The 55,880-nt window shown below is 68.0% G+C and carries 51 protein-coding genes, 1 tRNA gene and 11 pseudogenes (1 of these 63 running past the window's edge); 26 read left to right on the forward strand and 37 right to left on the reverse strand.

Annotation, left to right across the window (positions count from 1 at the left end):
* Window positions 1–345 precede the first annotated feature (345 nt).
* Window positions 346–1,068 carry a hypothetical protein gene (locus tag AB0D04_RS13300; RefSeq protein ID WP_362702485.1) on the forward strand — a complete coding sequence of 241 codons (723 nt, stop codon included), beginning with the start codon at window positions 346–348 and terminating at the stop codon, window positions 1,066–1,068.
* A 189-nt stretch (window positions 1,069–1,257) separates the two neighbouring features.
* Window positions 1,258–1,794, forward strand: coding sequence for a cytochrome P450 (locus AB0D04_RS13305; protein WP_362702487.1), 537 nt, complete (start codon window positions 1,258–1,260; stop codon window positions 1,792–1,794).
* A 160-nt stretch (window positions 1,795–1,954) separates the two neighbouring features.
* On the opposite strand, the gene AB0D04_RS13310 is transcribed toward AB0D04_RS13305, so the two are convergent.
* The 8 genes and pseudogenes from AB0D04_RS13310 to AB0D04_RS13345 form a co-directional block, all read right to left on the reverse strand.
* Complete coding sequence (locus tag AB0D04_RS13310; protein WP_362702488.1) at window positions 1,955–2,320, reverse strand: hypothetical protein; 366 nt, start codon at window positions 2,318–2,320, stop codon at window positions 1,955–1,957.
* Between the two features lie 29 nt (window positions 2,321–2,349).
* Window positions 2,350–3,525 (reverse strand): polyprenyl synthetase family protein, encoded by a 1,176-nt coding sequence (locus tag AB0D04_RS13315; protein ID WP_362702490.1) that lies wholly within the window; start codon window positions 3,523–3,525, stop codon window positions 2,350–2,352.
* Between the two features lie 416 nt (window positions 3,526–3,941).
* Window positions 3,942–4,736 (reverse strand): annotated as a pseudogene (locus tag AB0D04_RS13320) (terpene synthase family protein); the annotation flags it as partial.
* A gap of 15 nt (window positions 4,737–4,751) precedes the next feature.
* A complete protein-coding gene (locus tag AB0D04_RS13325) occupies window positions 4,752–4,925 on the reverse strand; it encodes a hypothetical protein (protein WP_362702492.1) in 174 nt (57 codons plus the stop codon).
* 148 nt (window positions 4,926–5,073) lie between these two features.
* Complete coding sequence (locus AB0D04_RS13330; protein WP_362702627.1) at window positions 5,074–5,775, reverse strand: IS256 family transposase; 702 nt, start codon at window positions 5,773–5,775, stop codon at window positions 5,074–5,076.
* Window positions 5,772–6,812 (reverse strand): hypothetical protein, encoded by a 1,041-nt coding sequence (locus tag AB0D04_RS13335; protein WP_362702634.1) that lies wholly within the window; start codon window positions 6,810–6,812, stop codon window positions 5,772–5,774. Before AB0D04_RS13335 ends, AB0D04_RS13330 begins: the two co-directional genes overlap by 4 nt.
* A 568-nt stretch (window positions 6,813–7,380) precedes the next feature.
* On the reverse strand, window positions 7,381–7,719 hold the full coding sequence (locus AB0D04_RS13340; protein WP_362702493.1) for a helix-turn-helix transcriptional regulator: 339 nt from the start codon (window positions 7,717–7,719) through the stop codon (window positions 7,381–7,383).
* A gap of 392 nt (window positions 7,720–8,111) precedes the next feature.
* Window positions 8,112–8,246 (reverse strand): hypothetical protein, encoded by a 135-nt coding sequence (locus AB0D04_RS13345; protein WP_362702495.1) that lies wholly within the window; start codon window positions 8,244–8,246, stop codon window positions 8,112–8,114.
* 219 nt (window positions 8,247–8,465) lie between these two features.
* On the opposite strand from AB0D04_RS13345, the gene AB0D04_RS13350 reads away from it, so the two are divergent.
* Window positions 8,466–8,678: a helix-turn-helix transcriptional regulator gene (locus AB0D04_RS13350; RefSeq protein ID WP_045933922.1), complete on the forward strand. Its 213-nt coding sequence runs from the start codon at window positions 8,466–8,468 to the stop codon at window positions 8,676–8,678.
* Window positions 8,668–9,054: a hypothetical protein gene (locus AB0D04_RS13355; RefSeq protein WP_362702497.1), complete on the forward strand. Its 387-nt coding sequence runs from the start codon at window positions 8,668–8,670 to the stop codon at window positions 9,052–9,054. Before AB0D04_RS13350 ends, AB0D04_RS13355 begins: the two co-directional genes overlap by 11 nt.
* Before the next feature lie 61 nt (window positions 9,055–9,115).
* Here the strand turns inward: AB0D04_RS13355 and AB0D04_RS13360 are convergent, their stop codons facing one another.
* Both AB0D04_RS13360 and AB0D04_RS13365 read right to left on the reverse strand, forming a co-directional pair.
* Window positions 9,116–10,117, reverse strand: a complete 1,002-nt coding sequence (locus AB0D04_RS13360) for a hypothetical protein (RefSeq protein ID WP_362702499.1) — start codon at window positions 10,115–10,117, stop codon at window positions 9,116–9,118.
* Between the two features lie 139 nt (window positions 10,118–10,256).
* Entirely contained in the window at window positions 10,257–10,895 is a 639-nt protein-coding gene (locus tag AB0D04_RS13365) for a helix-turn-helix domain-containing protein (RefSeq protein ID WP_362702501.1), read from the reverse strand.
* A gap of 72 nt (window positions 10,896–10,967) precedes the next feature.
* Between AB0D04_RS13365 and AB0D04_RS13370 the strand changes: the two genes are divergently transcribed.
* A complete protein-coding gene (locus tag AB0D04_RS13370) occupies window positions 10,968–12,572 on the forward strand; it encodes an FAD-binding oxidoreductase (RefSeq protein ID WP_362702503.1) in 1,605 nt (534 codons plus the stop codon).
* Window positions 12,573–12,783: 211 nt separating this feature from the next.
* Here the strand turns inward: AB0D04_RS13370 and AB0D04_RS13375 are convergent.
* Both AB0D04_RS13375 and AB0D04_RS13380 read right to left on the reverse strand, forming a co-directional pair.
* Window positions 12,784–13,181, reverse strand: a pseudogene (locus AB0D04_RS13375) (DUF5958 family protein).
* The gene (locus AB0D04_RS13380) at window positions 13,178–13,348 is read right to left on the reverse strand and encodes a hypothetical protein (RefSeq protein ID WP_362702505.1); all 171 of its coding nucleotides are present in this window, start codon (window positions 13,346–13,348) and stop codon (window positions 13,178–13,180) included. The pseudogene AB0D04_RS13375 and the gene AB0D04_RS13380 overlap by 4 nt, the downstream one beginning before the upstream one ends.
* Before the next feature lie 540 nt (window positions 13,349–13,888).
* On the opposite strand from AB0D04_RS13380, the gene AB0D04_RS13385 reads away from it, so the two are divergent.
* Window positions 13,889–15,043 (forward strand): extracellular solute-binding protein, encoded by a 1,155-nt coding sequence (locus tag AB0D04_RS13385; protein ID WP_362702506.1) that lies wholly within the window; start codon window positions 13,889–13,891, stop codon window positions 15,041–15,043.
* A 793-nt stretch (window positions 15,044–15,836) separates the two neighbouring features.
* On the opposite strand, the gene AB0D04_RS13390 is transcribed toward AB0D04_RS13385, so the two are convergent.
* Window positions 15,837–17,285: an MFS transporter gene (locus tag AB0D04_RS13390; RefSeq protein ID WP_362702508.1), complete on the reverse strand. Its 1,449-nt coding sequence runs from the start codon at window positions 17,283–17,285 to the stop codon at window positions 15,837–15,839.
* Between the two features lie 117 nt (window positions 17,286–17,402).
* Window positions 17,403–17,615 carry a hypothetical protein gene (locus AB0D04_RS13395; RefSeq protein ID WP_362702636.1) on the reverse strand — a complete coding sequence of 71 codons (213 nt, stop codon included), beginning with the start codon at window positions 17,613–17,615 and terminating at the stop codon, window positions 17,403–17,405.
* A 133-nt stretch (window positions 17,616–17,748) separates the two neighbouring features.
* Between AB0D04_RS13395 and AB0D04_RS13400 the strand changes: the two are divergent.
* Both AB0D04_RS13400 and AB0D04_RS13405 read left to right on the forward strand, forming a co-directional pair.
* A pseudogene (locus AB0D04_RS13400) lies at window positions 17,749–18,117 on the forward strand (VOC family protein); the annotation flags it as partial.
* 298 nt (window positions 18,118–18,415) lie between these two features.
* Complete coding sequence (locus AB0D04_RS13405) at window positions 18,416–18,868, forward strand: DUF6228 family protein (protein ID WP_362702510.1); 453 nt, start codon at window positions 18,416–18,418, stop codon at window positions 18,866–18,868.
* Window positions 18,869–18,890: 22 nt separating this feature from the next.
* Here the strand turns inward: AB0D04_RS13405 and AB0D04_RS13410 are convergent.
* Window positions 18,891–19,118: pseudogene (locus tag AB0D04_RS13410) on the reverse strand (transposase); the annotation flags it as partial.
* A gap of 230 nt (window positions 19,119–19,348) precedes the next feature.
* Here AB0D04_RS13410 and AB0D04_RS13415 point away from each other — a divergent pair.
* The gene (locus AB0D04_RS13415; protein ID WP_362702512.1) at window positions 19,349–19,789 is read left to right on the forward strand and encodes a hypothetical protein; all 441 of its coding nucleotides are present in this window, start codon (window positions 19,349–19,351) and stop codon (window positions 19,787–19,789) included.
* 624 nt (window positions 19,790–20,413) lie between these two features.
* Here AB0D04_RS13415 and AB0D04_RS13420 read toward each other — a convergent pair.
* Window positions 20,414–20,551, reverse strand: coding sequence for a hypothetical protein (locus tag AB0D04_RS13420; protein ID WP_362702514.1), 138 nt, complete (start codon window positions 20,549–20,551; stop codon window positions 20,414–20,416).
* 52 nt (window positions 20,552–20,603) lie between these two features.
* Here AB0D04_RS13420 and AB0D04_RS13425 point away from each other — a divergent pair, with 52 nt between their 5' ends.
* The 4 genes from AB0D04_RS13425 to AB0D04_RS13440 all read left to right on the forward strand — a co-directional run bounded on the left by AB0D04_RS13425 (window position 20,604) and on the right by AB0D04_RS13440 (window position 24,351).
* Window positions 20,604–21,209: a hypothetical protein gene (locus AB0D04_RS13425; RefSeq protein ID WP_362702515.1), complete on the forward strand. Its 606-nt coding sequence runs from the start codon at window positions 20,604–20,606 to the stop codon at window positions 21,207–21,209.
* A 142-nt stretch (window positions 21,210–21,351) separates the two neighbouring features.
* Complete coding sequence (locus AB0D04_RS13430) at window positions 21,352–22,119, forward strand: TIGR04255 family protein (RefSeq protein ID WP_362702516.1); 768 nt, start codon at window positions 21,352–21,354, stop codon at window positions 22,117–22,119.
* A gap of 393 nt (window positions 22,120–22,512) precedes the next feature.
* Window positions 22,513–22,980, forward strand: coding sequence for a hypothetical protein (locus tag AB0D04_RS13435; RefSeq protein ID WP_362702517.1), 468 nt, complete (start codon window positions 22,513–22,515; stop codon window positions 22,978–22,980).
* 765 nt (window positions 22,981–23,745) lie between these two features.
* Window positions 23,746–24,351, forward strand: coding sequence for a hypothetical protein (locus AB0D04_RS13440; RefSeq protein ID WP_362702518.1), 606 nt, complete (start codon window positions 23,746–23,748; stop codon window positions 24,349–24,351).
* A 56-nt stretch (window positions 24,352–24,407) separates the two neighbouring features.
* Here the strand turns inward: AB0D04_RS13440 and AB0D04_RS13445 are convergent.
* Together AB0D04_RS13445 and AB0D04_RS13450 are read right to left on the reverse strand one after the other, a co-directional pair.
* Window positions 24,408–24,764: pseudogene (locus AB0D04_RS13445) on the reverse strand (transposase); the annotation flags it as partial.
* A 132-nt stretch (window positions 24,765–24,896) separates the two neighbouring features.
* Window positions 24,897–26,153, reverse strand: coding sequence for an NAD(P)/FAD-dependent oxidoreductase (locus AB0D04_RS13450; protein WP_362702519.1), 1,257 nt, complete (start codon window positions 26,151–26,153; stop codon window positions 24,897–24,899).
* A gap of 494 nt (window positions 26,154–26,647) precedes the next feature.
* Between AB0D04_RS13450 and AB0D04_RS13455 the strand changes: the two are divergent.
* Window positions 26,648–26,773: pseudogene (locus AB0D04_RS13455) on the forward strand (IS30 family transposase); the annotation flags it as partial.
* A gap of 69 nt (window positions 26,774–26,842) precedes the next feature.
* Window positions 26,843–27,640, forward strand: coding sequence for a GNAT family N-acetyltransferase (locus AB0D04_RS13460; protein WP_362702520.1), 798 nt, complete (start codon window positions 26,843–26,845; stop codon window positions 27,638–27,640).
* A 143-nt stretch (window positions 27,641–27,783) separates the two neighbouring features.
* Here AB0D04_RS13460 and AB0D04_RS13465 read toward each other — a convergent pair whose 3' ends face one another.
* Window positions 27,784–29,403 (reverse strand): TROVE domain-containing protein, encoded by a 1,620-nt coding sequence (locus tag AB0D04_RS13465; RefSeq protein ID WP_362702522.1) that lies wholly within the window; start codon window positions 29,401–29,403, stop codon window positions 27,784–27,786.
* 106 nt (window positions 29,404–29,509) lie between these two features.
* A tRNA-OTHER gene (locus AB0D04_RS13470) sits at window positions 29,510–29,572 on the reverse strand.
* A 280-nt stretch (window positions 29,573–29,852) separates the two neighbouring features.
* Here AB0D04_RS13470 and AB0D04_RS13475 point away from each other — a divergent pair.
* From AB0D04_RS13475 to AB0D04_RS13485, 3 genes are all read left to right on the forward strand, one after another.
* The gene (locus AB0D04_RS13475; protein WP_362702524.1) at window positions 29,853–31,361 is read left to right on the forward strand and encodes an NACHT domain-containing protein; all 1,509 of its coding nucleotides are present in this window, start codon (window positions 29,853–29,855) and stop codon (window positions 31,359–31,361) included.
* Window positions 31,262–32,185: a hypothetical protein gene (locus AB0D04_RS13480; protein WP_362702526.1), complete on the forward strand. Its 924-nt coding sequence runs from the start codon at window positions 31,262–31,264 to the stop codon at window positions 32,183–32,185. Before AB0D04_RS13475 ends, AB0D04_RS13480 begins: the two co-directional genes overlap by 100 nt.
* Window positions 32,186–32,457: 272 nt before the next feature.
* Window positions 32,458–33,237: a class I SAM-dependent methyltransferase gene (locus AB0D04_RS13485; RefSeq protein WP_362702527.1), complete on the forward strand. Its 780-nt coding sequence runs from the start codon at window positions 32,458–32,460 to the stop codon at window positions 33,235–33,237.
* Between the two features lie 677 nt (window positions 33,238–33,914).
* Here AB0D04_RS13485 and AB0D04_RS13490 read toward each other — a convergent pair.
* The 5 genes and pseudogenes from AB0D04_RS13490 to AB0D04_RS13510 all read right to left on the reverse strand — a co-directional run bounded on the left by AB0D04_RS13490 (window position 33,915) and on the right by AB0D04_RS13510 (window position 39,360).
* Complete coding sequence (locus tag AB0D04_RS13490; RefSeq protein WP_362702529.1) at window positions 33,915–36,599, reverse strand: AAA family ATPase; 2,685 nt, start codon at window positions 36,597–36,599, stop codon at window positions 33,915–33,917.
* Between the two features lie 242 nt (window positions 36,600–36,841).
* Window positions 36,842–37,189 carry a YciI family protein gene (locus tag AB0D04_RS13495; protein WP_362702530.1) on the reverse strand — a complete coding sequence of 116 codons (348 nt, stop codon included), beginning with the start codon at window positions 37,187–37,189 and terminating at the stop codon, window positions 36,842–36,844.
* Between the two features lie 87 nt (window positions 37,190–37,276).
* Window positions 37,277–38,170 carry a virginiamycin B lyase gene (locus AB0D04_RS13500; RefSeq protein ID WP_362702532.1) on the reverse strand — a complete coding sequence of 298 codons (894 nt, stop codon included), beginning with the start codon at window positions 38,168–38,170 and terminating at the stop codon, window positions 37,277–37,279.
* Window positions 38,171–38,352: 182 nt separating this feature from the next.
* A pseudogene (locus tag AB0D04_RS13505) lies at window positions 38,353–38,481 on the reverse strand (antibiotic acetyltransferase); the annotation flags it as partial.
* Between the two features lie 309 nt (window positions 38,482–38,790).
* On the reverse strand, window positions 38,791–39,360 hold the full coding sequence (locus AB0D04_RS13510; protein WP_362702534.1) for a dihydrofolate reductase family protein: 570 nt from the start codon (window positions 39,358–39,360) through the stop codon (window positions 38,791–38,793).
* Between the two features lie 461 nt (window positions 39,361–39,821).
* Between AB0D04_RS13510 and AB0D04_RS13515 the strand changes: the two genes are divergently transcribed.
* Complete coding sequence (locus tag AB0D04_RS13515; RefSeq protein ID WP_362702536.1) at window positions 39,822–40,517, forward strand: transposase family protein; 696 nt, start codon at window positions 39,822–39,824, stop codon at window positions 40,515–40,517.
* Window positions 40,518–40,593: 76 nt separating this feature from the next.
* Here AB0D04_RS13515 and AB0D04_RS13520 read toward each other — a convergent pair whose 3' ends face one another.
* The gene (locus tag AB0D04_RS13520; protein WP_362702537.1) at window positions 40,594–41,028 is read right to left on the reverse strand and encodes a VOC family protein; all 435 of its coding nucleotides are present in this window, start codon (window positions 41,026–41,028) and stop codon (window positions 40,594–40,596) included.
* A 65-nt stretch (window positions 41,029–41,093) separates the two neighbouring features.
* Here AB0D04_RS13520 and AB0D04_RS13525 point away from each other — a divergent pair, with 65 nt between their 5' ends.
* Genes AB0D04_RS13525 through AB0D04_RS13535 form a run of 3 tightly spaced genes read left to right on the forward strand, consistent with a single transcriptional unit; the run spans window position 41,094 to window position 42,192 of the window.
* Window positions 41,094–41,405, forward strand: a complete 312-nt coding sequence (locus AB0D04_RS13525) for a hypothetical protein (protein ID WP_362702538.1) — start codon at window positions 41,094–41,096, stop codon at window positions 41,403–41,405.
* Window positions 41,406–41,412: 7 nt separating this feature from the next.
* Window positions 41,413–41,883, forward strand: coding sequence for a protease inhibitor I42 family protein (locus AB0D04_RS13530; protein ID WP_362702539.1), 471 nt, complete (start codon window positions 41,413–41,415; stop codon window positions 41,881–41,883).
* A gap of 27 nt (window positions 41,884–41,910) precedes the next feature.
* Complete coding sequence (locus AB0D04_RS13535; RefSeq protein WP_362702540.1) at window positions 41,911–42,192, forward strand: hypothetical protein; 282 nt, start codon at window positions 41,911–41,913, stop codon at window positions 42,190–42,192.
* 195 nt (window positions 42,193–42,387) lie between these two features.
* Here the strand turns inward: AB0D04_RS13535 and AB0D04_RS13540 are convergent.
* The 5 genes and pseudogenes from AB0D04_RS13540 to AB0D04_RS13560 form a co-directional block, all read right to left on the reverse strand.
* A pseudogene (locus tag AB0D04_RS13540) lies at window positions 42,388–42,972 on the reverse strand (IS5 family transposase); the annotation flags it as partial.
* 147 nt (window positions 42,973–43,119) lie between these two features.
* Window positions 43,120–43,416 (reverse strand): hypothetical protein, encoded by a 297-nt coding sequence (locus tag AB0D04_RS13545; protein ID WP_362702542.1) that lies wholly within the window; start codon window positions 43,414–43,416, stop codon window positions 43,120–43,122.
* 209 nt (window positions 43,417–43,625) lie between these two features.
* Window positions 43,626–44,003, reverse strand: a pseudogene (locus AB0D04_RS13550) (transposase); the annotation flags it as partial.
* A 96-nt stretch (window positions 44,004–44,099) separates the two neighbouring features.
* Window positions 44,100–44,213 (reverse strand): annotated as a pseudogene (locus tag AB0D04_RS13555) (DNA-binding response regulator); the annotation flags it as partial.
* A gap of 128 nt (window positions 44,214–44,341) precedes the next feature.
* Window positions 44,342–45,904, reverse strand: a complete 1,563-nt coding sequence (locus tag AB0D04_RS13560; RefSeq protein ID WP_362702543.1) for a helix-turn-helix domain-containing protein — start codon at window positions 45,902–45,904, stop codon at window positions 44,342–44,344.
* A gap of 153 nt (window positions 45,905–46,057) precedes the next feature.
* Between AB0D04_RS13560 and AB0D04_RS13565 the strand changes: the two genes are divergently transcribed.
* The 3 genes from AB0D04_RS13565 (at window position 46,058) to AB0D04_RS13575 (ending at window position 49,517) form a co-directional block, all read left to right on the forward strand.
* Window positions 46,058–47,503: a sodium:solute symporter gene (locus AB0D04_RS13565; protein ID WP_362702544.1), complete on the forward strand. Its 1,446-nt coding sequence runs from the start codon at window positions 46,058–46,060 to the stop codon at window positions 47,501–47,503.
* A 56-nt stretch (window positions 47,504–47,559) separates the two neighbouring features.
* Window positions 47,560–49,230 (forward strand): thiamine pyrophosphate-binding protein, encoded by a 1,671-nt coding sequence (locus AB0D04_RS13570; protein WP_362702546.1) that lies wholly within the window; start codon window positions 47,560–47,562, stop codon window positions 49,228–49,230.
* Window positions 49,231–49,352: 122 nt separating this feature from the next.
* Window positions 49,353–49,517 (forward strand): hypothetical protein, encoded by a 165-nt coding sequence (locus AB0D04_RS13575; protein WP_362702547.1) that lies wholly within the window; start codon window positions 49,353–49,355, stop codon window positions 49,515–49,517.
* 131 nt (window positions 49,518–49,648) lie between these two features.
* Here the strand turns inward: AB0D04_RS13575 and murJ are convergent, their stop codons facing one another.
* The 4 genes from murJ to AB0D04_RS13595 form a co-directional block, all read right to left on the reverse strand.
* Entirely contained in the window at window positions 49,649–51,508 is a 1,860-nt protein-coding gene (murJ, locus tag AB0D04_RS13580) for a murein biosynthesis integral membrane protein MurJ (protein ID WP_362702629.1), read from the reverse strand.
* A 13-nt stretch (window positions 51,509–51,521) separates the two neighbouring features.
* Window positions 51,522–51,821: a hypothetical protein gene (locus AB0D04_RS13585; RefSeq protein ID WP_362702637.1), complete on the reverse strand. Its 300-nt coding sequence runs from the start codon at window positions 51,819–51,821 to the stop codon at window positions 51,522–51,524.
* A gap of 532 nt (window positions 51,822–52,353) precedes the next feature.
* Complete coding sequence (locus tag AB0D04_RS13590; protein WP_362702548.1) at window positions 52,354–52,959, reverse strand: hypothetical protein; 606 nt, start codon at window positions 52,957–52,959, stop codon at window positions 52,354–52,356.
* A 29-nt stretch (window positions 52,960–52,988) separates the two neighbouring features.
* Window positions 52,989–54,338, reverse strand: a complete 1,350-nt coding sequence (locus AB0D04_RS13595) for a hypothetical protein (protein ID WP_362702550.1) — start codon at window positions 54,336–54,338, stop codon at window positions 52,989–52,991.
* Window positions 54,339–54,562: 224 nt separating this feature from the next.
* On the opposite strand from AB0D04_RS13595, the gene AB0D04_RS13600 reads away from it, so the two are divergent.
* A complete protein-coding gene (locus AB0D04_RS13600) occupies window positions 54,563–54,715 on the forward strand; it encodes a hypothetical protein (protein ID WP_362702639.1) in 153 nt (50 codons plus the stop codon).
* A gap of 122 nt (window positions 54,716–54,837) precedes the next feature.
* Here AB0D04_RS13600 and AB0D04_RS13605 read toward each other — a convergent pair.
* Window positions 54,838–55,185 (reverse strand): annotated as a pseudogene (locus AB0D04_RS13605) (transposase); the annotation flags it as partial.
* Window positions 55,179–55,880, reverse strand: the 3' portion of a protein-coding gene (locus AB0D04_RS13610; RefSeq protein WP_362702551.1) for a TioE family transcriptional regulator. Its footprint extends 108 nt past the window's final position; the window shows 702 of its 810 coding nt (coding positions 109–810); the start codon falls outside the window, past its right edge — the gene reads right to left on this strand; it ends in the stop codon at window positions 55,179–55,181. The gene AB0D04_RS13610 and the pseudogene AB0D04_RS13605, both read right to left, overlap by 7 nt.

A 55,880-nucleotide genomic window follows, 5' to 3' on the forward strand; every position in this document is an offset into this window, starting at 1 on the left:
ATCCGGTCGGGGTCGACCGAGGGGTGGCCGGCCCACCAGGCGTAGTGCTGGGCGGCGGTGTGCGCCCGGCCGGCGGCGCCCTCGGCCCCGGCCAAGGGCCGGGCGCCCCTCCCCACCTGCCCTGGAGGAACAGCCCGGCCGGACCAGCTCGCGCGGGCCGCCTGATCTACTCGCCGGAGTGCCGGCCGTCCTGCCTGCCAGACCCTGCCTACGTGGGGCTCCCTCAGCATCCGCTGAGGGAACTACGAAGATGACGGCGCCCCTGTCCGAATTCCTGGGGCCTTCCTCGCCTTTGACTGAGACAATCACGGTGAGAGATCAAATCCGGGGGCAGGAGACAACGGGATGACTGCATCGAGGGCCGCTCTCACACGGGACCGCCTGCAACTGAAGATCACCGTCCAGCAGGTGCGACTCGGGGGCCAGGAATATCGAGTGATCAGCCCGGCCACACCACTGAAGAACGGGGCAATCTACCAAACCCGCGGTTCGTACTACATGTATGTGGACCGGCCAGACGGTCGACGCATTGGCACTTTGTGGCTGCTTGCAGCGCGATCCCCACGGTCCTTGGTCTACCTGCCGATGCGCACCGCTGGAACGGCGCTCGGGATCGACTTCGAGAGCGGGGAGAAGCCGCTCGACCTCGTGCTGGCCCACCGAGCAGTACAGTTTCGGCCCTCCCTGTGGAAGAAGCTGCGGGCGCGCATTACTGCAGGGAACGCTCCCCGCGAAGTACGCACCGCGAGTGTGCCGGTGAGGGACCTGCCAGCCGAGACCTGTGAGATCAACTACGCGGCCCCAAGCGCCCCAGAGAACAGGAACCTGCTCCATCAGCACGTCTTCGCCGAGACACTGTTCCTGACGGGCAGCTCGATGGCGTTCCGGGAAGCGGCTCCGCACATATTCACCGTCACGAAGGAAGGTCCGCCCGCTGCCGCGACAGAGCTGTACATTACTGGCGGATGCAATTATCACGTCTGCCGCAGCATCTACCACCGGGCGGATCTGCATGCACATAATGGGGAACAAATCCATGTGGAGTTCTGCCCGCCATGGTCGAGATGACCAGACGCAGACCACCCGGGCAGGACATCCACCCGAGGGGCCCACATTCGGATTGCCCGGGGTACATGTCGGGAGAGCCACGGCCACGGGTAACGACTTCACGGATAGACGCCTGGTATCTCCCCGCTTCTGCCTCCGCGTCTCTGAACCCAAGCAGCAGACGCCCGGCCTCGTCCTTGGTCACTGCGCTTGCGGCCACGATCCGAGTCACGACGCCAATATTGGGGGATCCGCCAGCCTTCGGATCGAAAACAGGCACTGACGAACACCCTCTACCGCCTCCTGACCACCGGCACCTGGAACAAACCCCACCAGGCGCGACGGCTGTCGGACGCCGTCGAGGAGACCCTGCGCCACAACCCGCCACTGACCGGCTGGCTGCGCAACACCACCCGCGAGGTCCAGCTGTCCGGCATCGCTGTCCCCGCCGGCACCCGCCTCCTGCTTCTGCTCGCCTCCGCCGGACGCGACGAAGACCACCACCTCACCAACCCCGACACCTACGACCCCCAGCGCCCCGATACCCCACCCCTCCTCGCCTTCGGCGCCGGCATCCATTACTGCCCCGGCGCTCCCTACGCCCGCCGCCTCGCGCACCAGGCACTCACCGCCCTCGCCCAGACCTGCCCCCGCCTCACCCTCACCGACCCAGGCCGTGCCCACCCCGACGCCTGGCCTCTCAACACCGCCCTCCGAGTGCCCCGCCACCTCACCGCCACCTGGTAACCCCGCCCCGGAGTCCGGTGGCCTTCTCGCCCCACGGGATTTCGCCCTCACATGAACGGAACAGCGCCCAATCCCGCTGATGGTCTGCAGGAACCTGACATGTACTTTCGGCATCCGCGACGCAGGATCTCGGCACCGAACGTCACTAACTGCCGGACCGTCAGTAATTGTGGGCGCGCAGTGCTTTCCCCCGGATGTCGATAGTCTCCGTCAAGATGGCATGCACGATGTCCTCGTGATCCAGCGTTTGGGCCGGACCGACGGCGCTCCGGGCGAGGACATCCCTCGTGAGGCTCCGGTTGACGGCCTGGAGCGCCCCGAGCGCCTTCTTGAGCGCGGTCAGGCGCTCGACGGCATCGGCCTCCGGGATACCGTCGTCCTCACTCGAAACGGCGGTCGCGGCGCGGCGCGGCGTCTCGAGATTCCATGTCCGGCTGCCACAGGGTCTCGATGGCGTCTTCGGCCGGTGGCCGTTGCGGTAGTTTTCCCGCCCGCCCTCGGCCCGCTTGCCGGGCTCGTGTCCCACTCGGACATGGCCAGGACAGGACCGAGCGGTCAGGCCACCCGATGCTGATTGACCACCCACCAGGCCATGTCGTGCACCAGCTCCTTCTCCCGTGATGCTGGCAGCCGGACGTCCAACTGCTGCCAGCCCGCCGCGAACACCGTGTCTGCCTCGGACGTACTGGCCTGCACCGCTCCACACTCGTGCAGCATCGTGATGGCGCGCTCCACTTGCTGCGCGGTGGCCCGTCCGTGGGCAACCCATCGCCACATCTGCCCGGCGTCCTGAGGCGCCAGAGCCACGGCGTGGACGAACGGAACGGTCACCTTGCCGTTGTGCAGGTCCTCGCCGACGCTCTTGGTCGCCTGACCTCCCCGGCACACCCCGTCCAGATCCGCAATGTCATCGGCGATCTGGTAAGCGGTGCCCACCGCCGCCCCGAATGCGTACAGCGCCGCACACGTCTCCGCGTTCGCTCCGCTGACCAGACCAGCCATCTCCAGACTCGCTCCCACCACCACCCCGGACTTGAGCCGGTGGGTCAGCAGCACCACCTGCGCCAGAGACCGGTTGCACCCACTGCGCAATGCCTGCTCCACCTCCAGGCTGTGGCCCTGCAAGTCGAGTGCCTGCCCCGCATGTGCAGCGCGCAGCACCCCGCTATACGCCTCGTACAGGGCGGCACGCAGGGGCGGGTCGTCGGCTGCCGTGCGGCGGATGGCGGTATCGAAAGCGAAGTAGGCGGCGGTCCCCGCGTTCAGTGCCGTCGGCAGACCGAAGACCTGGTGCGCGGCGGGCCTGCCGCGGCGCAGTACGGCCGCATCCTGCACATCGTCCACGATCAGTGACCCGGTATGGATGCCTTCCACGGCAGCGGCCAGCGGGGCGAAGCGGGCGCCGTCGCCGCCCAATGCGTCGATGGCCACCAGCATGAGCCCGTGCCGCCACCGCTGTCCGCCGGCCTCGATGAGATGCCGCACCGGAGCAGTCAGGGTGTCGTGCACGCGCCTGCTCAGCGCCCTCATCTGAGTTTCCGTCAATTGCCCTCGGAACGCGGCCTGGGCGAGAAGGGCCTGCACGGCCTGGGGGGCCGGTGACGGCGGGTACAGCTCGTCCAGTTGTCCGTCGATCTGTTCGCCCAGGGCGTCGAGCCTGTCCTCGAGCCGCCTGCCGGGCTGAGGCCCGGCGGGCGGCTCCTCAGGGGTGCCAGGAACTTGACTGAGCACGGTGAAAACCTCCGCTGACGGTTCGAGCACTCCTGGATCCGTATGGCCGCCGATACCGGCTACTCGCAGCGCGCTCGGGTGTTCCGGTAAGGAGCAGGGTGGTTCCGACCAGTGACGGGCGGCGTCGAGCGCCTGATCAACAAACTCATGACTGGGCTCGCCACCCGATCCAACAGGAGCCCCGGCAACTACCTCGCCCCTGAGCACGTCGATAATCTGAGTCAAGACCTCACCCGGACCACCTGTTGATCAAGACGCGATACACGCCCAGATGACTCCGACGCAGACCGCTCCCCAAGATCTGTGCCAGACCCCAGTTGTCACCTTCGAGGCCAACAATCCTCATTCTTGCTGGTCAGAGGAGCTTTTCGCTACCTGACCACCCGTCGGACAACCCGCTTCATGAAAGCCCGAGGCTAGACGTGGTTCCACCACCAGGAGATGGCCGGGTACGGCAGGGGACTCTTGTCGGTGGTGGAGGGTTCCGCGGCCCAGGGGATCTGTGCGGCGGGGATGAGCTGCTGGTAGCGGGGAGTCCCCAGCGCCCATTCGATGTGTCCGCGCGGAATGTGGGCGAGCTGGTCGAGCAGGTGGCGGAGCGGGGCGCTGGCGGTGGGCCGTACCTTCTCGTACAGCCGCATGAAGAGCTGCATGATGCGGTCGCGGACGACGACGGTTTCGTTCACCGCGTCCGCGAGGGGGATCCGGCGGTGCTTCTGGATCACGGTGACGAAGTTGAACTGGCCCTTTTCGAGTTCCTTCGGGTAGGAGTACAGGTCGTTGTCGAGGATCAGGACCAGGGAGAGACTCTCCAGGGCCGCCTGGACGGCGGGGGCATGGAGTTCTTCGTCGGGGACCACGTCCTGCTGGCACAGCTCGATCAGCTGCCAGGTCGGCGGCAGACCGCAGTCCTCCAGCCGCACGCTCAGGTACCGGTCCTCGCTGGGGTCCTCTCCACTGAGGCAGACAGCGAGCATGCGCAGCGTGCCGCTGAAGAAGACGCGCAGCCCGTGAGTGAACCGCGCGTAGTGCGTGGGGTGGCAGCAAGCCCGCAGCTGGGCCGCCAGGTCGTATGCCGCGGCCACGAACGCGTCTTCGTCCGTGGGCGGCTGGGCGTCGGGAGCAGTGAAGGCCCGCATGATCCGGCCTGCCGCCTCGGCGGCCTGTCCCACGTCCTGGCTGCTCTCCAGGACGGCGTCGTCCAAGAGGAAATACCAGGCGCTGAATCAGCAGGCGACCTGGAAGGCTGCTTCGTCGGTGGCGCCGTCACAGGTAAGGCCCATCCCCCGGTGCACCCGGATCTTCTGTGCTGCCGCCCGCATGCCCGGCAGCTGACCCATGGCGGTGGAGTCCAGCCATTGCAGCATGCGGGGTTCAGCGGTCGCGGCGAACGGGCTCATCGCACCAGGTAGAGGGCAGTAGAACGGCGGAAGCGGGAAGAAAGCATCGGAATTCGACACAGGAGTCTCCAAGAAGCAAGAGTGACGGGGAGTGTCTTGTTTTTCGTGTCAGCCCTGGTGGTGACGATTCATGGGTTTAGCTGGGTTGTTACTGGTTGTCGATGACGCGGTCGCCGTAGAAGCCGGCGAGGGCGTTGATGGCGGTTTTCCAGTTGTGGGTGCGACCGGTGGGGTTGGCCCGGTTGGGGCGGCGGTCTCGGATGACGAGGTAGAGGACTTTCAGGGCGGCTTCCTCGTTGGGGAAGTGCCCCCGGCGGCGGGTGGCCGTGGCCTGGCGGAAGCGGGAGTTGAGGGACTCGATCACGGTCGTCGTGCAGACGATCTTCCGGATCTCGGGCGGGAACCGTAGGAAGGTGATGAAGTGCTCCCAGCTGCGCCGCCAGACGCCGATCAGAGCGGGATAGCGGGTGCCCCAGGCCTCCTCGAACTCGGCGAACCACCGTTCGGCGGCGTCGGGGGTGGCCGCGGTGTAGACCTCGCGGAGCTCCTGTGCGATCTGTGACCAGTGTTTGGTGGAGGCGTACTTGAGGCTGTTGCGGACCATGTGGACCACGCACAGCTGCACATCCGCGACCGGCCAGATGTTGGTGATGGAGTCGGGCAGTCCTTTGAGTCCGTCGCAACAGGCGATCAGGATGTCTTCAATACCGCGGTTCTTCAGCTCCGCGAGCCAGGCCATCCACTGCTTGGCGCCCTCGCCGCCGGAGCCTACCCACCTGCCCAACTCGTCACGCGCGACCTCGAGGTTGATCCCGACAGTGATGTAGACGGGCCGGTTGGCGACTGTCAGGGTTGAATCGGATCGGCCTGGTTGCTGGGATGCGCCGCCATGACGTACTTCATGGCCGTCGACGTCGCCAGCCCGAACATGCGTATCAGATGGACAGGGTCGGCAGTGTGTCGGGCTTCGTCGTAGATGCGGTCCTGACGTAGCCTGCTGGCGCTGATTCCGACCCGCTCGAAGACGGTCTTCGTGACCTCGGTACTGATCTTCGGCCCGGCTTCGTCGGTTGCGGAGAACCTGCTGACCAGCAAGTGGGGGTTGGTAGTTCTGGGCCAACGACGGTGCCGCTCGCGAAGCCATGCTGTCGCCAACTCGGTGGTGAGCTCGTCGAGATAGACGATGTGATCAAGGCGCCCTGGGCGGCGGACACGCAGATGCCCGCGGGCTCGGTCCAGGTCGTTGAGCAGCAGCGACGGCAGGTCGTGGTGGGCCAGGGCGTGGACGGCGACGAGCGCGAGGATGAACTGGCTCCTGACGTCGTTGACCTTGTCCAAGATCCCCTTCAGCCTTTCCGAGGGGAGAGGCACTGGGAGTCGAACCGCCTGGGGAATCGAGACGCTGCGGGCGGGGTCACGGAAGATCTTTCGTTCGCGTCGCAGGGCCCGGAACAGCGAGCGAAGCGGGGGATGGACGGAGTGCCGACGGAAGTGGGGCAGGTTCAAGATTGGGGTTTCGATGTCCTTTCTGGTGATCTGTCTCAAGTCGGTTGCCCCGGAGGCGGCCCAAGTCCTCAGGATCGGGAACGCGTTCTGGACGTAGACGTAGATCGTCCCGGAGGCGAGAACGGGGTTGGAGCGACTGCCTCGGCCGAGGAGAACGTCGATCCAGGTGTGAACCGCGACGGCGAACGAGCCAGGCAGCGAGTCGGCAAGTGTCCGGGCACGGACCAGCTCAGCGTTGGTCACCGGCCGGCGCTGCAAGAGGCCACGCTGGCGCAGGAAGCAGACCACACGCCGTCCGTTGTGGTGGCCGCTGAGGGTGGCGATGACGTTGACGTCCTCTTCGCGGACGGGCGCTTCGACGCCAAGTTGAGCGGTCAGCACGCGCAGCGTGCGCAGGCTCCCACTCCCGGCATAGCGGGGGTCGACTCCTTGTTCGCGCAGGTAGTCGGAGAAGTCGCTGAGCAGCGTCTTGGCCTCTGGAGTGAGCGCGTACTCGTCTTCGGGATGCAGCTGGCTCCAGGCTCGCAGAGGTGTGGGGAACAGTTCCAGTTGCGCGGGGTCGATGAGGTGAGGCGATGTGGGGCGTCGGGGCGCGAGACCGCCCGGAACTGCTTCTGCTTGGCCCTGAGGCGGCCCTGAGAGTGTCCGCTGAGGTATCTGTCGCTTCTGCGCAGGGCGAATTCGCGGCCGAACCAGAGCTGATCTCCGCCGACCAGGGCAATACCGCTGACATCGATCTCGGTTTCCTTCAACAGCAGGGTGCAGAAACGGCACTTACCGTTCTTCAGCGGCAGGCGACGTTGGCATCGCTCGCACTCGGACACCTCGGGATGCAATTGCCGCCAGCCGCGGCATCCGAAGCAAAGGGTGAGTCGGTCATTCGCCCAGGCCAGACAGTGAGTGCAGCTGCCGTCTGCGACCTCGGGGTGACGGGGCATGCCTGTGCCCCTCAGTTGGGAGGCAGCGAGCGACGTCGGCCTCCACTGCCCGGCTTGGGGGTCGGACGAACTTGCTCCACGCTCCGGTTCTCACCGACCGCCCGGCGCCCGGACTCCGATGGCATCGCTGCGGCGACCGGCTCGGCCTCCATCAAGTCCGCGACGGTGCAGTCCAAGGCGGTGCAGATCTTGTCTAGATCGTCGAGCCGGACCGTGACGGGCTTACTCGACCACAGCGCTGCCGTCTTGCTCAGCGACGGGTTGAAGCCGACTTCCTGGAAGGCGGCGAGCAACTGGGTGGGCCGCCAGATGTCACGGCGGGCGGCTGCCCAGCGCAGGTTCCACTTCATCGGTTCACGACTTCCAACTCAGCCGGCGAACTGCTCGCCGCGAAGACTCCAGGCTCTGCCGCTCCGGGTCGCCCTTCGCCGTGGCTAATGGTGGAGTCGGGTATTGGAACCCGCGGAATACCTCAGCCTGCGGTGCCCGAAAATCCGGTCACAGGTAGTCGAAAAAGCGGGTCCACCACGTCGGGGGATGCTCGGGCGTGGCTTCGACGTCTGCAATTGGCCCCACGATGACGGCTGGGACTTTTCCGCGTACGGGCATTCGAGGACGGCCTGCCGTGGCCCCACCAGACCAGTGACAGCAGGCCAGCGGGTGGGGGTCAGCTCAAGACATCATTGAACGCGCAACTGCCAGAGAGCGAGAACCGCCGTCACCATGGGCCCAATTGACGACGTCACAGCCACTCGGGCGGGTAGTAGGAGGCGAGGTCGCTGACGCCGTCGTATCTCGTCCAGAGCAGGTGTTCTGAGACGGCGTCGTAGCTGGCTTTGTAGGCGAGACCTGGGATCAGGCAGCACTTGTCGATCACAGCGCCGCGAAATGTCGGTGAGAAGTGACATCACCTGGAGCTGGAGCCGCGCTCGCGGGCGGGGTTGTGGCCTTCCAAGGGGCGGCCGGGGATGCACTCGCCCTTCCTGCCGGGCTGGCCACCAGCACGGTGAACGCGGTGCCCGAGGCGCCGTGTGAGCCCTGCCCTCCTGTAAAGCAAGCTTGACAGTCCCCGAGGGATGACAAGTAAGCTTTACACATGCGAAACAGCGTCAGGGAGCTGCGGTCGTCACGAGGGCTCTCCCAGGGCCAGCTAGGCACAGCCCTCGGGGTCTCACGGCAAACGATCAACGCCATCGAGACCGAGCGGTACACACCTTCCCTGCCGCTCGCCTTGTCCATGGCCAAGTTCTTCGAGGTCAGCGTTGAGGAGATGTTTCATGCCAATGAGAGTCCAGCAGATGACCAGTGACACAGCCAGGCGGTCCGTCCCCGGCTTCTTCCTCGCCGTCGGAGGCGCCTGCCTCGTGGCCGCGACTTTCGGCGGCCACCTCGCTCTCGGCCTGGTGACGTTCGGGATCCTGGCGGTCTGCAGTCTTGCCTTAGTGCTGCTGGGACGCCGGAGCGAGACCTATCAGGGCCTCACGGAGAAGGCTCCCGACGAGCGCTTCGCCCGGATCGGAGGGTGGGCCTGGGCCGGCACGGGCATCGTGCTCACCGTGGGGAATCTCAGCGCCTTCATCGGTGAACTGGCATCCGGCAGAAGCGGCGATCCGTACTTCTGGTTCGTGGCCACCGCCGCCATCACCTACATCGCGTTCGTCGCCTTTTTGTCTCGGCGTACCTGAGAAGCCATCGCCGCGAACGGCTCGCCGCCGTAGGTCCGACCAGGCAGCGCCATCAACCTGGTCACCGGGGGTCGGTGCCGGCCACACCGACGTGGTGGCGGTCTTGGTCATCGAGGGGCACGTACGTTTTCTCCTTGCTGGCGGCGGGTGGCTCGTTGGCTGATCTCGACTGCGTAGGCGGCCCAGTCTCCGGCGCGGCTCGCTGCCATTTGATGGCGACGGTGATGTCGATGCCGAGGGTGCGGGCGAGGACCGCGGCGGGCAGTTCGGTGGCGAGCTGGAACAGCGCGGTCGAGCGGGTCTCCGCAAGCCGGATGCCGAGTTTGCGGAGCCGTTCGCCCATGGCCCAGGAACTGATCGGGCGGCCGGGCTGGCCTTCGGGGAAGAGCCAGGGCGAGTCTGTGCGGCCGAGGACGGCATGGCTGCGGCGGACCTCGACCTGCTGGAGGGCCAGTTCAGCGACGGGTGCGGTCAGGTCCACTGGGACGGCGCCGAGTCGGATGCGGACCGCTCTGTCCGTCTCCTCGATGTGGTCGACCGTGAGCCGGGAGATCGCTGCGGGCCACTGGGCATAGAGGAGCAACAGCAGGCCGGCGAGGCGGTCTTCGGGCTTGAGGGTGTCGTCGTGCAGCAGGCGGCGGGCGGTGGCCCAGCGGGCTTCCTCGTCCATCGGCTGGGAGGGGCCGTTCCATCGCTGGGCCGGGAAGGTGAGATCGCGGGCGATCTTCTGGGCGAGGGCCCATCGCACGAAGTGGCCTGCCTTCTGGCGAAGACGGACGTCGCCGCTGGTCATCCAGCGTTCGATGTCGGTCTGCCGGCAGGTTGCAAGGGTCAGGTTCTGGTCCTCCAGCCAGTTCAGGAGATAGACGGCCGCCCGCAGATGTTGCCGGGCGACCGTGAGCTGGCTGTGCGTGATGTCCTTGCCGCGGCTGCGTCGGCGAAGCCGACGCAGGAGGTGCCACGTCGCGTATCGGTGCAGGATTTTCCGTCCCTCAGCCGTCGCATGGGAGGTGACGAGCGCGCCTGCAGCCCTCGGCCCATCGCCGCACCAGGTGGTCGGCATGGCCGTCCAGGATGCAGTAGCGGCGGGTCGGGCCGTTGTCGACGAGGTCGCCCGCGCCGACCGCGTGGTCGGCCGGCCGGGCCCCGGTGCGATGACGGCGACCGGCCTTGGATGTGTCCAAGGTGGGCGCCGTTCCGGCTCATGCGCTGTCGTCTCCGGTGGCGAGGATGGTGCGGCCGGCCGCAAAGAGCCGTGCGCAGCGCTGCGCCATGGCTTCGGGTGACTGGTCGGGGTGGTTGACCCACCAGCGGACCAGGGCGGTACACAGGCCGCGCCAGGCGTATTTGAGGGCGTCGGCGTCGAGCGGATCGCTGGATCCGGCGGCGTGCAGGAGGTCGGCGGTGCCGGTTGCGGCGAGGTCGTCGATGGCGCCGCGGTAGTGCGCCGCGCGTCGGGCGGCATCGCTGCCGGGCGGCAGTGTGACGTCATAGAGGACGAACCACGCCTCGCGCTGCCCGTCCAGGGCGGCGAACAGGGCGTGCAGCACGCGCAGGGAGGTGGGCGGCGCGCCGGAGGCGTGTTCGGCCATCGCGGCGCTGATGGCGTCCAGCAGCCGGTCGCCGACCGGGTTCAGGCAGGCGAGGTAGAGGTCCTGCTTGCTGCCGAAGTAGTGGTGCAGCAACGGCTTGGTGACGCCCACGCGGGCGGCGATGGTGGCCACGGTGGCCGCTTCGTAGCCGTGGCGGCCGAACTCCTCGGTTGCCGCGGCCAGGATCTGTCGTTCGCGCGCGGCCCTGGGCACGCCCTTGGTGCCGGCCCTGGAGGGGTGCGTTGTCATGGACCCGATATTACCTTAGGGTAATTTTCCGTTGGGTAAATTGCTTGCCTGGACTTCGCTGGGAGCACACTGATGCCTGCCACCCCGTCCCACCCCGGTACCTCCCGCCCTCGCTCCTGGTGGGGCTGGGGCTACGCCGACGCCCACCCCGACGAAGCCGAATGCACCGCCATGGGCGCCCTGTTGCCGGGCACCCTGGCCCGCCCGCTGCCGATACCCCAGGTCGCCGACCTGACCGTCGCCCGCCCCGGCGTGACACCCCCGGCTGCACTGGCGCACCTGGTCACCGCCGATCCCGAAGCGCGCGCCGCCCACGCCATGGGCAAGGCCTACCGCGACGTCATCCGGGCCCTTCACGGCCGCCCCGGCCGGATCCCCGACCTGGTCGCCCGACCGACCGACGACCAGGAGGTGGCCGACCTGCTGGACTGGGCCGGCGGGCACGGCGTGGCCGTCATCCCCTTCGGCGGCGGCTCCTCGGTGGTCGGCGGCGTGGAGTACCGCGGCGACGCCCACCGCGCCGTGCTGTCGCTCGACCTGACCTCGATGGACCAGGTCCTGGAGATCGACACTGCCGGCCGCTCGGCCCGCATCCAGGCCGGCGCGCTCGGTCCCGTGCTGGAAGAGCAGTTGCGGCCCCACGGCCTCACCCTGCGCCACTTCCCGCAAAGCTTCGAGTTCTCCACCCTCGGCGGTTGGTTGGCCACCCGGGCCGGCGGCCACTACGCCACCGGCCACACCCACATCGACGACTTCGTGCAGTCCCTGCACGTGGTCACGCCCGCCGGAGCCGGCACGTCCTGGCGCCTGCCCGCATCCGGCGCCGGACCGTCACCCGACCGCCTGTTCCTCGGCTCCGAAGGCGCCCTCGGCATCATCACCGAGGCGTGGATGCGCCTGCAGGAACGCCCGCGATACAAGGCCTCGGCGTCCGTGGCCTTCGCCGACTTCCACCAGGCGCTGGACGCCGTGCGTGCCATCGCCCAGTCCGACCTCGCCCCGGCCAACTGCCGCCTGCTCGATTCCGGCGAGGCACTGCTGTCCGGCGCATCGCACGATGGCTGCGCCGTCCTGGTCCTGGGCTTCGAATCCGCCACCACCCGCGTCGACGACCGCCTCACGAGCGCCCTGGACCTGGCCCGCGCCCACGGCGGCCGCGCCGGGGCGCCGACGGCGGACCGCGACGCCCCGGCCGACGCGGCCGTGCGCGCCTGGCGCTCGGCGTTCCTGCGCATGCCCTACCTGCGCGACGGCCTGGCTCGCATGGGCGCCGTCGTCGAGACCTTCGAGACCGCCGCCACCTGGGACACGATTCCCGCCCTGATCGACGCCGTTCGCACCCAGGTCGGCGCCGCCGCCTTGAAGGCCACCGGTCACCCGGCCACCATCAACTGCCGCCTGACCCACGTCTACCCCGACGGCGCCGCCCCCTACTTCACCGTGGCCGTCGCCGGCCGACCCGGCGACGAGGTCGAGGTCTGGGACGACATCAAAGCCGCCGCAAGCGACATCCTGCACCGCCACCGCGCAACCATCACCCACCACCACGCCGTCGGCCGCGACCACCGCCCCGGCTACGACCTCCAGCGCCCGGAGCCCTTCGCGCTGGCACTACGCGCCGCCAAGAACGCCCTGGACCCCCATCGCATCCTCAACCCAGGCGTTCTGATCGACTGAGCCGGAATGCCCTTAAGAACGCGGCAGCGGAACACCACACTTCCGGCAGTACCGTCGGCCCACCTCGCCAGACGCCACGACCCACATCATCCAGCCGCACGGACCTCATGGCCGGCGTTCAACAACATGCGCCCCAACGCGTCGACCGGCCGGCTGCGGAGACTCCGCGGCCGGTCAGAGTTCGCCACCGTGGCGGTCGAGTCCCACGCGATCAGTCAGCGACGGACAGCCTGTGCCACCAGTGACCGCATCCGCCGCCGCAGAAGCGCTCGCGGCGCCGCTTGTCCGCGATCGCGAGTACCGCGATAGCAGGCGAAACGCCTTCCGGCGCTCGTCGAGGGGGGCGAGGCCGGCGATCTTCCCCGGCTGATGGTCGATCCGGCCGCGTGTAATCAGCACTGCAGGCGTATGCGTGGGGCGGAGCTCGGCATGACGGATGCTCTCCGGTCCGTCCTCGGCGACTGCGCGAGCGTGGACGCAGTGATGGCGCAGGAACAGCAGCGTCTCGGACTGTTCCTCCGGGCCGAGGCTGTCACACCACTCCATGCCCTGTGACATCGGGCGCAGCCCCTGGGCGAGTTCGTTGAGTATGACGTCACGTTCGGTCATGAACGCCTCCCGTTGGACAGGCGGCGCTCCGCCGCGGTGATCAGGATGCCGAGCAGCACCGCCAGATCTGCCGCGCCCTCGGCGTCGTCGGCCCAGCGGGTGGCCTGCAGTGAGTGCAGGGCCCGACATGGCTTCAACTGGGCCGGGCCGCCGCCGAGTTGATACACACGACGTCAACAATGCCTTGCACCTGCCGTCACGTCAGGCCGTAGGCTGGCCGGCGGACAAGCGGGACATGTCACGGGGGCCCATCCCGCCCGGTCCTTCCGTCCCGCGTGCCCCCACAGGGACAAAACGAGTGAGTACAGCCGTATCGATCCGTCTGCGGCGGCGCCTGGCCTCGCGCCCCCGGTCTCCGCGGGAAGCAGGCTGCCCACAGTGAGCCCTCGCGGCCGGTCACCCGCCTCGGCTCTTGGGCGATCTCCTCGTGTCGTGCCGCCGTACTTCCTCTCTCGCGCGGATTTGTGCGCAGAGTGTGCAGCGCGGCTGGCCGGGCGGGGTGCCGGGATGACCCCTCCGAGCTGCGATTGTGAGGAAAACGGAGTCAGCAGTTTAGCCAATGTTCACCTGATGGACATCATCTGTGGGCCTACTGAGGCCGGACTTGTTCAGACAAGCCGCCGGACAAGTGCCACCCCCCACGTGCATCCCCTGTGTGGCCCCGCATGAATCCCCTCAACCCCTCTGCGCGTACCCCTGGAGAGACCGTGACCGTGTTCCTGCCGAGGACCGCCGTCCTCACCGGCGTCCTCACCGGCGCCGCCGCCCTCGCCCTCAGCGCCTGTGGCGCGGGCTCCGACGCGTCGGCCGGCCCCGACGGCAAAAGCGCGGCCACCGCGACCACGGCCAAGGCCGTCGGCGGCATCGACGCCCTGGCCAAGGCGGCCAAGAAGGAGGGCACGCTGCATGCGATGGCGCTGCCCCGCGACTGGGCCAACTACGGCGCCCTGATCGACGGCTTCGAGAAGAAGTACGGCATCAAGGTCGAGGTCGAGAATCCGAACGGCGCCAGCCAGGACGAGATCAACGCGGTCACCTCGCGCAAGGGCCAGGACCGCGCGCCCGACGTCCTGGACCTCGGCAGCTCCTTCGCGCAGAGCGCCTCCCAGCAGGGGCTGCTCGCGCCGTACATGGTCGCCGGTTTCGCCGGCATCCCCGAGGCCCAGAAGGACTCGATCGCCCGCTGGGCAAACGACTACGGCGGCTATATCTCCTTCGGCTGCGATGCCAAGCGTGTGCAGACCTGCCCGACCAGCTTCAAGGATCTGCTCAAGCCGCAGTACAAGGGGCAGGTCGCGCTCAACGGCAGCCCCACCAAGTCGGGTTCGGCCTTCGGCGCCGTGTACGCGGCCGCCCTCGCCAGCGGCGGCTCCTTCGACGACATCCAGCCCGGCATAGACTTCTTCGCCAAGCTGAAGAAGAACGGCAACTACACGCCCGTCGACTCCACCCCGGCCACCATCGCGAAGGGCCAGACGCCGATCAGCATCGACTGGGACTACCTCAATGCCGGATACACCGACCAGTTCAAGTCCAAGGGCCTCGACTGGAAGGTCGCGGTCCCCTCGGACGGCAAGTTCTCCCAGTACTACTCGCAGGCCATCAACATGTATGCGCCGCACCCCGCGGCCGCACGCCTGTGGCAGGAGTACCTCTTCAGCGCCGAAGGCCAGAACCTCAGACTCAAGGGATACGCCCGCCCGGCTCTGATGACCGCCATGAAGAAGGCCGGCACGCTCAACAAGACCGCAGCCGCGAAGCTGCCGAAGGTCTCCGGCACACCGAGCTTCCCGACCGAGTCCCAGCAAAACAGCGCCAAGGCCTTCATCGGCCCGAACTGGGGCGATGCCCTCTCCGGATGACCGCGACGCGCAGCAGAGCCGACGTGGTGCCTCCGCTCCCCCTCAGCGGCGGCACCACGCGGTCGGCCGACCCGCCGTCCCCGCGCCGCTCGCCCCCCTGAAACGGAAAGCCCGCGGGTCACTCGAACCGCGCCGAAGGGCCGAATGGGCGGTTCCTCGGCGTGCCGCCGTCGTCCACGATCACGACCCTGCTTTCCCTCAGCGTTCTTGCTCCGACGTTTGCACTGCCGGGCAGTGAACGGCTTGTGATGGTGGTCGGTGCCAGTTCGGTGGCTCGTCGTGTCATCGCCTGGTCCACGGCGGTGTGCAGGGCGCTGGCGCTGGAGTCGGCACGGAACGGTGCGCGCCCCGGACCGCCACCGCGCTGGACCGGCCGATCAGGCAAGGGCTGTCCATCCTTCGCCGCCCCGGCGCACTGACCGACCACCCGGAATGGGAGACGGCGCCGCGCGAGATCGATGAGGACTGGAACCCGGCGTGGCCGGCGCAGCCGCAGCGGCACTTCGCAGCGGTGCGGGAGATGCTCGTAGAGGAGAGCGTGCTTGCGTACATCGAGCCAGGCGTCACCGTAGGACGTCGATGCCCTGGACGACTGTCTGCCGCCGCACATCACGGAGAGGCCTGGAAGGTCGCAGGTGTCTTGACGGTCGCGGGTGTCTTGGGGATGGCCATGCGGCGGCTACGGCATCGGTCACGCTCAACACCTGCACCTCCTGAACGATGCCGTCCCGGACGACATGGACACGGCCCCGGTGCCGCCGGGCAGCTGGTGACGATGCTGTCGAAGTGGTGATCAGTCCAGCGGCGCATCACTTTCTGCAGTGGGCTCGACCTCATCCTCGCGACGGACTTCGGCGGACCGGGTGAGGTGGTTGGCGCGCAACGCGGTGGGCACCCCAAGGGCGGAGACGGCAGCGAAGCCGAACAGGAGCCAGCGCGCGGAGTTGACCATCGACGGCCCACCCACGTTGACCAAGAGGCCGGCGAGCGCGGCACCGAACGCGGTGGACATCGTCAGTACGGTCGCGATCGCCGCGGCGGCCTTCTCCCCCTCCTGTTCGTCTGCCGTGCTGGCCATCGCAGCTACGGACAGGTGAGGCATGGCCAGACCGATCCCTGTGCCCCCGAGGAGGAGGACCGGCAGCCACGTGATGGCGCCAAGCAGCGATGCGTCGCGCTGTTGCAACAGGGCGAGCACAGCAAGCCCGGCGGCCAGGAGCCCGGGGCCGGCTACTTGGAGCCACCGCAATGTCCTCTCCCGGCGTGCCGAGGAGCTCACGACCTGACTTGCCGACCAGCCAAGGGACAATGCCGCGCCGAAGAACCCGGCAGCGACCGGCGGCAGCCCGCCCAGGCGTTGGCTGAACAGTGGCAGGAAGGTCTCTACGGCAACACCAGAGGCGAGGAACGCCATGGTCAGGTAAATCCACCGTAATGCGGAGCCGGCTTGGTAGGTCGGATGGGGAAGGACTCGCACCCTCCCCCTGCACTTTTCCGTCCTGAAAAACGCCACGATCAGGGCCAGTGCCACCGCGATGAACGCCGCCATCACCGCCTGGTTCGAGAGGAGTCCGGCGATGCTCACAGCACCCGCGGCCCCGACAACGAGCAGCAACGAGCCGATCGGTACCGGAGCCGCCTCCGCCTCGGCCCGGCTGCCTCTCGAAAGGACTCGGGGCACAAACGCCGCCATCGCCCCCGAGGCGAGGGCCAGCACAACGAAAGCCGGCCGCCAGGAACCGAACTGCGCGAAGAATCCACCCAGAGCCGGCCCGACGAAGTTACCCAGGCCGAACATGGCGGAGATCAACGCGCTGCCGCGCGCCCACAGATGACGCGGCAGCACGGAGCGAATCAGAGCGAACCCCAGACCCGTCAGCAAACCTGCCCCAAACCCCTGCGCACCACGGCCGACCAGCAGCACCGGCATGACCGGGCTCATCGCGCAGAGCGCCGAACCTGTGGCGAAGACGCCGAAGCCGATCAGGTAGGAGACGATGTTGCCACGCCGGGACAGCACCCGGTTCACGAGCACGGTCGCCACGACTTGCGCTACCAGGAACACGGTCATGTTCCACGCGTAGAGGCGTTCACCGCCGATGTCCGCGACCACCGTCGGCAACAGGCTCGCGGCCAGGTAAATGTTGACGGCGCCAACGAGTACGCCACCGGCCAGCACCACGACGGTACCGAAATGACTGCCAAGTTCCCGCCACGCCCCGACGCTCTGACTGCTCTCCACTCGCGATCTCCGTCCTGTGTTGATCCGTTCCGCGCATCATGGCGGGGCCGGGAGACCCGGTAATCGGGAAAAACGGACGTGACTCGCATCACATTTGCTCGTTACCGAACGTCGTACTCACCCCCTCCGCAGGGACAGGCCGCCGACCGTATGCAGCGACGGGGCCATCGGCACTGGCGAGAATGCGCCGTACACGATGCCCTGGAACACCAGCCGGTCCGGATGCCGCTTGCGTCCCGAATGCCGGGCCCGACGCTCCACCTTGGGCAGCAGCGGCTTGATCGCCACCCACAGCTCGTCATCGACGTCCCACGGCTTCGGCCGCGCCACCCCGCACTCCCGGATCATCAGTCCCGAAGTGATCCAACCACCTCGAAGATCATTTCGTTAGGAGTTCTCAGCACTTCATCTGGCGAGCGACGGTGCGGATGTCGTTGCAGAGCGGGTGCATAGGATCGCCGGCATGGCACTGCGACCTGTTCAGGTGAACATAAAGGCTCTTGATGGCTTGGCGGTCGGCCGGTGCTGGGCGGAGGCGCTCGGCTGGAGTGTCTTCCGACCCGGCGTGACCACCTACGTCGGACCCGTCGGCGGCTTCGTTTGGCCGGACCCGGTCGCCGTCTGCGTCGACGTCGTTCCCGTCCCGGAACCCAAGACAACAACAAAGAACCGTGTGCACCTCGATCTCACCACCACCTCTGCGGCCCATCAGGTGGAGTTGGTCGCGCGCCTTAAGGCTCTCGGTGCGACGCCCGCCCACGTGGGCCAGAGCAAAGTGCCGTGGACGGTCCTCGCCGACCCGGAGGGCAACGAGTTCTGCGTCCTCGCCCCGTCCTGACGCGGAGCCTTAACGACACCCCGACACGTGAGCCCTGTGTGCTCATGCGCCATGGTCCCGGGTGGGTTGGGCTGCGGCGTCTCGGTCGATTCGGGCGGCGAGAGCTTGTGTGTGGGGAGCGAGATCAGCTCGCTCGCCGACCACAACACTCAACTCGCCGACTGAAGCGCCAACAACAGCTAACAGAATGGCGGCGCTGGACACGCGCTCTGCGCTCCCACCGCAGATGGCGGCTTGGTAGGCAGCACAAACTCTGTGGTCGTGGCGACTCCTGGACCCGTAGCCTGCGCCCATGGTGGAGGAAGATGAGACGAGTCCGGCCGTCCGTGTCGGACCCCGGAGCTCTCGAGCGATCAAGCTGTACTTCCACCGGCTGACACGCTCCTTCCCGGAGGAGCGGGACGACTCGCTGCGCGACTTTCTCGTGACGGCACATAGCGAAGCGGTGCAGATCGAGGTCATGGTGAGGACATGGGGCGGTGACGGCCTTGACGTCTTCCTCGCCGAGTTGGCGGAAGCGTTTCGCGGGTGGAGTGGGGCCCGGACCTGGCGCTCTTTGGAGGGCGACCTGACGCTCTCAGCAGAGCACGCAGGATCGCACGTCCGGTTGACATGGGGACTACACGACCGGTACCCGGACGACGAGTGGCATTTCGAAGCGACGACCGATCACGCCCCTGGAGAAGACATGCGCCACCTCGCCGTCGAAATGCGCGCCTTCCTGGAGTCCGAACCGCTCGAGTGAGCGCTGGCAGTCGACTGGTCGCCTACGGTCGGCGTAACGAGACGAGCTGTCGGTGGGTAATCAGGCAGCAGGCCACCTTGAGGAGGGCTTCGTGCGGGCCGGCCCGGCGTTCCCAGCGGATGCAGAGGCGTTTGAAGCCCTGCAGCCAGGCGAAGCTGCGCTCGACGACCCAGCGGCAGGTGCCCAGCCCGGTGCCGTGGACAGCGCCGCGTCGGGCGATGGCCGGCACGATGCCCCGGGCGCGGACCTGCGCTGGCGACACCCTCTTCCCCGTCGTACCCGCCCATCCGGCGCCGGAAGAAGAGACTGCCGCGGGGACCTGGGTTGACAGTGCGGGTCCGGGAGATGCTCAGCTATCTCGCGGCCACTCTTCCACCAGCGACCAGCACCCCCGCCAGGCTGCTGGCTGTCCAGTGCGCCCTGCGCGCCACCGGCTCAGGAAGGCTCTGGATCCCCGCGGGTCTCCTGAAGGGGATGCGCATGGGGCAGGGATCCGCGCCGTGGCAGGAACTGGAACAGACTCAGTGGCTGCGTCGTCCGCCGGCCGCGTCCGCCCTGGGCCGCCCCGGGGTCGCGGCGCAGCTCCTCGATGGCACCGTCCTTGCTCGGGCTCCCGGCCGCAGGGACCGCCCCCGCGCCGCCGACTGGGCGCTACGTGGGGCTTCCTGTGCTGAACTGCACGGTCTGCGGGCTCCGGGTCAGCTGGTTGCACCGGCGCTGAATGCACACCTCTCCCCCGGCCGCGTCTGCGGTGTGCTCGAAGCCGACCGGTTGGCGCATGTGTGCGCGATGGCGTTCAGCGCCTTGGCCGCCGTACTCGACAGCATCGTCGCTGTCGGCGCCATGGCGTCATGGGCGCATGCCCCGACGGCAGAGGACCTTGCGTGGTCGCTCCGCCGGCCGGGCCGTAAGAGTGCGTGACCCGCAGGTGCCCGTGATGTCGGCTGCGGCTCTTTGGCATGCGCCCGGACAAGAGCGGGTCGTTGGCCTCCGCGGCACGTCGTGGTGGGGCATGCGAGCAGCGCTGAAGGCAGCGCCCTGCAGGCGTTGTTGGTCCTTGTGTTCCCGGCTGCGGCACGGGCGTCACAGCACCCGTGCGGGGCATGACTGTTTGCCGGGTCAGTCGCTGACGCGGCACAAGTCCGTTCATTTTCCTGCGACTTGTGCTTCTTGATTGCTTCGTCGTCATGGCGCGGAGGCCGGCCGTCTCGCCTTCTGCGGGAGCTCGGCGCGTGTTCGTGCTGGAGTCGAGACGTCATGACGGTTAGTCACATCATTTGTTGATCTATGGGAGTTGTCGTGAATGGTTACGCCATACGACTGTATCCCTTATTGTGACTCTGCGTACTTCTCGGATTACGGGAGTGCGGGGGGTTGTGATTCAGGAGCCTGACTTCGCCTGACGAAGCAGCGTGCGATCGGGGGTGTCATGGCGAGCTTTGTTGAAGACGGCATGCCGTCAGCTCGTGAAGAGTGGCCGCGGGGAGTCCTCGAAGGGCTGGAGCGGTTCCGTCAGGGCGATGTGGTCCCGAGCCCCTCATTCGTCTACTTCGGCTCGCCGGGTGCGCCCTTGGTCCGGACATCGAAACGATACGGCCGGTCCCAGTCGGCGGACATGCCGATGATGGTGGACCCGGCCGACGCCGCACCCTGGGCAATGATCACTTCCGCGACGTGCGACATCGCCGAACCTGATGCCTTCAGACCCCGGAAGCCATTTGTCCAGGTGGCACCTGTGGTGGACCTGGCCTACCTGGACGGCGGACAGCGGGGCCACATCACCAACGGGAACATGGTGCATTTCGTCCACCTCCCGGCACTGCACCTGCATACACCCGGGTTCTGGGTGGCCGACCTGCGCTTCGATCAGCCGGTGGAGAAGAGCTGGCTGGCCCGGCAGCACCCCGTGCAGGCCTTCGGCAGCGAGGTCGAGCAGGAGGTGGTGGGCGAGGCCCTCTCCTGGCTGAGGCGGCGGCCGGCGATGGGAAGTGCGTTCATCGACTACGTCCAGCAGCCCGTGAACGACGCCCTGGAGAGCCTGCGCCGGAGCGACAAAGCCCTGTGGAAGACCGTTGACCGCGAGATCGCGGAATGGGCCGTCGCCTGCGACAGCCGGCTCGAGCCGACCCGCGCGAAGATCGTGCTTCTTTCTACTGGGGAGGCCCCCAGCAGCGAGTGCGTGCGGTGGTGGCGGGAGACGGTGGACCGCCTCAGGGCCTCCGCGGAGAAAACGCTGATCATCGCCGGCCCTGAGTTCCAGCGGCTGGACAAGATCACCGTGACGGAGTACCGGGAGCTGACCGTGCTGGGTAAGCCGCACCGCAGCCTGAGCAAAGGGTAGCTATCCATCTTCAAAGAGTCACCGAAAGTCCGGTTTTGTGTTGACAGGAAGTAGATCCCCGCGAGACAGTGAGGAGTGCAAGTTCGTGAAAGTTGCCGCTGCAAGCCAGGGGAGAGCTCGCTTCGGGGAGCGAGGTGGAGATGTGACAGGCTGGCTTACCGGCGTTCCGCACGACCGCCCTCTCAAGCGACCGCCTGTGGGGCTCGTTGTCTGCCAAATCCGGCACGAGACGGAATATGCAGCCAGCTCCATCGAGCGCGCCGTCAGCATCCGGGAATCTCTCGGCTGGCAGGTCCCTCTTAATGAACATGTCATTCAGGGGATAAACGTCCAGGTCGACCAGCACGTCAGCGTGCGCCCCAGCTCCGACCCCCTGGCCCGGGGCTGGCGTCTGCAGAGCGGCGGCTGGCTGGTCACGCTGCAGAACGATCACTTCGCGATCGAGACCACGGACTACCCCGGGTGGGAGGAGTTCTCCGCCACGCTGGGCCGTCTGGTGAGAGCCGTGGAGAAGGTCATCTCGCCCCGGGTGGAAAACCGTGTGGGGCTGCGGTTCGTCAACCAGCTTTCCCATCCCGAGGTCCACTCTCCGCTCGACTGGAAGCGCTTCATCGGAGAGGAAATCTTCCAGGAAAAGCTCTACAGCTCGGTGGGCCCCTCGATCAGTGCAGCGATGCAAGTGATGGAGTTCCAGCCCACTCCTGAACAGAGCCTGGTCGTCCGGCACGGCTTCCAGAAGGACGAGAGCACAGGCCGATTGACCTACATCCTGGACAACGACTGCTCACACCAGGGAGCGCGTCCGTTCGCATCCGCCTCGATCATGGAAACAGCGGAGGAACTGCACACCTCAGCACTTCGCGCCTTCGAGAAAGGGACCACGGAGGCCCTGCGCGACTTCTACTCCTAGGGGGAAACAATGGGAGACGCCACAGCGGCACTTGAGGCATTCTCCGGGATCGACCAGACGCCAGTCTGCAGAAGGCTGCCTGAAGGACCGACACCGGGCAGCCTGCAGCCGGCAGCAGATGCCGCGGCCCAAGTGACCCACAACCTCACCAGTGTTCTGGAGGCGCAGGCTCCCTCCGGCTGGCTCATGGCCTACCTGGATCTGTGCCGGCGAACCGTCACCAGAAGCGAAAGCTTGACACAGCTGCTGGCGCCACGCCCGCTTTGCACATGGACCACCACAGTGCACGAGGAGGCAACGCTCCTTCCTGCGCTGGAGGTACCTGCATACACACCTCACCCGCCGGCAACCACCGCCGTTCCACCGGCCGAGCCAGCCGCCGAAGAGGCCCCCGTGCCACAGGACCGCGCCACACGGGCCATCAAAGCGGTCAACGACATCGCGGGATGGCTCGGGGTCAGCGAGGCCGAGGCCGCACAACTGGCAGGCGGCTACCGCAGATCTCTGTACAACTGGAAAAAAGGCATCCAGCCCTACGACGGCCCCACCCTGGACCTCTTCGAAACACACGCCTTCGTCGCCTCACTCATCAGCGCACTCGGCACCACAGAGGCACGCGAATGGCTCGAGACCAAAGCGGCAGGCACCCCACGCACCAGCATGCTCAAAAACGCCGAAGGCCGCCGGCAACTCTCCAAACTCGCCAAGCCACTCCTCTACCCCTCCCCCACCCCAACACCCCGTTGGGAACCAGTCGAGGGCCTGCACCCCACACCGCCCCCCGCCGCTGAAACCGAAGAACGCGAGGCCGAGCGAGCGCCGGTACACCTCATCACCCCACCCCCACCAGCCCAGGACTAGCACCGTACTCAGACGCTGCAGCACCGAGTACGTCTCACCCTCTTGGGTTGTTCACCGATGTCACCGCCATCAGAGAATGCGGTGCGTATCGGCGCGAGTTGACGGTGGCGATGGCGCCCTCCTCTGCCTGCTCTCACATGGCAGAGGAGGGACGTCAGCAACCACCTGGACGGTCACGTAAACGGGCATGCGGTTCAGGCAGGACCGATCCCTAGTGACGTCGTCCTTCGCACTGCCGCGCTGAAGCCTGAGGACGCCCGGTTACCGGCGCGCCTGCACGCACGAAGCGGATGCTGGACGCCGGGGACACAGCGCGTGCGGCGGCAGTGCAGGAGACGCAGAAGCCGTCAAGAGGGCGCGTCGTCGGCGCTGCAGGCCTTGGTGTCGAACCTGCTGGGCCTTATAGCTCCCCTCGCTTCCCAGACGGACGCTGTCCCGAAGCCCGATACACAGTATGGGACCCTGTTCGCGGGATGGTGCTTCGTCGTTGGCGTGGTTGATTCTTCAGTGGCACCGCAGGTGAGCCATAAAGGCTCGGTCCACGAGTTCCCCGCCGGCCGGCTCATGCGCGGCCAAGTGCACCACATACCAAGGGGCGTCGACGCCGTGATCGTCGTGCCTGAGTGATAGTTCGGCTGGCACTGAGAACATACAGATGCCACCTACTCGCTGACAGAGCCGAAAGGGGCATGGAGTAATTGCGGAGAAAGACGAGTAACATCCAGCCTCCCACAGACCGAGCAAGGACAGAGAGCAGGCTGTGCCATGTCAGACGCGGAACTTGCTGAGCACGTAGCTGCCAAGCTGAAGAGCATCGCGAACCAGATCGACGACCTACAGCAGCTCAAAGCCAAGCTGGAAGACCTCCAGGAACACCTCGGAGCAGGACCCGGCAACGAAGCTGCCGCACCACAGCTTCCGGAAGCTGATATCGAGACAGCGAAGCCCGCGACCGTGCCTGCCGCACGACGCGCGAAGGCAGCCGCCGCCAAGCCCCGCCCGAAGAAGGCTGCAGCCAAGGCACCAAGAGGCACGAGGAAGCCCCGTGCGACCAAACGGGTTGATGGCAAGGCGCGGCGCAAGAGCCCCACCCGCTCGGACCTCCTCCTCGAGCTGCTCAGCGAGCAGCCGTGCACGGTGGCGGAGTTGACACATCTGCTCAATCAGGCGCATCCCCACCACGCTGCGCACGAGACCGTCGTACGCAACACCCTGGAAAACTCCCTCGTCGCCAAGGGCCTGGCACACCGCAGCAAGCAAGGACGCAACGTCTTCTACTCCCACCCCACGCCCACGCCCGACAGCAACACCGACACCCAAGAGGCCGCCCCTCTCACCGTCAACGAGGAAGCCGCACCTGCACCAGCCTGAACGACACCGCGCATCCCTGAGCAATTGTCGAGAGTTGCAGATCGGGTGATGTGTGATCAGTCTGCGGTGGCTTCCTCCGTGCGTTCGACCAGGGCGCCGTTCTCGAAGATCGTGCCCGAGCGGACCAGTGCGACCAGGTGGGCCCCGGTGATCGCCTGCCAGCGTTCCTGGGCGGACTCGACCAGCTTGAACACCATCGTCAGGGCGGCAGCCGGGCTGCCCGCACCGCGGGTGACCTTGGTTCGAAGCTTCACGTTCGAGAAGGTCGACTCGATGGGGTTCGTGGTTCGCAGGTGGATCCAATGCTCGGCCGGGAAGTCGTAGAACGTCAGCAGCTCCTCCGCACCGTCGGTGATCTTCGCGACGGCCTTGGGCCGCTTCTTCCTGTAGGTCTTCGTGAACGCTTCGATCGCCTGTGAGGACGATCGGCTCCACCGAGACCTGCGCAACTGGGTCCGTCAGGAACACGTTGCGCAGGGTCTCGGTGGAGCCGATCCCGAGTTTCGCGGCGACCGCCTTCATCGCGGGCCCACTCGGTGTCGTACTCAGGCCACAGTCGCCCCGCGATGCTTGATGTTGACGGCCGAAGCCTTGGCCAGAATCACGGGGTTCAAGAAACGCCGCGGACCGATCAGGCGGGATGCAAACAGATGCATGTGCCGTGCCACCGATTCATCGCGCGCTGCCGCCGAGAACATCAGCCGCTCCAAGGGATTGAACGGGCGGGCCTTGGCGAAGTCGGCGGCCAGGTACTGGTGACCGCGCAGCCGGCGCCGGTGTCTGCGTGCATACTCCACGAGCGACCTGTCGAGGTCGCCCCGACCGGTTGCGGCCGAGGCGACCGCCTCTGCCAGCCATTGCGCGGACTGCAGAGCCCACCCGCATCCCACACCCCACAGGGGATCACCGGTCAGGGCGGCGTCGCCGATGAGCGCGACGCCCGGTGCGGTCGGCTTGCGGCTGTGAAGCGGGTAGTTGACAGTGCCGGTGATCTTCGTGATGCGCTCGGCGGAGTCGATGGGCGGCGCCTCGGGCAGGGTACGGACGAACTCGAAGAAGCTGCCCTCCAGGTCTTCCCGGAAGGCCGGCAACCGCTTCTTGTCCGGGAGCACCGCGAGGACCGTCACCCCGTCGTCGTTCGGAAACGCGTACGCCATGTCGGGCTCGAGGAACCAGACGTGAGCGATCCCGCCGTGCAGCGGAAGATTGCGGAAGTGCGCGAGATAGCCGAACCGCGCGTTCTCGTAACTCCGATCAGGCACCCCGGCGAACTTCGCTACGGCCGAGTCCTTGCCGTCGGCGCCAACCACCAGACGGGCCCGGATCTCACGCTCGCCCTGTGGTGTCGACGCGCGCACCCCCACGGTTCGCCCGGCTTCCCGGACCAGCCCGGCCACCTGGTGACCGAGGAGCAGATCGACGCCAGGAGTCTGTGCCGCATGGGACCTGATCAACGGGTCGAGGGTGCTGCGCCGAATGTTGTACCCGTACGGCAGCTCGGGGCCCGCCGGCGCGGCCCTCGGCTCGATCCATCCCCAACGGGTGTACCAGCGGGCGTTGTTGCGGACGGCTCCCGCCTTCTCCAGAGCAGGGATGAGGCCGAGTTCGTCCAGCACCGGGTAGGCGCTGGCCGTGAGGGAGTGGGTGCAAAGCACCTTGTACGCTTCGGGGTCCGAGCGGCGTTCCAGCAGCGCGACGCGGACACCACGTCGAGCGAGCAAGATCGCCGCGGCGCTGCCGGCGAGGCTGGCTCCGCTGATGACGACGTCGTAGTTGTATCCCGCGCTCTCAGGCTTGGTCATGCGCTGATCGCCCCCTTCGGGGTGTGGTGCCGTTCGTGGGAGTGATGCAGTGCCACTGCTGTCAGGAACATGACCGATTGTCAAGAGTGGTGGATCAAGAGATGTGTGATCAGGCTGCGGTGGCTTCCTCCGTGCGTTCGACCAGTTGCGCCGCTCTCGAACCTCGCGCCCGAGCGGACCAGCGCGAGCAGGTGGGCCCCGCGACGAACACCAGCTCCGCCGCCCACACTGGGACCGGCAAGTGTGTCGAGATCGGCCATGCACCCCGCGGGTGCCTTCTCCGCGGCCGTGGTGGGCACCGTAGCCAAAACGCACGGCGGGCAGCGCCGAACCGGGCAACAGGCACGGCCGGCCTACGTGCCCATGTCGAAGCCTCCGGTGGTGGCGGATCCATAGGAGCGCTCTTCGGTGGTGCGCGGCACCCGGTACACACTGCTCGTTCACCTCCCAAACGGCCACAGCCCCAGGCTCGTCCAGAAGGCCCTCGTGGAGAAAAGGGCGCAGACCTGTCCAAGTACATGCGCGAAGACCTGCACGCAGTAGCTGCCGAGGTGAATTCCAGGCCCAGAAAGACGCTCGACTGGGCAGGCCCAGCCGAGCGCCTCTTTGGCGCCGCGTGATCAGTCACGTCGGCGGGGAACGGGAGAAACCCCATGGTGCGGTTGCCTTCCGCATGCTGGAGTGGGCGGATGAATCATGAAGAAGTACTTGCCCTGTTCGACCGCCAGCTGAGGCGCGACGCGCAGGCCGACGGCCCCGGCACCCGTGTCGAGCGTGACGGCGACGTAGTGCGGCAGGTCGGCGCGGATCACGACTGGAACGGCGTCCTCTGGTCAGACCTTGACCAGACCACGGCGGATGTGGCGATCAGGGTCCAGGCGCAGTACTTCGCCACGCTCGGGCGCGAGTTCGAATGGAAGGCATACGCCCACGACCGGCCCGATGACCTCGGCAGGCGGCTGCAGTCGGCCGGGTTCACGCCCGGGCCGCAGGAAGCAGTGATGGTCGCGCCGGTCCAGGACCTGCCCACCGACGCCGCACTGCCCGAAGGTGTCCACCTGCGTCCGGTGACCGACCCCTCCGGGGTCGACCTCGTGGCGGACGTCCACGAGCAGGTCTTCGGCACCAGCAGCTTCCGCCTACGGCAGCGGCTGCTCGCCCAGCTCGCCCAGAACTCGGAAACGGTCAGCATGGTCGTCGCGATGGCCGGCGACCTGCCCGTGTGCGCGGCGCGGATGGAACTGAACCCGGGCACCGACTTCGCCGGCCTTTGGGGCGGCGGCACCGTGGCCGCCTGGCGAGGCCAGGGGATCTACCGGGCTCTGGTCACCCGCCGTGCCCGGACCGCCGCCGACCTCGGCTACCGCTACCTTCAGGTCGACGCCACCGACCAAAGCCGCCCCATCCTGCAACGACTCGGGTTCGTCGTTCTGAGCACCACGACTCCCTACGTCTACGATCCCCAGCACAATGACCGCGAAGCCTGACCCGGTAACGCGGGCCGCCGGACGCACCCGGTGAACCTTCACGGTCACAGCACTGGACTGCTGGAGGCCGATGACGAAAAGTCATCTGTTGCCACGTTCCGTTGAATCCGCCAAGCAGGGGCGGGGCGCCGGCGTGTCGGTACTCAGGCAGCGGGCTGCTCCCACGGCCACCGGGAGTCCCGGCCCGCTTCAAGTAGCGGGATCATGCGGAAAGCCTGGTCCGTGAGCCCTCCGAACGTGTGCCGGTGGTGGCTGCCGGCCGGGGTGTGCCCGGCCTGGTAACCGGCGAGGTTCCACGTGTACATGGGCGTGGGGGCCGGGATGGCCTCGGTGACTTCCTGCGTGTCGTGCCCGGCCTGCTCGTCGGTGACGATGACGACCCGGTCGTGGCCGCGGAAGGTCTCACGGATGGCCGCTGCCGTGTCCGTGCCGCCGCCGAGGAACCAGCCGCCGTCCTTCCACTTCCGCACGTCGCCCAGGAGGGAGCCGCCACGGGTGAGCGGGAACGCCTTCACCTTGGCTCCCGGCCGGTCGTTCACGTAGTAGCGGGCGGACGAGAACGAGACCACGTCGCCCTGAGCGGACCGCCCGCCGAGCGCAATGCCGAACAGGGCTGCCGCATCCCAGCGCATCAGCGACCCGTCGCGGGAGAACGCCGCGTGCATGGACGACGATGTGTCGACCAGGATCAGCGTCCTGCCGCTCAGGGTGGGAATGTTGGCGAGGGATTCGGTGAGCGCCTTTTCCAAGGCGTGTCCCCAGCGCAGCGACGGGGCCGCGTGGAACGCCGCGTAGAAGCGCATCGGCAGCTGCCGCGAGCGGGCAATCTGCTCGGGGTCAGCGAGCTTGCGTGCCACCGTCTCAGCGACCTCGTCGCAGACGCCGGCCTCGTCGAAGTTGCGGAGGTTCCGCAGCAAGGCCATGTAGCCCATGGACGGGATGACCGCCTCCCATGCCGCGGCATCCATCGGTCCCTGGAGCCACCCGGCCAACGCCTCCCATGTCATGCCGGCGCGCTGCAGCAGCTCCATGTCGTCGGCGAGCACCTGGCGGCGTCGGTCGACGGGGATGGACATCAGCTGCTCGCGCGCAATCAGCGTTGACAGCCGGGCCGGGATGCCGGTGTCGCGGCCGTGACGCCGGTCGAGGGAGTGCTTGAACAGGTCGCCCTGCCACGGCTTGTCGTCGGCCGGGCTGGCGTGGACGAGGTTGAGGACGTCGCCGAACCGGTACCCCTTGGAGTTGGTGTCGTACTTCAGGAGCGACCGCTCGTTGTACAGACGCTGGACGGCGTCGGCGATACCGCGCTTCACCGGCTTGGGCAGCTTGCGACCGTACCGGGTAGCCCAGTAGCCGAGCAGCTCCCCGGGCTCGTCTGCGCGCTGGAGCACCGAAGCGATGACCTGTCGGGAGTGGCCGGGCAGCTGAGCGTCGAGTCGTGCGTTGGCGAACTCGGCGGCGCCCACGAGCGCCGCAGTGCGCATGTTTCCCCCGCCTCGGAGCCAACGGAGGAGATCTGCGGTCCAGTCGGGATCCTCAACAGCGAGCTGCCGCACGAGCTGGGTGAAGCGGTTGTCGCGGTCGCCCGCCTTCTCGTAGAAGGTGTCGACCCCGACGAAGTTGGCGACACCGAGGAGGAACAACTCCGACTTGGCGTCGCGCAGGTAGCCGGCGCCACCTTCGTGGGTGCGGGTGCGCTCTCCGGTCGTGGTCACGGGTGAGCTGGCGGTGGACCGAGCGCCACGGGTGTTGAAGCGAGACATAAGAAAGCCCCTCACATGGAGGGGAAGCTCAGCAGCGGGGTGCCCGAGATCAGAATCGGCTGAGGAAACAAGGTGCTCTGCCAACTGAGCTACGCCGACCCGTAGTCGACGACGGGACTCGAACCCGCGACCACCCCATTAACAGTGGAAGTATCCCCTGCCTGCGCACCGGGCACCCCGATGCTGTGCCTCCCGAGATCAAGACGGCTGCGGTTTTGCAGGGTTCGATCCCTGCCCACCGAAGTGGTTCTGCCAAAGAAGTAACCGCGGCCTGCGCACCGGGAGGTGCCTGACGTTGTGCACCCACTCTAACTCGCCCCGCCGACAAAGCCAGTGAGTTTTTACGGCTCACGACGAGGTGCCCCGCTGCCTGCCGGCGCAGAGGCGAGGGTAGTTGCGGGGCTGGCCTCAGAAGCCGACGGCTTTGCTGGACTTAACATGCAACGCTGTTGCAGTGGCTGGCTGTTGCCACAGCACGCGGTGGGTTGCCGGAGGAGCTGGCAGACTGGCGGGGGCTGATTCCCTTCGTTCTGCCATTGTGGACGCTGGTGCGGCGTGGGTCTCTTCCGGAACCGCATGATTTCCTGTTCGCGGTCGGCGCACCCCTGGCGGCCTCGCAACCTGAGGACTGGGCCGATGGTGTATTGGCCAGGGGTGAGGCACTCATTCTGGTCGACGGGATCGACGAGGTGCCGCAAGAGCAGCGGGGCGCCACGCGGGACTGGCTCGATCGGCTCCTGGCGGCGTACGCGGACGCGTGCTTCGTGGTCACCACGCGGCCGTCAGCTGTTCCCGAAGGCTGGCTCGCTTCGTCGCGTTTCACCGAGCTGTCGGTGCGGCCCATGAACACCGCCGACACCGCAGTGTTCGTCAGCCGCTGGCATACCGCCGCCCGGCAAAGTACAGGAACCGAGGCCGAACGCTCACCACTGCATGATCTTGAAACAGCTCTCCAGGTGACGGTACGTGCCCAGCGAGACCTGGCGCAGTTGTCCAGCACACCCCTGATGTGTGCACTCATTTGTGCACTGCACCGGGACCGCCGCGGCCATCTGCCGCACAGCCGCATGGAGCTGTACGAAGCAGCGCTGTCGATGCTGCTCGTCCGCCGTGACCTCGAGCGCAACATCGACGTCCCAGAAGGCATCCGGCTCACCGAACACCAGAGCATCCAGCTCTTGCAGCGTCTGGCCTGCTGGCTCATCCGCAACCGCCAGACCGAGATGGACCGGACCACTGCTCGGGCCCTGGTCGACGACGCGCTGACGGCTATGCAGGCCGTGGCCGAGCAAGGCACTGCCGACCAGGTCCTGACGCACCTGGTCGGCCGCAGCGGACTTCTGCGCCGGCCCACCACGGACACCATCGACTTCGCGCACCGCACCTTCCAGGACTACCTCGGGTCCAAAGCCGCCATCGAAGCCCATGACTTCCCACTGCTGGTCAACAACGCCCACGACGACCAGTGGGAGGACGTCATACGCATGGCCGTCGCCCACGCCCGCCCAGCCGAGAGCGCTGACCTGCTCCGTCGCCTCGTCGAACGCGGCGACGCCGAGAGCGAGCACCGAAGCAGACTCCACCTACTGGCGGCCGCCGGCCTGCAATACGCCACCGCAATCGAACCCGACGCCCGCAGGCTGGTCGAACAGCGCGCACGCCACCTGATGCCTCCCCGCTCCCTGGAGGAGGCAGAGGAGCTTGCCGCGCTCGGACCGGGCATCCTGGACCTGCGCCGAGCCGTCAAGGTCTCAAAGACGACGAGGTGGGCCCCGTCATTCAAACTGCAGCCGCCATTGGCGGCGATCATGCCTACGCCTTCCTTCGCCGCTTCGTACAGTCCCTGGCTCCTTCCTCGGTGTCTTACGCGCTGGTCGATGTCTGGGAACGCTTCGAGGCCGACCCATACGCCCAAGACATCCTGCTCCCCTTCAAAGATCGCCTGTCGCTTGAAGTGAGAACAGCCGATCAGCGGAACGCCCTACGTCTCCTGCAACCCATCACCGACATCATATTCCGGAACGAATTCACCCAAGACGAAATAATCGAGCATCTCTCGCACGAAACCGAAATGCTCGAGATCTACTCCGGCCGGCTGCTCACAGACCTGAAATTCGTACGCACATTGCTCGCCCTGAAGGAACTCCTCCTGTGCGAATGCGCGCAACTTACCCACCTTGAGGACCTCTCAGGGCTTCGAATATCGAACCTGAGGCTGCTTCAACTCCCGGAAGATTTTTCTTTCAACTCCCTGGCCTCACTGCCAGAACTCACGGAGCTCGCTCTCTACAGTCGCCTGCCGTGGGGGAGCCTGGAAGGGATGCCAGCTTCGCCGAACCTGACTGCACTACGCCTAGCGGGCTGGATTGATACACCCCTGCTAGGCGTCTCCAAGTGGCGAGACCTGAATGATCTGGTCATCAACGCGGCGCCTACTCCTGCAGAGTGGCGAGAGATTGCCGCACTACCGCGCCTGACGAATCTCTACATCTCACAGTATGACCTCGCGCAGGCCGCACCTATGCACAGCGTGAAGCACCTGCAGTTGTCACCCATCGATTCAGATGCACAATTGAGCCTGATCGCTGACACGTTCCCCAACCTGGAGAGCATATCCGTCAACTGCCGCGCATCACTGCCTGATATCACCGACATCACTCCCCTAAGGCGGATTAAAGGGCTGCAAGTAACGTTGAACTACGCGGACACCGTCGTCGGTCTAGAGGAATTCAACTCAGGCACAGTCCACCTGTACCCACGCCCCCGGACAGCCGACATCTGAACCACCTCTCAGACCAGGTTCCGGACACAGTCCGACCTTTCTTCCGTGCAGGCCTGTCAGCCCCTCCCCCACATCAACACCCCGTTGGGAACCAGTCGAGGACCTGCCCGCCACCCCCCCCCCCCGCAGCTGAAAGAGCATGTCCGCCATCTTGAAGTGGCTGGTCAGGGACCTGGCGTGACGCTGTTGCGGCGTGTTCGTGCGGGTCGTGGGTGGCGGCGAAGCAGTGAGGCGTGGTATCCGACCGGTGGCAGCTTGGATACGGTGATCGCATGGACCAGGATGACCGGCTGCTTCACAGCTCGTCGTTCGGTGCGGCGGCGGTCGCCTACGCCGAGCACCGCCCGGACTACGCGCAGGCCGCGGTGCGCTGGTCGCTCGGGCACACGCCCGGCCTGCGAGTGCTCGACCTGGGCGCCGGAACCGGCAAGCTCACCGCCACGCTTGTCGCGCTGGGCGCCGATGTCGTCGCGGTCGAGCCCGACCCGGCGATGCTGACCGAGTTGCGCCGCGCGCTGCCGGCTGTCCGTGCCCTGCCGGGTCGCGCCGAGGCCATACCGCTGCCGGACGGTTCCATCGATGCCGTGCTGTCCGGCAACGCCATGCACTGGTTCGACATGGCCGTCGCGGGACCCGAGATAGCCAGGGTCCTCGCACCCGGCGGGATCCTGGCCGGTCTGTGGAACGTCATGGACGACCGGGTCGACTGGGTGGCCGGACTCGCGCGGGTCGGCGGGAGCGCGGCCATCGGCCCGCGTGACGTGCCCGCCAGTTGGCGTACTGAGACGGCCGACATGCACCTTCCCAAGACGGGCGTGGCCGCCCGGTTCGGCTCGCCGGAACAGGCCGAGTTCCCGCACGGGCAACGTCGCACCGCCGACTCCCTGGTCGCGACCCTCGCGACGAAGGCGGGGATGTTGGTCATGCCAGAACAGGAACGACAGGCCACGCTGGGCCGGATCCGCGCCTACCTCGCGAGCCGACCGGAGACCGCCGAGGGCGAGTTCACCCTCCCGATGCTGACCTGCGCGCTGCGCGTCCGGCGACTGTGAAGTCGCGCCGTCTTGACGTGGCTGGTCAGGAGCCTGGGGTGAGGGTGTTCCGGGGTGCTTGTGCGCGGGTCGCGGGCGGCGCAGCAGCAGGGCGAGGGGGTCGTCCGGTTGTAGGGCGCCCAGCAGTTCGTGCTGGTCTTCGTCGAGCTCGAACAGCTGGGTGATCTGCATTGTCGAGCCAGCGGGCCAAGGGCGGTTCGTCGGCGCGGGGTCTGCGGTCGGGGAAGGGAAGTCCACCTCGGCGGGCGGCACAGCGCGCCTGGGGGTAGGTGCGGTGTCAGGTGTTGCCCCAGTTCGTTGCTGTCCACGACGGGTAGATCTCGTTCAGGGCGCGTTCGTCACAGAAGGGCAGAGTACGCTGACGGGCTTCCGCGCGACGTTGGGCCAGCCAGTGGCCCAGACGCATGCCGCCATGGGGTTTCGTCGTGTTGGGGGACGAGGTGTCCGTGGCGGGCTGCGTGGCGAGGACACGCCTCTGCCGAGCCGCGACTCCTTGCAGTTGCTCGCCGTCTGTTGGAGGGACGAGAACTGGCAGGCCGTGGCGCTGGCAGAACTCGCGCCTGATCTCGCTGGATCGCCAACTGGCCCTCGACGCCCTCGAGTCAACGTCCCAAGAGTAGGCGGCCCACCCGCGTCCTGTGCGGTGTGGGCTCGCTGAGTACAGGACCTCGTTGCTGTCAGGAGGCGAGTAGGTCGGCGAGCTCTGTTCGTGAGCTGACGCCCAGCTTGGGAAACGCGCGGTAGAGGTGGTGCCCCACGGTGCGCGGGCTCAGGAACAGTTGGGTGGCGATTTCACGGTTGGTGGCCCCGGTGGCTGCGAGTCGGACGACTTCACGTTCCTGCAAGCTCAGGCGGCTGATGGGCGAGTCGATGGCATCGGCCGGGTGCGGGGTCTCGCCGGCAGCCTGTAGTTCTGTGGCCGCCCGACGGGCCCATGGCTGTGTACCCAGCTTGTCGAAGAGCTCCCTCGCGGTACGCAGATGGTCGCGGGCGTCGAGCTTGCGGCGGCCCCGGCGCAGCCACTCGCCGTAGAGCAGTTCGGTGCGGGCCCGCTCGAAGTCACCGCCCGGGGTGTGCAGGTCGAGGGCCGATGCGTAGTGCTTCTCGGCCGACGCGTCCGGACCGGTCAGGGCGGCGCAGCGGTGGGCCTGTGCCGTGAAGTGGGGTTGCTGGAGGTCGTCCGCCCAGCTCGTGAGCTGTTTCGCGGGTTCCCTCGCCCGCTCCGGGTGGCCCGCGCGAACGGCGGCCTCGATCAGATCGGGCATCAGGTGCCGGGCCAGGAGGGGGTGACCCGCTGCCTGCCGGGCCGCTTCCAGGTGTTCCAGCGCAGCCTGAGCACGCCCGAGGCCGAGGTCGAGGAGACCCAGCGCCCACAGTGCGTCCGCCGTGCCCCGTCCGACGTCGCGGGGGCGGGTGTATTCCAGTGCCAGGCCGGCCAGTTCCCGGGCATGTTCCTCCTCTCCCCGGGCGGCCGCGAGCACCGCGAGCAGGGCACGCAGGTGGGCGGCTCGGTGGTCCAGGTCGTAAGCCTCCGCAAGCCGGAGTGCTTCGGCGGCGTGTGCGTGTGCGTCGTCGTGCCGGCCCAGTGCCAGTTCCGCTTGGGCAAGCAGATGCAGCGTGGTGGGCAGCCATCCGCCGATGCCCTGCTCCCGGCAGTGGGTGACCGCCGCGGCGGCCAGCGCGTGCGCGCTCTCGTGGTCGGCGACCAGGTGGCAGTAGATCCCGGCCATCAAACGGTCCATGAGGCCGCTTCCGGCGAGGCGAGCGGCCGCTACGTGATCGTCCAGCGTCCGAAGTGCGCCAGGAATGTCGCCGGTGAGCAGCTTCGCGGGCGTAGCCACCACGGGCAGGCAGGGTGTGCGCCCAGCGATCTCCACCATGAGGGCTGCGTCGCCGGCCGAGAAGGCCGCGTGGAGGGCGTCGGTCAACAGAGGGGCGAGTTTGTCGGGGCGGCCGACGGATACCGCGTCCGTGCATTCGGCCAGCAGGCGGGCGGCTTGCCCCGGGCTGCCGTAGCCCAGCTCGACCACGGAGCGTACACGGGCGAAGTCCGCCGCCATGCCCGGGTCCAGGAGAGGCAGCGGCACCTGGTCGGTGAGGGCACGGCATCGTTCGTCCTGGCCGGCTTCGCTCGCCTTCTGCGCGGCGTTGATCAGGCGGCGGGCGCGCCTCGGTGTATCCGCGGTGAGGTGAGCGGCTCGCTCGTACGCGGCAGACGCGGATGCCATTGCCTGCCGGCTGCCTGCCCACTCGGCGACCCGCTCCAGCTCGCCGGCGACCTGCTCGTTGGGGCCGGTCGCCGCGGCAGCCAGGTGCCAGGCGCGTCGGTGCGCGTGCCGGTGACCGTCCAGGACCGCGACCAGCGCCTGGTGCACCGCCAGCCGCCAGGCCAGCGGAGCGCGTTGATAGGCGGCGAACCGAATGAGGGGATGCCGAAAACGCAGCCTCTGCGCGGAGACGAAGATCAGCTCTGCACGCTCGGCCGGCTCCAGATCCCTCACCTCCCCGCCAAGCCTGGCTCCGGCGGCCAGCACCGTGGGCAGGTCCCCGGTGTCGTCCGCGGCGGCCACCGTAAGCATGCGTTGAGTGGCGTCGGGGAGGCGGCGGATCTGCTCGGCGAAGGCGTCCTGCAATCGACTCGGTGGCGCCGACTGGGCATCGGGCAGCGTCAACGGCCCCAGCTGCCCGGCACGTTGAGCCGGGGTCAGGGCGGCTGCCAGTTCCTGCAGCGCCAGCGGGTTGCCTTGCGCCTGATCGATGATCCACTCGGTGACCGGGGGCGCAAGGCCGGGCAGCAGCGACACGGCCGACTGTCGGTCGACGCCGGTGAGGGGCACGTGGGGCAGTGCCTTCGTTCCACTCGCCGAGGAGGTTTCGCGAGTGGCGAAGAGCATGACGACGCCTTCGGCCCGCAGCCGCCGGGCGGCGAAGAGCAGTGCATCCACGGACGGTTGGTCGAGCCACTGGAGGTCATCGACCACACACAACAAGGGCTTTTCGGCGGCCGCCTCGGAGAGCAGCGACAGCGCCGCAAGCCCGATGGTGAGGCGGTCCCGCACGGTCTCGTCGCTCAGGCCAAAGACGGCCCGTAGGGCCCCGGCCTGCGGTGGCGGGAGCAGGTCGAGCCGATCCAACACCGGCAGGAGGAGCTGATGGAGCCCGCCGAAGGCCAGCTCCATCTCCGACTCGATGCCCTCGACCCGCAGCACACTCATGCCGTCGGCCTGGGCGACCGCGTACTCGAGGAGGGTGGTCTTGCCGATGCCGGCCTCTCCGTGCAGGAGCCTGCAGTTGCTCTCCCCGCGATGGGCGTCGGCGAGTATCCGACGGATGTGGCACTGCTCTTTTGCACGTCCCTGCACCACGCGCTCCCCCGGTCCGCGTCCCCGGCCGCAACCGAGCATCATGATCGCCACTATACGTCTGGGGGTTTGTGACCCTGGTGGTCCAGGTGCCGACTTCCCGCGCTGCGGCGCTGCGGCGCCGCGCCGCCCGCAAAAATCTTCCGGGCAGCGCTCGCTGGGACTTCGGCCGCGACCGCAGGAATCTGCCGTGGATACGTGCCTTCCGGACACCTCTCTGTCCCCGCGGCCGACGGTGCTACTCAGGCCGTTTCGAGCAGAGGCCAGATTTCGACTGTCTCGGGGGTACGCAGGCCCTTGGCCAGTTCTACGGCTTCCTCACGATCGGCAACGTCGATCACGAACCAGCCACCGAGGGTCTCCTCCCCGGGGTGCGCCGGCCCTTCGGTCACGGTGGACGCCCCGTCGGTGGTCTTGCGCACGGTCACCGCGGCGATGTGCTCGGTCGCAAGGGCATCGCCACTGATCAGTTTGCCCGCCGCCGCGATCTGCCCGATCCAGCTTTCGTAGGCTCCTCGGTGGGTGTCCCGGTCGGTCTGGATCCTCTTGCGCGACTCGTCCGTCTCGAAGATCACGAGTGCGAATTTCATGGGGTTCTCTTTTCGTTTGGTGTGTCGTCTGGAAGTGCTGTTGCTCAGGCTTCCCGAGCAACGTGCGCCCGGCCGCCCGGATGTGGGTCAGGCGCCCGGCCTTGTGGTGACGCGGGCGAGTGCGCCGGTCTCCAGCGCTGCCCATACAGAGCCGTCCCGGCCCAGGGAGATGCCGTGGGGCTCCGAGTCGGCGGTCGGCAGCTCGTGCACGGTGATCGCCCCGTCGGGGGTGATGGAGCCGACGCGGTTGGCGGCCCACTCGGTGAACCACAGCGTCCCGGTGCTGTCGGCGGTGATGGCATGCGGCCGGGACGTGCGGTCGGGCAGCGGGAACTCGGTGGTCCGGCCGTCGGGGGTGATGCGCCCGATCTGCCCGGCGCCGATCTCCACGAACCACAGCGCCCCATCGTGGCCCGCTGCGATGCCCACCGGGGCGGCGGAGTCGGTCGGCAGGGCGTGCAGGGTGACGGCTCCGTCCATGCCGATCCGCCCGATCGCGTTGGCCTGGTTCAGGGTGAACCACATCCCGTCGTCCGGGCCTGCGGTGATCGCAGAGGGGAAGGCCCCGGTGGCCGGCAGTGGAAACTCGGTCACCTGGCCGTCGGTCGTGATCCGGCCGATCCGGTCGGCAGCGGTCTCGGTGAACCACAGTGCCCCATCCGGCCCGGCGGCGATCCCGAACGGCCCGCACTGCACTGTAGGCAGCGCGAACTCCGTAACCTCGCCGTCGAGAGTGATCCGGCCGATGCGGTGCGCCCGGTGCTCGGTGAACCACAAGGCGCCGTCCGGCCCGACAACGATGATGGTCGGCCCGCACTCCGGATCGAGTTGGTGGGTCGAAAGCTCACCTCCGGGCACAAGCCGCCCGATGCTTCCGCCGTGAACCATGGTGAACCACAGCGCCCCGTCCGGGCCGCTGGTGAGCGCGTACGGTCCGCTGCCGACCTCGGCCACGGCGAACTCCTCGATGAACACAGCCATTCAGGCTCTCTCTCCTCATTCTCATGGCGCGCACGCTCCGCGCACCCACTGGCTGTTCCTGCGGACGCCGTTCGGTACTCACGCAGACAACAAGCGGCGCTTGCAGCATCACGCGTGGTGGTCAACTTGACTCCGACCAGCGCGACTTGCGTCCAACAGCTCCTCATCTGAACTGCTGTGGGTCAACTGCCGGTTCTGTCACGCCCGTTGCCGATACTTTCGATCTCTGCCGGGGTCCCGGCCATGATAGTGCGGGTGTGTTCGGTGACCAGCTCGATGGGCCAGTCCCACCACGCGGTGTGCAGGAGACGCGGCGAACGCCTGCAGCCCAGCGGCCAGTAGCCCCGCCGCGACTTCCGTCCGGTCGGCGAATGCGGGGTCGACGTGCAGGCAGTCCAGGGCGATGAGGTGAGCGCTGTCCGTCCGCCCCCACCACAGGGTTCGCGCCGCCACCCGCCCGGCGTCCTCGGCGATCCAGGTCCACTCAGGCCGGTACATCCCCTGCCGCATCTCGGCCAGATAGCGGTCAGCGCCTATCCAGCCCACCGGCTCATCCACGATCACTTCTACGACGCGCTCCAGATCGGCCTCGGTCGTGCGTCGAAACCACACGTGTTCTCCTACTGCTTGGCGTACGTGGTGACGGTCGTCCCGGTGGTGAAGACCCGGGACCCGGTCAGGGTGAAGTGGGAAGGGGCGAACGAGGTGTGGAACAGGGGGATGCCGTCGCCGAATACCACTGGGTAGCGGTGGACGATCAACTCGTCGATCTCCCCCAGCAACTGACCGGCCAGCACAGCGCCACCACAGAGCCAGATACCGATGCCCGGTTCTCGCTTCAGCCCGCGGACGAACTCCACCGGATCGTCGGCTACGACAGCTACCTCAGGGTCGGGACGTATCAGGGTCGAGGAGAACACGTACTGCCGCAAATGGGGATACGGGCTTGTCACGCCGGTCGCCCGAGCCGTCTCGTAAGCGCCGCGCCCCATGACGACAGTGTCGAACTTCCTGTTGGCCGTGCCGACGACGCCCAGGGACCTGCGGACGTGGTCCGGGACGGTCTCGGGGTGCTCAGCAAGAATCGCGGCCTTGAGGTCGCCGTCGAATCCGGAGGAATCGTGCTGCCCTTCCGGACCGGCGATGAAGCCGTCGACACTGCAGCCGATGAAATACGTCAGCCGACGCATGCGGGGCCCGCTTTCGATCCGTTGCTGCCAGGGATAGACACGAGACTAGGCAGCCCGCTCCAGCAGGACATCAGTCACCGCGACGTAACGTGACCTACCGCCACTGTGACTCGCCTGGGGCGACATCAGTAGACGCATCGGCCGCGGCCGCGGCCGCCACGCGGCGCAGGCTCGAGCGCCGCCGCACAGCTCCGCTTCGTCACGACCCGAGGGACGTGAAACGGGCAGGCATCAGCAGATGGGCAAAGCGCACGATCTCGACGGGTTCGCCGCCCAGCGGGCCTTGCGTCTGAACGTGGGCGTAATGAAGGGCGGTTCAGGTAGCTGGACCCTCGCCCGACACGTCAACTCACTTGCCGGATACCTCTGGGACTGCCCGGACTTGATTGAGACAGGACATCTTCGCTGCAGGAGCCAAGGGTTGTCCCGTAACTGCTGATCACGGGTGAGATGATCTTGTGGTGGTTGGTGTGATCACGGCGTCGGAGCCGTCCTGGACAGCCCCGTTCACCGGGCTGAGCCCGCGGCAGTTCGGCAAGCTGGTCACTGCGACGCGGCGCGAAGGTTCGGACCCGGTACGCAAGGGCCGGCCGTGGAGCCTGACACTGGAGGACCGGATCCTGCTGGTAGCGGCCTACTGGCGCACGGACTTGACGCTGCGGCAGCTCGCCCCGCTGTTCGGGGTGTCGAAGTCGGCCGCTGACCGCATGATCGGCCACCTCGGGCCGTCGCTCGCGCTCCGGCCCCGCAGGCGGTTCCGCAAGGACGCCGTGCTGATCGCCGACGGCACCCTGGTCCTCCTCCCCCGGGATTACACGGTTGCCGAGCAGTCCAAGAACTACCGTTACTCGACCAACCACCAGGTCGTCATCGACGCCGACACCCGACTCGTCGTCGCCGTCGGCCGGACCGCGGTCATCGCGGACGGCGGCTATCCGGGCACCGGCCTGGTCATCCCGCACCGCCGCGAACGCGGCCGGACCGAACTGCCTGCTTGGAAGGAGGAGCACAACATCTCCCACCGCAAGGTCCGGGCCCGGGTCTTCGCGCGGATGAAGGCCTGGAAGATCCTTCGCGACTGCCGTCTGAAGGGCGGCGGCGTTCACACCGCGATGCTCGGCATCGCCCGACTTCACAACCTCGCCCTCACGGGATAACTCCCGCCCCGTACGGGACCACCTTTGAGAGAGGCACAAGGGAGACGGCTCCCCACCTTGCCGTCTCGGAGGATGCTCAGTCGAGACAGAACTCGTTGCCCTCGATGTCCTGCATCGCGATGCACGACTCGTTATAGCCATCGGCACGCAGTACTTGCACGCATACCGCGCCGAGCGCGACCAGTCGTGCGCACTCGGCCTCGAGTGCGGCGAGGCGCTCTTCACCCACGAGCCCGGTACCGACCCGCACGTCAAGATGCACCCGATTCTTGACGACCTTGCCCTCGGGAACCCGCTGGAAGAACAGTCGCGGGCCCACACCTGAGGGATCAATGCAGGCGAACGCTGAACCCTGACGCTCAGGCGGCAGCGAACGATCGAAATCGTCCCAAGTAGCAAACCCCGCCGGTGGCGGCGGTACGATGTACCCCAACACCTCGCACCAAAAACGAGCGACGCGCTCAGGTTCTGCGCAGTCGAAGGTGACTTGGAACTGCTTGATCGATGACATCGGCGCACCCTAGCAGGGAAGCTCTATTGCTCATCTCCCGGTAGGCATCCGCATGATGACGGGGGATGGCCCTTGAGAGCCGCTGCTGTGTCGTGCGGTCGCAGGGGGTGACCCGATGTCGATGTCTCCAACTTCGGGGCCTCGCCGATGTGGTCGAAGCCGCGCAGTACGGGGTCCAGCTCCTGCGCTGCGCCACACAGGGCAGGGAAGGCGCACATGCCATGATGATCACCGGCCAGGAAGGCACCATGCTGCAGGTGTACAACCCCTGGGGGACGACGACCTGGGTCAGCGAAGATGGCTTCATCAACGGCCGTATGGCCAAGGCGTCCACGGGCGGTGTCCCGGACGTCTCCGCAGTCCGCATTCCCCGATAGGCAGGTCATGATCCGCAAGATCGCGTACTCGGTCGCCGTAGTCTGCGCACTGGAACTGGCCGTCGGCTGCGGTGCGGCGCCGCAGTCCTCTCATCCTCCGGACCCCGCCCAGTCCCGTGCTTCGACCGTCTTCACCGGCGATCAGCGGTCCATCACGGTGCGCGCGCAGGAGGACTTCTCCATCGCCGTGCCGTACAACGCTTCGGTCGGGGAGGAGCGCAAACTCCTCAGCCCTCGACCGGACCCCGAGGTCGTCGGCAGCCGTGGTACGGGCTACAAGCCGGACAACCCCGATCCGGACATCGTGGGCGGTGGCGGGACGTTGTATTTCAGGTTCCACGCCCAGGGGCCCGGCACGACCAAGATCTTGCTGTACCACTGCGACCTCCAGACGTGCCCGGGCCGCGCGCCCCGAGCCCCCAAGCACCGTCCGAAGCCGGAACGCATCACCTACACGGTCACCGTCAAACGACCGTAAACACGACTCGAAACCAGCGACGCGACAATGAGCACCCAGCGGCCGGGAAAGACCGACAGCGGACTGCTGGAGACGACCGACGTTCCCACCCTCCTGCGGTACGGCCTGGACAGGAACGATCCCCACCGCACAGCCCTGTTCGGCGACGGCGCCATTGCCGCTGCCATCACCCTCGACCAGAAAGGTGCTCTGCCCCGCTCGCTCGACTTCCTCGCCAAGGTCGTACGCAGCGGGGGCACCCGCTACGCCGCAGACCTCGACGAGCCTCCCCCGGGGAGACCGCCGCCTGTACCGTCCGCGCATGGCTGACCGACGCGGCCGGTGTCGTGCTGGGCGACGACACGGTGGCGCGCTGGCTCGAAGCCATCGCGGCCGTCATGGAACTGCGCCACGAGGCCGGCAACGCGACCGCTGCGACCTGGTGATGCAAGTACGCCAGGACCGGACTGTCAGCGCACGGCGCGACGCAACCCGTAGGCCACGGCGTCGATGACGAGCACCGGGGCGCCTGCGACGGCCCTGGCGGTTGAACCGTTGGTCCTTGCGCTCGGGAACGGTGTGTTTGACCTGCCGACGGCGTAGACGGCGGCGGTTACGACGGGGACTGCAGGCCCGGTCCCCGCACATGTGGTCCGGCCGGGTGCGTGGGTGCCCGCCACCCGGACGTGGAACGCGGACGCTGTCCAGGACCTCGATCATCTGCGGGGCATCACCCCACTGCCCAAGTGTGACGACGAATGCGAGCGGCCGCCGTCCGCCCTCGCCCGCCAGGTGGACCTTCGAGGTGAAGCCGCCGCGTGAACGGCCCAGAGCCTCATCGTCCCGGTGCCGGGTGGGGCGGATCCGCTTGCCGGGTTTCCGTGGTGCCCACCCGGCCTTCCGCATCGGCGTCGGCCTGGACGGAGCGAAGGACCTTCTCCCAGGTGCCGTCCGCCGACCATCGGCGGTGCCTGTCGTAGATCGTCTGCCACTTCCCGAACCGAGACGGCAGATCGCGCCATGGGATCCCGGTCCGCTGCCGGAAGATGATCCCGTTGATCACCGATGATGACACTTCCATCGTCCGCCCCGGCCGACGTTCTTCGGCACGTGCGGCTCCCACCGAGCCCACTACTTCCCGGAGCCCGCGCCGCCCTCTAGAGATCATTAATGGCTGGGGTTACGGGGGTCGCACATCGACTCGGTCGGGATCCTGGATGACGTGACAAGCACTGAGTTCGTGCCGTCGTAGCACCCCTACTGCCACACAATCGGACCCGGGGCGACCGCTTCTGCATCAGCGACAGCCTCCGCAAGGGTGTGGAATCCTGGCGAGTCCGGCCAGAACTGACAGTCGGGTGCAGGCCATCCCGACCGATGCCGCACATAGTAGAGACGGTTCTCCTCGTTGAGTTCCGGAGACTCGCCCGGCTCCAGGTCCCCGTCTGCCTCTGCGATGGTGAACCAGAAGTCATAGTCCAGCATGACCACGCGGACCGTCGTGGGCACAGCGCCGTCATACAGCCATATCCCCATCGCGACGACCAATTCCATCCGGGGAGCGTAGCGGGAAATCAGCAGCGGCCGGAGCTACGAAGGTGCGAGGTCGAGTCCGGTCTTGGTGACGTAGCCGTCGACGAGGCCTGGCCGGTACTGCATTCGTTTGCGTCGAGTCTTGATCAGCGTGGTGAGCTGATCGATACCCCTTTTGGCCAGGTTCGCCAGAGACCTCTTGAGCGTGTTCAGGATGCCCCTATGTTGCGTCAAGCGGCAGCAGACGAGGCAGCTGGCGTCCGCTGGATCTGACCGTAGATCTCGCGAGCGACGTAGCGTTTGAGGCAACGGCTGATCTCGCGTTTCGACATGCCTTGCTTGGTGCGTCGTTCGAGGTAGAGACGTGTGCGGGCGTCACGGCGAAGGCGAGTAATGACGATGCGGTAGAGGGCAACGTTGGCCTGCCGGTTTCCTCCGCGGTTCAGTCTCCGTCGCTGTGTCTTTCCGGAAGACTGCTCGACCGGGCTGACGCCGCACAGAGCGGCGAACGATGCCTCGCTGGCCAGTCGTTCCGGGTTGTCGCCGGCAGCGATCAACAGGGCAGCGGCGGTGTCGGGCCCAACCCTGATGATGTCCAGAAGCTCCGGCCGGCACCGACGAACGGCCTTGGTGACCCGGCAGGCGACTTCGCCCGCAGCCTCTGGCCCCCTCATCCATCGTCAGCACGACGGCGGCGCCCCGATGCGCCGGGACACCACGGTGACGGTGGCGCCGTCGGCTGCGAGGGCGAGGATGCCGGCTTCGCGGGCGGAGAGCGGGGAGTCGCCTGCGGCGATGGCGTCGGCGGCAAGGGTGGGGGCGGCGAGGGTGGGGGCGATATTGCTGGGATGATCTTCGGTCCGGGGCCGGAGTGTTCGCCGCGCCTCTTCTTCGTCTCCCGGGCGTCGGCGACACGTTCGAGCCCCTCCGTGCCCGCCCCGCGGCATCACTCCCGCCGAGCGTCACGATCGAGCGCCCGCAATGCGAACCACAGCTCCATCCGCACATCGGGGTCGTCCAGATCGGTATCGAGGAGGCCGGCGATACGGGTGATGCGCTGGCGGACGGTGTTGCGGTGGAGGCCGAGCGCGGTCGCCGTGCGGTCCCAATTTCCGTGCAGAGAGAGCCAGTTGTGGAGCGTGGCGAAGAGGGGCGGGGAGTCGGCCAGTGGGGCGAGGAGGGCCCGGGCGTGTTGCTGGGCGTCGGCGGGGGTGACGAGGGAGGAGATGCTGTGGGGTCCGGGGGTGCGGTGGCGTACGAGAGGAGCGCGGCGGGCGAGGGCGCGGCGGAGGGCGGAGGCGGCGTGCCGGTCGGCGGCCGGCAGCTCCGCCACCGGGACGGGGTCGCTGACGCCGAGCGTCCAGCCGGGGTGCGCGGTGATCTCGCGGTCGGCGGGGACCAGGGCGCGCAGGGCGGACGGCGGTCCGGGCGGCGCGATGAGGGCGGTGCCCAGGGCTGCGGCCAGGGAGGCGGGCGAGGCGGCGGTGTCGCGGCGCGGTTCGGCGTGGACGACGGTCCACAAGGGGTGGCCCAGCAGCGGGGCGACATCCGCCGGGTGCGCGCCGAGCAGCAGCCGGGCCAGCGCCGCGGCGTGATCGGCGGCGGCCGGGTCGCCGCCCGTCGCCGGGCCGGTGATCAGGGACAGCAGGACGGCGGCGACGCCCGCGATGGAGTGCGCGGGCGGGTCGTCCGGGCGAGTGGCCACCACCAGGGCCAGCGGCCGGGGGCCGGTGAGTGCGAACGCCGTCAGGTGGGTGCCGGCGGCCGGTGAGGCGGGGCCGGCGGGCAGCGTGTCCGTGGCCGACGACGGGCCGCCGCTGCCGACGATACGGGCGAGATGGGCGGCCGCGGCCCGCCCGGCGCCGGTGGGGCCGGGCCCGGCCGAACCGTGTTCCGTGCCGTCCGGGGCGAGCAGGGCGGCCCAGCCGTCCACATGGCGGGCCAGTGCGCGCAGGACCGCGGGCGCCGGGTCGGGCCGTGCGGCGGCCGCGGCCAGGGCCCGCTGTGCCTCGCTGAGCCGGGTCAGTTCGCGGTGCCGGGCCTGGGTGACGGCCTGCCACACGGCGCTCTCGACGGCGGTGAACGGCGTGGCCGGAGGCACCTCGACGAGCGGCAGACCGTGCCGGTCGCAGGCCGCCACCAGGGCACGCGGAACGGCGTCGTGCACCGGAGCGATCCCGAACCCCAGCGCGGCCGCACCGGCGGCCACCGTACGGGCGGCATAGCCGTCGAGGTAGGCGTCCAGGCCCCCTTCCCCGCCCGCGGCCTCCGCCAGATGCACCCCGGCCGTCAGCAGCATCTCGCCACCCAGGAGATACGGCACCGGATCGGCCATCTCGGACGTGTGCACCCAGTGGATCGCAATGCCCTCGCGGGGCCCGGCGACCTGCCGCAGTCCCAGGTCCGTACGGGCCAGGAGCGCGGACAGTGCTACGGGCGGCGTGGACGGCGGTGGCACGGCGCGCACCCCCGGGGCGGCGGGCGGTGGTGGCGTTGTTGCGGGCGACATGTGCGAACCATCTACTTCAGGGCCGGCGAGTGGAAGAAACGTACACTTCAGCGTCGCCTTGCCGCCTCCTAGGGTCAACCTCCGAGGCGGGCCGCTCGCTCCATGCCCCCTCCGCTCCCCCTCTCCCCTCGGCGTAGCTGGAAGGGATGGCCCATGGCTGTCGACTATGCGGTGATCGTGCTCTATTTGGCCGGAATGCTCGCCATGGGTTGGTGGGGGATGCGGCGCGCCACGTCCAAGAGCGACTTCCTGGTCGCGGGGCGTCGCCTCGGCCCCGCGATGTATTCGGGAACCATGGCGGCGATCGTGCTGGGCGGCGCCTCCACCATCGGCGGCGTCGGGCTCGGCTACCAGTACGGCCTCTCCGGTGCCTGGATGGTCTTCACCATCGGCCTCGGGCTGCTCGCGCTGAGCATCTTCTTCTCGGCCCGGATCGCCCGGCTGAAGGTCTTCACCGTCTCCGAGATGCTCGATCTGCGCTACGGCGGCTCCGCCGGCCTCATCTCCGGCGTCGTCATGTGGGCGTACACGCTGATGCTGGCCGTGACCTCGACGATCGCCTACGCGACCATCTTCGACGTCCTCTTCGGCCTCGACCGCACGCTGTCGATCATCCTCGGCGGGGCGATCGTGGTGGCGTACTCGACGCTCGGCGGCATGTGGTCGATCACCCTGACCGACATGGTCCAGTTCGTCGTCAAGACGATCGGTGTGCTGCTGCTTCTGCTGCCCATTGCGGTGATCAAGGCGGGCGGCTTCGCCGAGATGAAGGCCCAGCTGCCGCACGACTACTTCGCGCCGCTCGGCATCGGCGGTCAGACGGTCTTCACCTACGTCCTGATCTATTCCTTCGGCATGCTGATCGGGCAGGACATCTGGCAGCGGGTGTTCACCGCCCGCACCGACAAGGTGGCCCGCCTCGGCGGCACCGCTGCCGGCACGTACTGTCTGGTGTACGCGCTCGCCGGCGCCGTCATCGGCACCGCGGCCAAGGTCCTCTATCCCCATCTGGGCAGCCCGGACGACGCGTTCGCGACGATCGTCAAGGACGCGCTGCCGATGGGCGTACGGGGGCTGGTGCTGGCGGCGGCGCTGTCCGCCGTGATGTCCACCTCCTCGGGCGCGCTGATCGCCTGCGCGACGGTCGCCAACAACGACATCTGGGCCCGATGGCGCCCCTCGGACCGGCGGACCGGCCATGACGAGGTGGCCGGAAACCGCGCCTTCATCCTGCTGATGGGCGTGGTGGTCATTGCCATCGCGATCAGCCTCAACGATGTTGTCGCGGCGCTCACCGTCGCCTACAACCTGCTGGTCGGCGGGCTGCTGGTGCCGATCCTGGGCGGCCTGCTGTGGAAGCGGGGCACGGCGGCGGGCGCCCTCGCCTCGGTCGCGGTGGGCGGCGTGACCGTCGTCGGCCTCATGGCCTGGTTCGGCGTGCTGGCCAACGAACCGATCTCTTACGGACTGATCGCCTCCCTCCTGGTCTACGTGGCGGTCAGCCTGGCCACCAGGCCCACGGACGCGGCGCTGCTGGCGGCCTGGCGGGCCCGGCTGGCCGGCCGGCCGGCTGCACCGTCCGCCCCGTCCGGCGTTTGAGGACGCGCGGCCGCCGGACCGAGCACCAGCCCCACGAAACGGAGACCCGACCCACGATGAACACCACCGAACCGTCGCCGACGCCGACGCCGGCGCAGCGGAGCGGAGGCGACCTGGTCGTCGAATCGCTGACCGCACTGGGCGCCGACACCGTCTTCGGGCTCCCCGGCCAGCACGCGCTCGGCATCTTCGACGCGCTGCGCCGCTCCCCGCTCCGCTATGTCGGGCTGCGGGTGGAGAACAACGCGGGGTTCGCCGCCGATGCCTACGCCAGAACCACGCACGGGGTCGCGCCGCTGCTGGTCTCCACCGGCCCCGGCGCGCTGATGACGCTGGCCGCGCTCCAGGAGGCGGCGGCCGCCTCGGCCGCCGTACTGGCCATCGGCAGCCAGGTACCGCTGGCCGGGATCGGCGGCGGCCGCCACGGCTATCTGCATGAACTCACCGACCAGAGCGCTTCGTTCAGGGGTGTGGTCAAGTCCGTGCACACGGCCCGTACGGCGTCGCAGATCCCGTCCGCGGTGGCCGCCGCATGGGAGTCGGCGCTGAGCACCCCGCACGGGCCGGTGTGGCTGGAGATCCCGCAGGATGTGCTCCTGGCCGAGGTCGACGTGCCGCCGGTGACCCACCTCGATGCCGAGCCGAGGGAGTTGGCGCCGCGCCCCGAGCTGATCGCCGCGGCGGCGGACCGGCTGACGGGGGCCGGGCGGCCGGTGATCCTGGCCGGTGGCGGTGTCGTACGGGCCGGAGCCGAGGCGGAGCTGCTGGCGCTCGCCGAACGGCTGCGGGTGCCGGTGGCCACCACCTTCGGCGGCAAGGGCGCCTTCCCCTGGGAGCATCCGCTCTCCCTGCGGTCCTGGCTGGAGGACCGCCACACCACGGCCTTCCTGGAGGACGCCGACACCCTCCTGGTCGTCGGTTCGGGGCTCGGTGAACTCTCCTCGAATTACCACACCTTCCGGCCCCGCGGCCGGGTCGTACAGATCGAGGCGGACCTCGGCAAGCTGGAGTCCAACCATGCCGCGCTGGGCATTCATGCGGACGCCCGGCTCGCGCTGGGCGCCCTGGTGAAGGCGCTGGAGGAACGCCCGCCACGCGAAGGCGCCGCCGTCGCCCCCGAAGATGCCGTGGCCGGGCTCCTGGCCCACGTCCGCGACCGTATCGACAGCCAGCACCTCGACCTCGAGCAGCAGATCCTCGCCTCCGTACGGGACGCGCTCCCCGACGACGCGGTCAGCTGCTGGGACATGACGATCCTGGCCTACTGGGCCTGGTCCGCCTTCGACCCCCGGCGGACGAACACCATGCACTCCGCCCAGGGCGCCGGCGGCCTGGGCTACGGCTTCCCGGCGGCCCTCGGCGTGGCCGCCGCCGAACCGGCCCGGCCGGTGCTCGCCGTCTCCGGCGACGGCGGGGCGATGTACTCCCTCGCCGAACTGGCCACCGCCCGGCAGTACGACCTGCCGGTCACCTGGCTCATCGTGGACGACGGCGGCTACGGCATCCTGCGCGAGTACATGACCGACGCCTTCGGCGAGGCCACCGCCACGGAACTGGCCCGGCCGGACTTCGTCGCCCTCGCCCGGTCCTTCGGCGTACCAGCGGTCCGTACAAGCCCCGAGCGGCTGCGTACGGACCTGGCGGCGGCGCTGGCCGCACCCGGCCCCTCCGTCGTCGTCCTCCCGGCCCGGCTGCGGATGTTCGCGCCGACGCATACGACCGGCTAGCCGGTCCGTGCATCCGGCCGGAGGGGGGCGGCACCCTGTCCGAACCCTGCCGGACGACGGCGACGTCGCCGCCGGTTGTCAGCCGGCGCAGACCGTCGACGACGTAAGACGTAGGCGCCCACGTGGGCCTGTCGGCCGCCTACCTCGGCACCCGGTACCGCCCCACGAAGCTGATCGCGACCGAGCCGCTCGCCGAGAACCTGGCCGTGCCGCGCCGCAACGCCCACCCAGCACCCGCCCCTGGACCGTCGAGCCGTACGCGCTGGCGCCCGAGGCGGGCCCGCTGACCTTCTCCATCAGCGGCTACTGGTGCAACGCACCGCTGTCGAGGCGGTCGCCGAACAGCGCCTGAGCGGCACCCACCGCATCGAGCACGCCATGCCCCGCGGCCCGGTCACCGTCGAGGACGTACTTCCTTTCAGCGTCCGAGGCGACCGCGAACCATGGCCAACATGGCACTGAGCTCGTGGATCCTCAGAAGACGGGCAAGGCCCACGAAGACGCCGAGCAGGACGGCTGCGCCGGCGAGCAGGGCCACGAGTGCCCCCAGGGCGTTGCTGCCCAAACCATTGAGCAGCGTCCAGGCCACGCCTCCGGCCGCCAGCGCGGCCGGGGCACCGGCGGCGGCCAACCGTACGTAGGTGCGCAGGATGCGTGGGCCGTCCAGATCGCCGCCCAGTTGCCTGCTCAGGCGGCGCCAGGCGACTGCGCTGCCGATGGTGACGGCCAGTCCGTAGGAGGCGGCCATGCCGGCGACGGCCCAGCGTGGGGGAAGGAGCGCGAAGCACAGCCCGGAGGCAGAGGCATTCACCAGGGCCACGACGAGGGTGTTGTAGAAGGGAGTGCGGGTGTCCTCGTAGGCATAGAAGCCGCGCAGGATGACGTATTGCGCCGAGTAGGGAATGAGGCCCAGGCCGAAGGCCATGAGGACGTAGCCGATGCCTTGGGCGCCCTCGGTGCCGGAGCCTGCATAGAGCAGGGTGGCCATCGGTACGCCCAGGGCCAGGAAAGCGAAAGCGCAAGGAACGATGGCGACCGCCGAGGTCCGCAGGCCGTAGGAGAGGTCGTCGCGAACGGCTGCGGTGTCGCCGTCCTGGGCGGCGCGGGAGATCCGTGGGAGCGCAGCGGTCATGACCGAGACAGTGATGATCGCCTGCGGCATCTGCCACATCTGGTAAGCGAAGTTATAGGCGGTGATGCCGGAACCAGGGTGCCCGGCCCGTTCGGCGGCGGCGCCCGCCTTGGTAGCGAGCTGAGTGACGACGATCATGCCGATCTGGTTGGCAAGCACGAAGAGGAGCGTCCATTTGGCGAGGCCCATTGCCTTGCCCAGGCCGTGTCCCCGGAAGTCGAAGCGCGGACGGAAAGCGACGCCGGCGTCGCGTACGTACGGGAGCATTGCCAGCGCCTGTACGGCCAGTCCCAGCAAGGTGCCGATGCCGAGGAGCCGGACTCCTTCAGGCGTCATGGCTGCAGGGCTGACACCGGAATCGGTGAAGCCGCCGAAGGCCCAGATGAAGGCCCCGAAGGTAGCGATGATCACGATGTTGTTGAGGACGGGAGTCCACATCATCGCGCCGAAGCGGCCGCGGGCGTTGAGGATCTGCCCGAGCACGACATGCACTCCCATGAAGAACATGGTGGGCAGGCAGTACCGGGCGAAGGCCACGGTGACGGCCATGCGCTGGGGGTCTGCGGCAATATCTGGCGACATCATCCGGACCAGCAGCGGCGCGGCCAGCACACAGATCGCCGTGGTGCCGGCAAGGGCCACCGTGACCAGGGTGAGCAACCGGTTGGCGTACGCCTCACCACCGTCGTCGTCGTTCTTCATGGCGCGTACGAGCTGAGGCACGAACACCGCGTTGAGCGCGCCGCCGCCGACCAGGATGTAGATCATCGTGGGGAGGACATTGGCGACCTGATAGGAGTCGTTGAGCGTTCCGACACCGATCGCGGCCGCCATGACGAGCGTGCGCAGAAATCCGGTGAGTCTGGACACGATCGTGCCCGCCGCCATCAAGGCGCTGGACTTCGCGAGGCTCGAAACGCTGCCCCTCGGTTTCGATCCGGGATCTCCAGGCGGCAACGGATTGCCGTGGTCGTCGGCCTCGCTCCCTACATCGTGAGCGTGCCGAGGCTGTTCCGTGACGTCATACCCGCGGTGAGGCGAGGCCCCGGAAGCATTCCCTGCGGGTGCACGCAGCGGGATGGTGTCATCCGGCAGGTGGCTGCCTGCCCCTCCCCACCTGTTGTGATACTCGCCTGGCGTAGCCATGCCTGCCCCCCTGTCAGCACAGGCCCCACGGCCTCTCCTTGATCGACACAACACTTTCGCACCCGGCCCCGGCCAATCGTTCGTGGGGTGCCACACAGAGGGACGTTTGAGTCATGATCGGCCGCGCGGCCTTCACCGCAACCCAGGAGATCCGGCCCGAGAAGAAGAACGGGCAGTGGGTCTTCCATACCGTCAACGACATGACCAACAAGCGATGCGCGATCGGCCACGTACCGAACAGGCAGAACGGCTCCGTCGGCGGCTCATCCAAGTGCATCTCGCCGATCCACGTAAGCGGATGGGAACCGGCCACCTGCCCCTCCCCGTACTGCGAAAACCGTGCGCCGGCGTCCGGGACTACGCCTGATCTCTGCCCATGGAGGCGCACGCTCTGCCGTCGTGAGCGACACCGGGGTCGGCCATGACGACGCGGGCCTGCCCTGCTATTGGCGACAGGTCTGGTCGATGGGAGCTCTATGCGGTTGAGGTCATGGAGATGTTGCCTCTCCGGCGCGCTCACACACCGGCATGCATCCTGCTCACCCGCCCCGACAACGCCGTCATCTCGATCGCGAAGCTGCTCGGAGTCTCCCGGACGACGCTGTGTACGTGCCGGAACTCGCCGCCGGGCAGGGCTCCCTGGCCCCGAGTGACGCTCCCGCCGCGCTGACCGCTCCGCGTGGAAAACCTGGGGATCGAGGGCACTGCGGGCACCGGCCCGGGTCTCAACGCCGCGCCGGCCTCGTCGCCCTTGATGTCGTCACCACACACGTCGCAGGCGCCGGACAGCAGGACAGCGGGACAGCGGGACAGCGGGACAGCAGGACAGCGGGACAGCGGGCTGGTCAGTCGCCGAAGCTGTAGAAGGCCGGCTCCCAGAACCAGGGCGGGTCTTTGAAAAGGGTCGCGTACCTCCAGGTGAGCTGGAAGGCCGTGCAGGGGGCTGTTCCGCCGTTCCAGGAGGCGGTCAGCGTGATGACGCGGGGCGTGCGGCTGAAGTGGTGGTTGATGGTGTGGGTCATCGTCCTGCGGTAGTGGTTGGTGCCCCGGTCGATGGTCCTGCCGTCCGCGGCGAGACTCCACTTGAGGCTCTTGCCCCCGCAGCCGGGAGGGAGCGAGGTCTCCAGCATGCCCGTCAGAACGGTGATCGTGCCGTCTCCCTCCCGGGGGCGGAAGGTCGTCCCGGCTCGCTGGCTCACGTCCCAGGCAAAGGTGGTGTCCTCACCGGTGTACGGGTTCCGGCCCGAGGAATGGCTCTCGGTGCGCACCGAGGGCCTGCTCCCGCTGACGTAGACGGGAATGGTCTGCTGATCGAAGGACGCCGAGCGCAGACCTATCAGCACAAAGCTGAGAAAACAGAGTGCGGGAACTCCGGCAAGCAGCTTCAAATACCAGGGTGCGCGCTCGCGGGCTCGCGGCTTGTCCGGTGTGCGGCGCTTGTGTTCGTCCATGCGGCGTGCTCTCCCCCGGGGACGGCTCTCTAGAAGGGAAACAGGTCGAACGGCCGGATCAGGCGCGGCTTGGACCACTGCACGGAGTACGAGGGGCACGCCGCGGTGGCGCCTTCCCAGGCGGTGGTGAGCGTGACCTGTCGGGGGGCGTGCGAGACCTTGTGGCTCAGGAAGGGCTGGTATTCGCGTTTACCCCGCAGGGTTCCTCCTTCCGCCTCCTTGCCGTCGATCAGCAGCCGCCACCGGATGCTGGTGTCCGCGCAGCCCTCGGGGAGGGCGATGACAAGCGTCCCGCGCAGGTCCTTCACCTTCGCGTCCCCTTCGGGCCGGAAGGTGGACTCCATGTCCTTCTTCACGTCCCAGACGTAGCCGCTGGCGGAGCTCCCGCCGGCGCTGGCGGGCTTGCGCCCATCGGCGTATTTGAGGGAGACGTCGAGACTCGAGTAGATGCCGACCCCGGCCGCCCACAACAGGAAGAGACCGGCCAGGAGGGCAGCTATGACCGCCACCACGCACCCCAGGCCGGCCTCGGGCTCCTGCGCTGAGCCGGGTGGAGCCGGGGAAGACGCGTCCGCTTCACCACGGTTCGGCTCTTCTTCCTCAGCGCTCTCACCACTGCTCTCGTCCTGGTCAACGACTTGTCCGCGGACAATGACCGGCCCACCCGGACTTTCCGGAGGCAGGCCCAAACGGCTGCGCAGGTCCCCAAGCGACTGCTGAGCGCTGTGCAGGAACCCTTCGCTCTCCTGCAAGAGGCGCTCTTCCTCCCCCTGGCGGAAGGCCACCGGCGGCGGGAAGTCCAGGGAAGAGGGAAGCGGCTGGGACGTACGGCCTTCCTCCCGCAGAACGCGACGGTAGGTCTCCGTCTGGGCATGGCTTGCCAGGTGCAGGTTCTCGGCCTCTTCACGCAGGGCACGGGCCTCGCGCAGGCGCTGCTGCGTCAGCTCCAGCCGCAACCGGTAGACGCGACGCTGCTCCCGGCGTACCTGCTCTTCACTCGCCTCGTACTGCTCGGTGAGCCGACGTTGGACGCCCATCAGGACCATGACCATTCTCATGGCGTCGTTCAGCGCCTTGACGGCCTCTGTTTGTCCACGCCGGGCCTCCTCCAACCGCTCATACAAGTCCGCGGCGGGAAGGCGACTCACCTGCACAGGCAACTTCCCCGCCGCGGCTTTCTCCGCGGCCTCCAGCAGCGCCCGGCCCCGAGCCAACTGCAGCTGCTGGAGCCGCGGCTCGCGCACCAGAGTGAACACCACCTGCTCCAAGAGCCAGTCCGGCAGCAGCTCCTTGCCATTGCGGAAGTTCGCCCACTTGGTCCTGTTGTAGGGGAAGCGACTCTCCAGGCCCCGGATCGTCCACCCCTTGGTCAGCTGCAACAGCCACTTGGCCAGCGCCTTGCCCTGTTCGGTCTCCGCCCGCAGTTGGACAGGACGCCCCCGACCCCGGCCCGAGGGTTTCCCCTCCCCGTTTCCCAAGGCCGTTCTCCTCCTTGTTTGTCCGCAACCGACCTGCGGCAATGCTGTCTGACCGGGGCGGACAACCCCATCAGGCGGCACGGTCGAGGCACAGCAACTCACCCCAGACCCATGGAGGTTGCATCGTGCCGCACATCTTGTGGCTGTGCATCTTGACCACCGGTTCAGTCGCCCTGGCCATCGGTTCGCACTGGTCGGTCAGCGACACCCTCGCCCTCATCCAGACCTTCATCGCGTTGGCCACACTGACCGCCCGGGACCCCGGAGCACCCGAATGACGCCCCCTGGAGGTGCGGCAGGCGACGCGCAGAGCAGATCCGGCACGCCCACGACCTGCTGCCCGCGCCCGCCCCAGCACCGTGCCACGCCGCGGTGTCGATGTGGGGACAAGGTCCGGCGGCCGGGCGAGCGGGAGTTGCGTGTATCCGGCGGTGATCGGCCAGGTCCACCGGTCGGCGGCCTCCGGTTCCCGCAGCCGGGGTCTCGTCCGGCACAGGGGCTGGGGGCCTCGTCCAGCCCAGGGTCTGATGGAACAGTCGGAACGTGTGCTCCAGGTCGAACCTGCGCAGAAACGCCTGCCAGGCGCGGTCGACGTCAGCGTCGGTGGCGCCGGTCTTCGAGGACCACGACCACGCTGCGGGCGCCTCCTGGTACTTCGACAGGTGCTCGCCTCCAGCCGGATCAACGTCCCTTTGATCAGCGGGAGTTCGCCTTCGTACTCGAGCCATGCGGCGCGGTGGGTCAGCCGCGCTCGAGGGTCGGCCGAGACGGCACCGTTGGTGACGGCCGGCGGCCGAAGTCTCCTCCGCGCTTGCAGAGGTACGCCTCCAGCTCGGCGGCCCCGGTCAGCATCGCCCGCCCGCGGGCGGACAACTGGCCGCGCCAGTCGCACAGAGCGCCCTCCAGCGGCTCCAGGCCGCCGGCCGCCCGCACCTGGGCGAGCAGCGGGGCGATCTGCTCCAGCAGGTAGCCGCCCCGCCTGAGCTGGTGGGCCAGCCGGGCGTCCCGTACGTCGGCCTCGTCGTAGACGCGGTACCCGGTCAGCGGGTCGCGGCGCGGGCGTACCAACCCGGCGCGCTCCCATTTGCGCAGCGTCGCGGGCCGGATGCCGAGGTTGTCTGCCAGCGGTCCGATGAACGTGCTGCCGGGCCCGGACACCGCGGCCGACTCGGAACCCGCAGCGGGTGGGGACGCCGTGGTGGGCTCCAGGTCTCCAAGGGCGCTCTCCACGGCCTCAAGGGTCCTGCGGTCGTCGAGTAGTTGGGCGTGGCCGGCGTCGATGAGGCGGAACGCCTCATCGGCCTCGCCCTGGTTCACGGCCCGCATGATCGACGTCGCCGTCTGGTGGCCGTGGCCGGGCACCAGGGCAAGAAACGCGCGAAGGGCCCCCGCGTGCAGCGGCGTATAGGTGCGGTAGCCGTGGGGTGTGCGACCGGCGGCCGG

The organism is Streptomyces sp. NPDC048483, from assembly GCF_040651455.1.
Lineage (GTDB): Bacteria > Actinomycetota > Actinomycetes > Streptomycetales > Streptomycetaceae > Streptomyces.

Excerpts from the sequence above, each read along its gene's own strand:
- AB0D04_RS13590 (WP_362702548.1), bottom strand. The coding sequence starts at position 52,959 with ATGGACGAACACAAGCGCCGCACACCGGACAAGCCGCGAGCCCGCGAG.
- AB0D04_RS13570 (WP_362702546.1), top strand. The coding sequence starts at position 47,560 with ATGAACACCACCGAACCGTCGCCGACGCCGACGCCGGCGCAGCGGAGC.
- AB0D04_RS13460 (WP_362702520.1), top strand. The coding sequence starts at position 26,843 with ATGAATCATGAAGAAGTACTTGCCCTGTTCGACCGCCAGCTGAGGCGC.
- AB0D04_RS13450 (WP_362702519.1), bottom strand. The coding sequence starts at position 26,153 with ATGACCAAGCCTGAGAGCGCGGGATACAACTACGACGTCGTCATCAGC.
- AB0D04_RS13530 (WP_362702539.1), top strand. The coding sequence starts at position 41,413 with ATGATCCGCAAGATCGCGTACTCGGTCGCCGTAGTCTGCGCACTGGAA.
- AB0D04_RS13545 (WP_362702542.1), bottom strand. The coding sequence starts at position 43,416 with ATGGAATTGGTCGTCGCGATGGGGATATGGCTGTATGACGGCGCTGTG.
- AB0D04_RS13350 (WP_045933922.1), top strand. The coding sequence starts at position 8,466 with ATGCGAAACAGCGTCAGGGAGCTGCGGTCGTCACGAGGGCTCTCCCAG.
- AB0D04_RS13485 (WP_362702527.1), top strand. The coding sequence starts at position 32,458 with ATGGACCAGGATGACCGGCTGCTTCACAGCTCGTCGTTCGGTGCGGCG.
- AB0D04_RS13525 (WP_362702538.1), top strand. The coding sequence starts at position 41,094 with ATGGCCCTTGAGAGCCGCTGCTGTGTCGTGCGGTCGCAGGGGGTGACC.
- AB0D04_RS13325 (WP_362702492.1), bottom strand. The coding sequence starts at position 4,925 with ATGAGCCCGTTCGCCGCGACCGCTGAACCCCGCATGCTGCAATGGCTG.
- AB0D04_RS13465 (WP_362702522.1), bottom strand. The coding sequence starts at position 29,403 with ATGTCTCGCTTCAACACCCGTGGCGCTCGGTCCACCGCCAGCTCACCC.
- murJ (WP_362702629.1), bottom strand. The coding sequence starts at position 51,508 with ATGGCTACGCCAGGCGAGTATCACAACAGGTGGGGAGGGGCAGGCAGC.
- AB0D04_RS13420 (WP_362702514.1), bottom strand. The coding sequence starts at position 20,551 with ATGTCGCACGTCGCGGAAGTGATCATTGCCCAGGGTGCGGCGTCGGCC.
- AB0D04_RS13415 (WP_362702512.1), top strand. The coding sequence starts at position 19,349 with ATGGGGCAGGGATCCGCGCCGTGGCAGGAACTGGAACAGACTCAGTGG.
- AB0D04_RS13440 (WP_362702518.1), top strand. The coding sequence starts at position 23,746 with ATGTCAGACGCGGAACTTGCTGAGCACGTAGCTGCCAAGCTGAAGAGC.
- AB0D04_RS13355 (WP_362702497.1), top strand. The coding sequence starts at position 8,668 with ATGACCAGTGACACAGCCAGGCGGTCCGTCCCCGGCTTCTTCCTCGCC.
- AB0D04_RS13520 (WP_362702537.1), bottom strand. The coding sequence starts at position 41,028 with ATGTCATCGATCAAGCAGTTCCAAGTCACCTTCGACTGCGCAGAACCT.
- AB0D04_RS13405 (WP_362702510.1), top strand. The coding sequence starts at position 18,416 with ATGGTGGAGGAAGATGAGACGAGTCCGGCCGTCCGTGTCGGACCCCGG.
- AB0D04_RS13500 (WP_362702532.1), bottom strand. The coding sequence starts at position 38,170 with ATGGCTGTGTTCATCGAGGAGTTCGCCGTGGCCGAGGTCGGCAGCGGA.
- AB0D04_RS13560 (WP_362702543.1), bottom strand. The coding sequence starts at position 45,904 with ATGTCGCCCGCAACAACGCCACCACCGCCCGCCGCCCCGGGGGTGCGC.
- AB0D04_RS13535 (WP_362702540.1), top strand. The coding sequence starts at position 41,911 with ATGAGCACCCAGCGGCCGGGAAAGACCGACAGCGGACTGCTGGAGACG.
- AB0D04_RS13495 (WP_362702530.1), bottom strand. The coding sequence starts at position 37,189 with ATGAAATTCGCACTCGTGATCTTCGAGACGGACGAGTCGCGCAAGAGG.
- AB0D04_RS13340 (WP_362702493.1), bottom strand. The coding sequence starts at position 7,719 with ATGAAGTGGAACCTGCGCTGGGCAGCCGCCCGCCGTGACATCTGGCGG.
- AB0D04_RS13300 (WP_362702485.1), top strand. The coding sequence starts at position 346 with ATGACTGCATCGAGGGCCGCTCTCACACGGGACCGCCTGCAACTGAAG.
- AB0D04_RS13370 (WP_362702503.1), top strand. The coding sequence starts at position 10,968 with ATGCCTGCCACCCCGTCCCACCCCGGTACCTCCCGCCCTCGCTCCTGG.
- AB0D04_RS13360 (WP_362702499.1), bottom strand. The coding sequence starts at position 10,117 with ATGCCGACCACCTGGTGCGGCGATGGGCCGAGGGCTGCAGGCGCGCTC.
- AB0D04_RS13365 (WP_362702501.1), bottom strand. The coding sequence starts at position 10,895 with ATGACAACGCACCCCTCCAGGGCCGGCACCAAGGGCGTGCCCAGGGCC.
- AB0D04_RS13510 (WP_362702534.1), bottom strand. The coding sequence starts at position 39,360 with ATGCGTCGGCTGACGTATTTCATCGGCTGCAGTGTCGACGGCTTCATC.
- AB0D04_RS13565 (WP_362702544.1), top strand. The coding sequence starts at position 46,058 with ATGGCTGTCGACTATGCGGTGATCGTGCTCTATTTGGCCGGAATGCTC.